This is a genomic window from Sciscionella sediminilitoris (assembly GCF_000737195.2).
Lineage (GTDB): Bacteria > Actinomycetota > Actinomycetes > Mycobacteriales > Pseudonocardiaceae > Sciscionella > Sciscionella sediminilitoris.
The window spans coordinates 1-53,934 of the sequence record NZ_JALM01000006.1 but is presented as its reverse complement, the minus strand read 5'-3'; the positions used below and the strand labels follow the sequence as shown (position 1 = coordinate 53,934).

The 53,934-nt window shown below is 69.6% G+C and carries 51 protein-coding genes, 2 pseudogenes and 1 riboswitch; of the genes and pseudogenes, 17 read left to right on the top strand and 36 right to left on the bottom strand.

Annotated features, from left to right (window positions below):
• Nucleotides 1–384 precede the first annotated feature (384 nt).
• Both AD72_RS03025 and AD72_RS03020 read right to left on the bottom strand, forming a co-directional pair.
• Nucleotides 385–1,686: a nucleobase:cation symporter-2 family protein gene (locus tag AD72_RS03025; RefSeq protein ID WP_031464811.1), complete on the bottom strand. Its 1,302-nt coding sequence runs from the start codon at nucleotides 1,684–1,686 to the stop codon at nucleotides 385–387.
• Between the two features lie 143 nt (nucleotides 1,687–1,829).
• Nucleotides 1,830–3,083, bottom strand: a complete 1,254-nt coding sequence (locus tag AD72_RS03020; RefSeq protein ID WP_031464810.1) for an amidohydrolase — start codon at nucleotides 3,081–3,083, stop codon at nucleotides 1,830–1,832.
• A 70-nt stretch (nucleotides 3,084–3,153) separates the two neighbouring features.
• On the opposite strand from AD72_RS03020, the gene AD72_RS03015 reads away from it, so the two are divergent.
• Nucleotides 3,154–4,152: a YdcF family protein gene (locus AD72_RS03015; protein ID WP_031464809.1), complete on the top strand. Its 999-nt coding sequence runs from the start codon at nucleotides 3,154–3,156 to the stop codon at nucleotides 4,150–4,152.
• Here AD72_RS03015 and AD72_RS03010 read toward each other — a convergent pair.
• Nucleotides 4,141–5,001 carry an AraC family transcriptional regulator gene (locus AD72_RS03010; protein WP_156365020.1) on the bottom strand — a complete coding sequence of 287 codons (861 nt, stop codon included), beginning with the start codon at nucleotides 4,999–5,001 and terminating at the stop codon, nucleotides 4,141–4,143. The genes AD72_RS03015 and AD72_RS03010 overlap by 12 nt on opposite strands.
• 116 nt (nucleotides 5,002–5,117) lie before the next feature.
• Between AD72_RS03010 and AD72_RS03005 the strand changes: the two genes are divergently transcribed.
• Nucleotides 5,118–6,263 (top strand): MFS transporter, encoded by a 1,146-nt coding sequence (locus AD72_RS03005; protein ID WP_197284862.1) that lies wholly within the window; start codon nucleotides 5,118–5,120, stop codon nucleotides 6,261–6,263.
• Nucleotides 6,264–6,270: 7 nt separating this feature from the next.
• Here AD72_RS03005 and AD72_RS03000 read toward each other — a convergent pair whose 3' ends face one another.
• The 10 genes from AD72_RS03000 to AD72_RS02955 form a co-directional block, all read right to left on the bottom strand.
• Nucleotides 6,271–6,747 carry an Lrp/AsnC family transcriptional regulator gene (locus AD72_RS03000; protein ID WP_031464806.1) on the bottom strand — a complete coding sequence of 159 codons (477 nt, stop codon included), beginning with the start codon at nucleotides 6,745–6,747 and terminating at the stop codon, nucleotides 6,271–6,273.
• On the bottom strand, nucleotides 6,707–7,627 hold the full coding sequence (locus AD72_RS02995) for a DMT family transporter (RefSeq protein WP_031464805.1): 921 nt from the start codon (nucleotides 7,625–7,627) through the stop codon (nucleotides 6,707–6,709). Before AD72_RS02995 ends, AD72_RS03000 begins: the two co-directional genes overlap by 41 nt.
• Nucleotides 7,624–9,108 (bottom strand): pyridoxal phosphate-dependent decarboxylase family protein, encoded by a 1,485-nt coding sequence (locus tag AD72_RS02990; protein ID WP_031464804.1) that lies wholly within the window; start codon nucleotides 9,106–9,108, stop codon nucleotides 7,624–7,626. Before AD72_RS02990 ends, AD72_RS02995 begins: the two co-directional genes overlap by 4 nt.
• Before the next feature lie 348 nt (nucleotides 9,109–9,456).
• Nucleotides 9,457–10,545: a tRNA 2-thiouridine(34) synthase MnmA gene (gene mnmA / locus AD72_RS02985; RefSeq protein WP_031464803.1), complete on the bottom strand. Its 1,089-nt coding sequence runs from the start codon at nucleotides 10,543–10,545 to the stop codon at nucleotides 9,457–9,459.
• Nucleotides 10,542–11,747 (bottom strand): cysteine desulfurase family protein, encoded by a 1,206-nt coding sequence (locus tag AD72_RS02980; RefSeq protein WP_031464802.1) that lies wholly within the window; start codon nucleotides 11,745–11,747, stop codon nucleotides 10,542–10,544. The genes mnmA and AD72_RS02980 overlap by 4 nt, the downstream gene beginning before the upstream one ends.
• A gap of 23 nt (nucleotides 11,748–11,770) precedes the next feature.
• Entirely contained in the window at nucleotides 11,771–13,117 is a 1,347-nt protein-coding gene (locus tag AD72_RS02975; RefSeq protein ID WP_031464801.1) for an MFS transporter, read from the bottom strand.
• A gap of 46 nt (nucleotides 13,118–13,163) precedes the next feature.
• Nucleotides 13,164–14,078 carry a lysophospholipid acyltransferase family protein gene (locus tag AD72_RS02970; protein WP_031464800.1) on the bottom strand — a complete coding sequence of 305 codons (915 nt, stop codon included), beginning with the start codon at nucleotides 14,076–14,078 and terminating at the stop codon, nucleotides 13,164–13,166.
• Entirely contained in the window at nucleotides 14,075–14,857 is a 783-nt protein-coding gene (locus AD72_RS02965; protein ID WP_031464799.1) for a GNAT family N-acetyltransferase, read from the bottom strand. Before AD72_RS02965 ends, AD72_RS02970 begins: the two co-directional genes overlap by 4 nt.
• Before the next feature lie 212 nt (nucleotides 14,858–15,069).
• On the bottom strand, nucleotides 15,070–16,029 hold the full coding sequence (locus tag AD72_RS02960; protein WP_031464798.1) for an electron transfer flavoprotein subunit alpha/FixB family protein: 960 nt from the start codon (nucleotides 16,027–16,029) through the stop codon (nucleotides 15,070–15,072).
• Between the two features lie 34 nt (nucleotides 16,030–16,063).
• On the bottom strand, nucleotides 16,064–16,846 hold the full coding sequence (locus AD72_RS02955) for an electron transfer flavoprotein subunit beta/FixA family protein (protein WP_031464797.1): 783 nt from the start codon (nucleotides 16,844–16,846) through the stop codon (nucleotides 16,064–16,066).
• 243 nt (nucleotides 16,847–17,089) lie between these two features.
• Between AD72_RS02955 and AD72_RS02950 the strand changes: the two genes are divergently transcribed.
• Together AD72_RS02950 and AD72_RS02945 are read left to right on the top strand one after the other, a co-directional pair.
• On the top strand, nucleotides 17,090–18,004 hold the full coding sequence (locus AD72_RS02950; RefSeq protein WP_031464796.1) for a glycosyltransferase family 2 protein: 915 nt from the start codon (nucleotides 17,090–17,092) through the stop codon (nucleotides 18,002–18,004).
• A gap of 258 nt (nucleotides 18,005–18,262) precedes the next feature.
• Nucleotides 18,263–19,195 (top strand): NAD-dependent epimerase/dehydratase family protein, encoded by a 933-nt coding sequence (locus AD72_RS02945; protein ID WP_031464795.1) that lies wholly within the window; start codon nucleotides 18,263–18,265, stop codon nucleotides 19,193–19,195.
• Between the two features lie 17 nt (nucleotides 19,196–19,212).
• Here AD72_RS02945 and AD72_RS02940 read toward each other — a convergent pair whose 3' ends face one another.
• From AD72_RS02940 to AD72_RS02890, 11 genes are all read right to left on the bottom strand, one after another.
• Nucleotides 19,213–19,584, bottom strand: coding sequence for a DUF2304 domain-containing protein (locus AD72_RS02940; protein WP_031464794.1), 372 nt, complete (start codon nucleotides 19,582–19,584; stop codon nucleotides 19,213–19,215).
• Between the two features lie 8 nt (nucleotides 19,585–19,592).
• A complete protein-coding gene (locus tag AD72_RS02935) occupies nucleotides 19,593–20,288 on the bottom strand; it encodes a glycosyltransferase family 2 protein (protein ID WP_031464793.1) in 696 nt (231 codons plus the stop codon).
• 105 nt (nucleotides 20,289–20,393) lie between these two features.
• Nucleotides 20,394–21,122, bottom strand: a complete 729-nt coding sequence (locus AD72_RS02930) for a FadR/GntR family transcriptional regulator (RefSeq protein ID WP_051897786.1) — start codon at nucleotides 21,120–21,122, stop codon at nucleotides 20,394–20,396.
• A gap of 18 nt (nucleotides 21,123–21,140) precedes the next feature.
• Nucleotides 21,141–22,514, bottom strand: a complete 1,374-nt coding sequence (locus AD72_RS02925) for an L-serine ammonia-lyase (protein ID WP_031464791.1) — start codon at nucleotides 22,512–22,514, stop codon at nucleotides 21,141–21,143.
• 25 nt (nucleotides 22,515–22,539) lie between these two features.
• Nucleotides 22,540–23,799 carry a serine hydroxymethyltransferase gene (glyA, locus tag AD72_RS02920; RefSeq protein ID WP_031464790.1) on the bottom strand — a complete coding sequence of 420 codons (1,260 nt, stop codon included), beginning with the start codon at nucleotides 23,797–23,799 and terminating at the stop codon, nucleotides 22,540–22,542.
• 5 nt (nucleotides 23,800–23,804) lie between these two features.
• Complete coding sequence (gcvH, locus tag AD72_RS02915) at nucleotides 23,805–24,188, bottom strand: glycine cleavage system protein GcvH (protein WP_031464789.1); 384 nt, start codon at nucleotides 24,186–24,188, stop codon at nucleotides 23,805–23,807.
• 3 nt (nucleotides 24,189–24,191) lie between these two features.
• A complete protein-coding gene (gcvT, locus tag AD72_RS02910; RefSeq protein ID WP_031464788.1) occupies nucleotides 24,192–25,268 on the bottom strand; it encodes a glycine cleavage system aminomethyltransferase GcvT in 1,077 nt (358 codons plus the stop codon).
• Between the two features lie 187 nt (nucleotides 25,269–25,455).
• A riboswitch (glycine riboswitch) is annotated at nucleotides 25,456–25,543 on the bottom strand.
• 122 nt (nucleotides 25,544–25,665) lie between these two features.
• A complete protein-coding gene (locus tag AD72_RS02905) occupies nucleotides 25,666–26,430 on the bottom strand; it encodes a 3-oxoacyl-ACP reductase (protein ID WP_031464787.1) in 765 nt (254 codons plus the stop codon).
• Nucleotides 26,431–26,434: 4 nt separating this feature from the next.
• The gene (locus tag AD72_RS02900; protein ID WP_031464786.1) at nucleotides 26,435–27,793 is read right to left on the bottom strand and encodes an aldehyde dehydrogenase family protein; all 1,359 of its coding nucleotides are present in this window, start codon (nucleotides 27,791–27,793) and stop codon (nucleotides 26,435–26,437) included.
• The gene (locus tag AD72_RS02895) at nucleotides 27,790–28,506 is read right to left on the bottom strand and encodes a gamma-glutamyl-gamma-aminobutyrate hydrolase family protein (RefSeq protein WP_031464785.1); all 717 of its coding nucleotides are present in this window, start codon (nucleotides 28,504–28,506) and stop codon (nucleotides 27,790–27,792) included. Before AD72_RS02895 ends, AD72_RS02900 begins: the two co-directional genes overlap by 4 nt.
• Complete coding sequence (locus AD72_RS02890; protein ID WP_031464784.1) at nucleotides 28,487–29,845, bottom strand: glutamine synthetase family protein; 1,359 nt, start codon at nucleotides 29,843–29,845, stop codon at nucleotides 28,487–28,489. Before AD72_RS02890 ends, AD72_RS02895 begins: the two co-directional genes overlap by 20 nt.
• A gap of 111 nt (nucleotides 29,846–29,956) precedes the next feature.
• Between AD72_RS02890 and eat the strand changes: the two genes are divergently transcribed.
• The 5 genes from eat (at nucleotide 29,957) to AD72_RS02865 (ending at nucleotide 35,545) form a co-directional block, all read left to right on the top strand.
• Complete coding sequence (eat, locus tag AD72_RS02885) at nucleotides 29,957–31,399, top strand: ethanolamine permease (RefSeq protein ID WP_031464783.1); 1,443 nt, start codon at nucleotides 29,957–29,959, stop codon at nucleotides 31,397–31,399.
• A gap of 115 nt (nucleotides 31,400–31,514) precedes the next feature.
• A complete protein-coding gene (locus AD72_RS02880) occupies nucleotides 31,515–31,940 on the top strand; it encodes a cupin domain-containing protein (protein WP_031464782.1) in 426 nt (141 codons plus the stop codon).
• A 103-nt stretch (nucleotides 31,941–32,043) separates the two neighbouring features.
• Nucleotides 32,044–32,805, top strand: coding sequence for a class I SAM-dependent methyltransferase (locus tag AD72_RS02875; RefSeq protein WP_031464781.1), 762 nt, complete (start codon nucleotides 32,044–32,046; stop codon nucleotides 32,803–32,805).
• The gene (locus tag AD72_RS02870; protein ID WP_031464780.1) at nucleotides 32,802–34,283 is read left to right on the top strand and encodes a 1,4-alpha-glucan branching protein domain-containing protein; all 1,482 of its coding nucleotides are present in this window, start codon (nucleotides 32,802–32,804) and stop codon (nucleotides 34,281–34,283) included. Before AD72_RS02875 ends, AD72_RS02870 begins: the two co-directional genes overlap by 4 nt.
• Nucleotides 34,284–34,291: 8 nt before the next feature.
• On the top strand, nucleotides 34,292–35,545 hold the full coding sequence (locus AD72_RS02865) for a glycosyltransferase family 4 protein (RefSeq protein WP_031464779.1): 1,254 nt from the start codon (nucleotides 34,292–34,294) through the stop codon (nucleotides 35,543–35,545).
• Here the strand turns inward: AD72_RS02865 and AD72_RS02860 are convergent.
• On the bottom strand, nucleotides 35,537–36,337 hold the full coding sequence (locus AD72_RS02860; RefSeq protein ID WP_037344679.1) for an acyltransferase: 801 nt from the start codon (nucleotides 36,335–36,337) through the stop codon (nucleotides 35,537–35,539). The genes AD72_RS02865 and AD72_RS02860 overlap by 9 nt on opposite strands.
• A gap of 43 nt (nucleotides 36,338–36,380) precedes the next feature.
• Here AD72_RS02860 and AD72_RS02855 point away from each other — a divergent pair, with 43 nt between their 5' ends.
• The gene (locus AD72_RS02855; RefSeq protein ID WP_031464777.1) at nucleotides 36,381–37,319 is read left to right on the top strand and encodes a nucleoside hydrolase; all 939 of its coding nucleotides are present in this window, start codon (nucleotides 36,381–36,383) and stop codon (nucleotides 37,317–37,319) included.
• Here the strand turns inward: AD72_RS02855 and AD72_RS02850 are convergent.
• Entirely contained in the window at nucleotides 37,307–38,086 is a 780-nt protein-coding gene (locus AD72_RS02850; protein ID WP_031464776.1) for an HAD family acid phosphatase, read from the bottom strand. The genes AD72_RS02855 and AD72_RS02850 overlap by 13 nt on opposite strands.
• A 133-nt stretch (nucleotides 38,087–38,219) precedes the next feature.
• Here AD72_RS02850 and AD72_RS02845 point away from each other — a divergent pair, with 133 nt between their 5' ends.
• From AD72_RS02845 to AD72_RS02830, 4 genes are all read left to right on the top strand, one after another.
• Nucleotides 38,220–39,479 (top strand): bifunctional glycosyltransferase family 2/GtrA family protein, encoded by a 1,260-nt coding sequence (locus AD72_RS02845; RefSeq protein WP_031464775.1) that lies wholly within the window; start codon nucleotides 38,220–38,222, stop codon nucleotides 39,477–39,479.
• A 25-nt stretch (nucleotides 39,480–39,504) separates the two neighbouring features.
• Nucleotides 39,505–41,502, top strand: a complete 1,998-nt coding sequence (locus AD72_RS02840; RefSeq protein WP_037344676.1) for an ArnT family glycosyltransferase — start codon at nucleotides 39,505–39,507, stop codon at nucleotides 41,500–41,502.
• Between the two features lie 66 nt (nucleotides 41,503–41,568).
• The gene (locus tag AD72_RS02835) at nucleotides 41,569–42,306 is read left to right on the top strand and encodes a response regulator transcription factor (protein ID WP_304437775.1); all 738 of its coding nucleotides are present in this window, start codon (nucleotides 41,569–41,571) and stop codon (nucleotides 42,304–42,306) included.
• The gene (locus AD72_RS02830) at nucleotides 42,284–43,786 is read left to right on the top strand and encodes a sensor histidine kinase (protein ID WP_031464772.1); all 1,503 of its coding nucleotides are present in this window, start codon (nucleotides 42,284–42,286) and stop codon (nucleotides 43,784–43,786) included. The genes AD72_RS02835 and AD72_RS02830 overlap by 23 nt, the downstream gene beginning before the upstream one ends.
• Here the strand turns inward: AD72_RS02830 and AD72_RS02825 are convergent.
• From AD72_RS02825 to AD72_RS37465, 8 genes and pseudogenes are all read right to left on the bottom strand, one after another.
• Entirely contained in the window at nucleotides 43,763–44,605 is an 843-nt protein-coding gene (locus AD72_RS02825; RefSeq protein ID WP_031464771.1) for an SCO6745 family protein, read from the bottom strand. The two genes, AD72_RS02830 and AD72_RS02825, sit on opposite strands and share 24 nt — an antisense overlap.
• A 10-nt stretch (nucleotides 44,606–44,615) precedes the next feature.
• Nucleotides 44,616–45,764 carry a THUMP-like domain-containing protein gene (locus AD72_RS02820; protein WP_031464770.1) on the bottom strand — a complete coding sequence of 383 codons (1,149 nt, stop codon included), beginning with the start codon at nucleotides 45,762–45,764 and terminating at the stop codon, nucleotides 44,616–44,618.
• Nucleotides 45,765–46,742, bottom strand: coding sequence for a class I SAM-dependent methyltransferase (locus AD72_RS02815; RefSeq protein ID WP_031464769.1), 978 nt, complete (start codon nucleotides 46,740–46,742; stop codon nucleotides 45,765–45,767).
• 8 nt (nucleotides 46,743–46,750) lie between these two features.
• Nucleotides 46,751–47,530 (bottom strand): enoyl-CoA hydratase/isomerase family protein, encoded by a 780-nt coding sequence (locus tag AD72_RS02810; RefSeq protein ID WP_031464768.1) that lies wholly within the window; start codon nucleotides 47,528–47,530, stop codon nucleotides 46,751–46,753.
• 55 nt (nucleotides 47,531–47,585) lie between these two features.
• Nucleotides 47,586–48,413: an ABC transporter ATP-binding protein gene (locus AD72_RS02805; protein ID WP_031464767.1), complete on the bottom strand. Its 828-nt coding sequence runs from the start codon at nucleotides 48,411–48,413 to the stop codon at nucleotides 47,586–47,588.
• A gap of 48 nt (nucleotides 48,414–48,461) precedes the next feature.
• The gene (locus AD72_RS02800; RefSeq protein ID WP_031464766.1) at nucleotides 48,462–48,890 is read right to left on the bottom strand and encodes a limonene-1,2-epoxide hydrolase family protein; all 429 of its coding nucleotides are present in this window, start codon (nucleotides 48,888–48,890) and stop codon (nucleotides 48,462–48,464) included.
• A 69-nt stretch (nucleotides 48,891–48,959) separates the two neighbouring features.
• Complete coding sequence (locus AD72_RS02795) at nucleotides 48,960–50,141, bottom strand: sialidase family protein (RefSeq protein ID WP_051897785.1); 1,182 nt, start codon at nucleotides 50,139–50,141, stop codon at nucleotides 48,960–48,962.
• Between the two features lie 24 nt (nucleotides 50,142–50,165).
• Nucleotides 50,166–50,288 (bottom strand): annotated as a pseudogene (locus AD72_RS37465) (transcriptional regulator); the annotation flags it as partial.
• A 98-nt stretch (nucleotides 50,289–50,386) separates the two neighbouring features.
• Here AD72_RS37465 and AD72_RS35380 point away from each other — a divergent pair.
• Nucleotides 50,387–50,653, top strand: coding sequence for a hypothetical protein (locus AD72_RS35380; RefSeq protein WP_082468735.1), 267 nt, complete (start codon nucleotides 50,387–50,389; stop codon nucleotides 50,651–50,653).
• Nucleotides 50,654–50,713: 60 nt separating this feature from the next.
• Entirely contained in the window at nucleotides 50,714–51,220 is a 507-nt protein-coding gene (locus tag AD72_RS02785) for a DUF309 domain-containing protein (protein WP_031464763.1), read from the top strand.
• Here the strand turns inward: AD72_RS02785 and AD72_RS02780 are convergent.
• Nucleotides 51,202–51,897, bottom strand: a complete 696-nt coding sequence (locus tag AD72_RS02780) for a class I SAM-dependent methyltransferase (RefSeq protein WP_231644713.1) — start codon at nucleotides 51,895–51,897, stop codon at nucleotides 51,202–51,204. The genes AD72_RS02785 and AD72_RS02780 overlap by 19 nt on opposite strands.
• 23 nt (nucleotides 51,898–51,920) lie before the next feature.
• Here AD72_RS02780 and AD72_RS02775 point away from each other — a divergent pair, with 23 nt between their 5' ends.
• A complete protein-coding gene (locus AD72_RS02775) occupies nucleotides 51,921–53,162 on the top strand; it encodes a cytochrome P450 (RefSeq protein WP_031464761.1) in 1,242 nt (413 codons plus the stop codon).
• On the opposite strand, the pseudogene AD72_RS37065 reads toward AD72_RS02775, so the two are convergent.
• Nucleotides 53,126–53,934, bottom strand: a pseudogene (locus AD72_RS37065) (glycosyltransferase family 2 protein); the annotation flags it as partial. The gene AD72_RS02775 and the pseudogene AD72_RS37065 overlap by 37 nt on opposite strands.

Below are 53,934 nucleotides of genomic sequence, written 5' to 3'. Positions count from 1 at the left end.
TGCACACCCACATCCTCGAATACCCCGATCCACACGCACCGTACGGCGTCCGCGGAGTCGGCGAACCGCCCACGATCTCGTCCACCCCGGCCATCGTCGCCGCGATCCGCGCGGCCACGGGAAAACCACTGAGCCGGGTTCCCATCCGCCCCGAGGACATCGCCCTCCGTCCCTGACCCGGATACAACCGCCGAAGGAGGACCATGTTCGCGCGCGTGATCACCGCCCAGACCGAAACCGAAGGATTCGACGAGCTCACCCGCCTGGCCCAGGAACAGCTTCCGGGCGCCCGGGAACAGCCCGGGATGGGAGACCTGCGAACAGAGAGAAGCGGTCAGCCAAGGCACCGCGACCGGTATGCACGACAAGGGCACCTGAACCGGATCAAGCTTCCCGGGCGGACCGTTCCCGGAACACGAGGTTCAGCACCACCGCTGCGATGCATCCCGCACTGATCCCGGAATTCATGATGGTGCGCACCGCGGCCGGGAAATGCGCGTAGAACTCCGGCGCCACGACCGGAAGCAGCCCGATGCCGAGCGAGGCGGCCACGATCGCGACGTTCGCGGGCCGGGACAGGTCGGCCCGGGTCAGGGTGCGGATCCCGGCCACGGCGACACTGCCGAACAGCACGATCCCCGCACCGCCGAGCACCGGTTGCGGCACCAGCGCGACGATCCCGCCCACCACGGGGAACATGCCGAGCAGCACGAGCAGCACCCCGCATCCGGCGACCACATAGCGGCTGCGCACCCTGGTCAGCGCGACCACTCCGATGTTCTGTGCGAACGCGGTGGCCAGGAAACCGCCGAACACCGTGCTCACCGCACTGGCCAGGCCGTCGGCACGCAGTCCGTCGGCGAGGGTGCGCTGCCCGGTCGGGCGTTCGACGATCTCCCCGAGCGCGATCATGTCCGCGGTCGACTCGGCCATCGTGACGATCACGGCGATGACGATGGAGATGATCGCGGCGATGTCGAAGGCGGGCGCACCGAAATGGAACGGGCTCGCGATCCCGAACGCCTCCGCCTTGCTGAACGAACTCGTGTCGATCGCGCCGAGCGGCCAGGCGAGCAGGGTTCCGGCGACCAGTCCGATCAACAGCCCGATCCGGCCGAGTACCCCGGACAGGAACCGGTTGCACACCAGAACCGCCAGCAGGGTGAACCCGGCGAGCAGCACATCACGCCAGCCGGCTGACGGTTTCTGATCGGCGACCCATTGCGCGGTCACCGGAAGCAGAGACACCCCGATCAGCGTGATGACCGTTCCGGTGACCACCGGCGGGAAGAACTTGAGTAGCCGGGAGAACACCGGAGCGAGCAGCACCATCAGCGCACCGCCGATGAGCGTGGCGCCGTAGACGTAGCCCAGCGCCGAAGGCCCCGCGTGTTCCTCGGCGATCGCCTGCACCGGAGCGACCGAAGCGAAGGTCACCCCGTTCACCAGCGGCAGCCGTGCGCCGAACCGCCAGATGCCGAGTGTCTGCAACAGGGTGGCGATCCCGGAGGTGAACAGGCTGGCCCCGATGAGCAGGCTCAGCTTCGCGGGATCGAGCCCGACGGCCGCGCCGATCACCAGTGGCGGAGCCACCACCCCGGTGTACATCGCGCCGACATGCTGCAGCGCACCGAGCAGGAGCTCGCCCGCTCCCGGGCGCCGGTCGACCGGATGGACGGCGCTCACGCGTGCCGCTCCGGGCCGGAACGGTCACTGCGGCGGCGGGTTACCCGCGTGATGAGCATGGGCAACGGTAGCCCGCGCCGCGGCACGCACCCACGGCACGGCCGACCCCGTGACGTAGCGGACGAGTGGCGCAGCGCCACTGCTCAGCGCGTGGCGCCGAGCCAGGTGAGCGCCGCGGTGGTCAGGGCCTGCACCCCGGTGACGATCGTGGGTTCGGGCACCGGGGCGAATTCCGGGGAGTGGTTGCTCGGGATGTCCTTTTCGAACCGTCCCTGCGCGAAGGCCGTCATGACCCGCTCCGGGTCGAGCCCGCCCCAGAACCAGAAAACCGTCGGGATCGAGGCGGCCGTGCCGAACACACCGACATCCTCGCTCGCGGTGATGGTCGGCATCGGCATGACCCGTTCGCCGCCGAACCGCTCGGTGAACGCCGCCACGGTGCGCGCGGCAGCCTCCGGATCGTTGATCGTGACCGGGGCGCTGACCGTCCACTCGATCTCGGGTTCCTTCGGCGCACCGCTGATCTCGCACTCCCCGCGCACGATGCGTTCCACGGCGGCACGCAGCTGGGACCGGACCTCCGGCGAGTACGCGCGCAGATTGATCCCGAGCTCGGCCTGCTCGGGAATGATGTTGTCCTTGGTCCCGGCGACCAGTTTGCCCACGGTGACCACGGCGGTCTCGGTCGGTGTCACCTCGCGCGCCACGATTCCCTGCAGCCGCAGCACGATCGAGGAGGCGAGCACCACCGGGTCCACGGTGGTGTCCGGGCGGGAACCGTGCCCGCCGCGGCCGAAGATCCGCACCCGTGCGGAGTCACTGCTGGCCATGGTCGGGCCGCTGGCGTGCCCGAGTACACCGGCCGGAAGCGGCGCGACATGCTGGCCGAGCACGATCTCCGGGGTACCGAACCGGTCGAAGAGCCCATCGGCGAGCATCGCCTCGGCGCCCTTGGCGAGTTCCTCCGCGGGCTGGAACACCCCGAGGACCGTGCCGGACCAGTCCGTACGGCGGGCATCGAGCTGTTCGAGGGCGCCGAGCAGGCAGGTGGCGTGCATATCGTGCCCGCAGGCATGCATCACCGGAACCTCGTCACCGTCGGGCCCGGTCCCCGTGGCGGTGCTCGCGTACGGCAGCCCGGTGGCCTCGGCGACCGGCAGCGCGTCGATGTCCGCACGCAGCATCACCAGCGGACCGTCCCCGTTGCGCAGCACGGCGACCACGCCTGTGCCACCGACCCCGGTTGTCACCTCGGCGTCCAGCCCGGCGAGCCGTTCGGCGATGCACCGCGCGGTGCGGTGCTCGGCGAAGGACAGCTCGGGGTGCTCGTGCAGATCACGGTAGAAGGCGTGCAACCGCTCGAGCTGTTCGGCGGACGGTGCGGACGTTTCTGACATTGCGGCATCACTCCTCACCGGCGAGTCTGCCACACTGAGTTGTCACCAAGCGTGTTCGAGGGGAGTGCGGATGGGCACGTTCTTTCTTGTGGCGATGGCGCTCGCCTTGCTGTTCTTCGCGATCGGCATGGTGCGGGACCGCCGTCGCTACAGCAACGGGATCTGGCTCAGCATCACGCTGATCTTCTTCCTGCTGTTCCTGTTCGCCAACGCCGCGAAGGTGCACTGGATCGGGCTCGCACTGGTGACCGCGTTCTTCGGCGCCGTGCTGCTGCTGGTGCTCGTGCTACCGGTCGCGCTGGTGATCAACGGCGTCACGATGCTGCGTCGCGAGGGGCGGCGCCCCGCGAACCTGCTCTCCCTGCTCGCCGGGCTCGGCATGTTCGCGCTGTACGCCGCGTTCTGGCTGACCGCCCGGATCGACGTGGACTGGCCCCGTGTGGTGCTCGGCGCGATCGTGCTGGTCTCCTGCTATCTCGCCTTCCTGTTCGTCACCTTCCTGCTGTACTCGGTGGTCTACAGCCGCACCGCGCGCAGGCGGAAGTTCGACGCGGTCGTGGTGCTCGGTTCCGGGCTGATCGGGGAACGGGTTCCCCCGCTGCTGGCCAGCAGGCTCGACCAGGCGGTCCGGATCTACCAGCATGCCGAGACCGCACCGGTCCTGGTCGTCAGCGGCGGGCAGGGCGGTGACGAGGCCGTCTCCGAAGCCGAGGCCATGGCCGGGTATCTGGTCACCAAGGGCATTCCGGAAAAGGACATCGAACTCGAGGACCAGGCGCGCACCACGGAGGAGAATCTGCGCTACAGCAGGGCGATCCTGGACGCGCGGGAACCGAGGCCGAAGCGGATCGCCGCGGTGACCAACAATTTCCACGTGCTGCGCACCGCACTGCTCTCCCGGCGGATCGGGGTACGCCTCGACGTGCTCGGTTCCCCGACGGCCTTCTATTTCCTGCCGAGCGCGTTCCTGCGGGAGTTCGTCGCGATCGTGCTGGCGAACCGCGTGGTCAACGGGATCATCTGCGGAGTGCTCGGTGGCGGGGTACTCGCGATCGGCCTACTGGTCTGAGCTCGCATAGCGCGCGCGATAGGTGCGCGGACTGACCCCGAAGAACGCGCGGAACCGCCTGCTCGCATAGGCCGGATCGGGCCAGCCGACCTCGCGGCCGATTTCCGCGACGGGCAACCGGGTCTCGATCAGCAGCGCCGCCGCACGCTCGGCCCGCAACCTGCCGAGGCATTCCATCGGAGCCGCGCCGAGGTGCGCGCCGAACAGCCGCGCCAGATGTGAGGCCGAAACCCCCGCCGCCGCGGCGAGTTCGCGCACCGACCACGGATGCGCGGGCTCCTCCTCCAGCAGTCCCACGGCCGTGGCGACCACCTCCGGGGTCACCGGGACGGCCGTGTCCCGGTGTGCGGTGAGCTCACCGATGACGCACAGCAGCTGCCCGATCCGTTTGGTGCGCTCCCCCGTCCGGCGCGCCGGACCGGCGGCCATCGCGTGCAGCGGTTCGGCGATGCGCTCGAGGGTGCCCGGATCGAGCCGGGCGATCCGGTGCCGCGCGGGCCATTTCGACCGTTCCACCGGCCACAGCACGCTGCCCAGCACCGGATCCGAACGCAGCCAGGACAATTCGCGATGCAGCAACTCGGTGCCGAGACCGACGTTGCACAGCCGCAGCCCCGCGCAGCGATCGTAGGCGTGCCAGTCCCCGGGACGCAGCGCGACGACCGAACCGGTGCGCACCTGGACCCGGCCGACCGCGGAGGCGTGCCGCGCCGTGCCCGCGAGCACGATCGCGAGCTCGATGAAGTCGTGGCTGTGCGGGGCCATCCCGCGGTCCCCGAGCTCGGTCTCCTCCGCGGCGATCGCGATGCCTCCCGCACCGAAGATGTCCTCCCGCAGCATCCGGTGCATGATCGGATTGTACAAGTTCCCGGTCGAGAAGTCCTGTTTCACCGGATCATCCTGTACCAGGATCGATCATCATGCGTGCGGAAATTATCCAACGTCCACAACGGACAGCGACCCCCTTGCTCCTGGTACTCGGGGTGTTGCTCATCGCCCTGAACCTGCGCCCGGCGATCACCAGCCTTCCGCCGTTGTTCCCGGAGGTCGCGCACTGGTTCGGCCTCACCGGTTCCGCGGTCACGGCGCTCGCCGCACTGCCGGTGTTCTGCTTCGGCGTGGTCTCGTTCTTCGCCCCGCCCCTGGCCCGGCGGTTCGGAGAGGAACGCCCGATCGGGATCGCGCTCATCCTGCTCACCCTCACCCAGGCGCTGCGCATGCTCGCCGGACCGTTCGCCCTTTTCCTCGGCACCGTGTTCGCGGCGGGAGCGCTGGCCTTCTGCAATGTGCTCACCATCAGCGTGATCAAACGGCGGGCCGGGCGGCGTTCGGGCGCGGTGCTCGGCTGGTACATGCTCTGCTACGGGTTCTGTGTGCTGGCCAGCACCACGCTCGCGGTCCCGCTCTATCACGCACTCGGGGCGAACCTGCCACTGGCGACCGGGCTCTGGGCCCTGCCCGCCGCGGCCGCCGCGCTCGCCTGGATTCCCCAGTTCCGTTACGGCACAAGGGAAAGCGCTCCCGCTGCCGCGGGAATCGGGATCTACCGCAAGCGGATCGCCTGGCAGGTCACCTGTTATGCGGGCGCGCAGAGCGTGTTCTTCTACGCCATGACCTCGTTCCTGCCGAGCATGTTCCGCGACCGCGGTATTTCCGCGGACGGAGCGGGCCTGCTCGCCGGACTGGTCGGGGTCGGTGGTCTGGTGGTCTCCTTCGGCACCCCGATGCTCGCCGAGAAACTGGGCGACCAGCGTCCGATGATGGCGCCGATCGTGGTGTGCTGCGCGGCCGGGATCCTCGGCTGTCTCTACGCCCCGGTCTCGACCGCCGCGGTCTGGGTGATCCTGATCGGCCTCGGAGCGGGCGCGGCCCAGCCGCTCGCGCTGTACCTGACGATCGCGCGCACCGAGACACCCGCCGGGGCGGCCGCCCTTTCCGGAATGAGCCAGGGCGTCGGTTATCTGCTCGCCGGATTCGGCCCGCTGCTGTTCGGCCTGCTGCACACAGCGACCGGGGCCTGGGAAGCCCCGGTGTTCGCGCTGCTCGCGGTGCTGCTCGTGGAACTCGTGGTCGGCCTGCTCGCCTGCCGCCCGGAACGCGTTCCGCTGTGACCGGTGCTCAGCACGTGGTCCAGCGGTGGCGGCGTTTGCGCACCTCGAGATGGATGAGCGTCTCCGCTCCGCGCACCCCGGGAACGGTGCGGATCCGCTGGGAGAGCAGCAGCGCGAGGTCCGCATCGTCGGCGCACACGACCTCGCAGAGGATGTCGAACCGCCCGGCGCAGATCGTCAGCTGCTCCACCTCGTCGAACTCGGCGAGCGCGTCGGCGACCGGATCGAGCGGTCCCGCCACGGTCACCGCGACGAGTGCCTGGCGCGCGAGCCCGGCGAGGCGCGGATCGGAGACCGCGAAGATCTCGATCACCCCGGCATCGGCGAGACGCTGCACCCGTTGGCGCACTGCTCCTTCCGAGAGACCGACCGCCTTCCCGATCGTCACATAGGATCGGCGCCCGTCCTCCTGCAGCTGCTCGATGATGTGCCGGGTGGTCTCGTCAAGGAGCGTATTCGCCGATTTTACTTGGGTGGCCGGCATTCTGCTCACCTCCCTGGGTGCGATGGGTCGGGAACAGGGCGATCCCGGCCCCGATGAGCACGGCGCCGACCGCATGCCACACCAGCAGCCGTTCGCCGAGGAAGGCCACCGCGAGCGCCACGCCGAACACCGGGATGAGGTTGAGCACCATACCCGCCGCACCGACCGGGACCGTGGCGATCGCCCGGTTGTAAAGCAGGAAACTCGCGGCGTAGCCGATGGTTCCCATGATCACCGCGGCGATCCAGAACCGGGGCGCGGCGTGCAGCGGCAGCGCCTCCGCCCCGGTCGACCAGGCCAGCACGGAAACCGGGATGGCCAGGATCAGCGCAGCGGTGAACTGGTAGGTGGTCATGGACAGGGCGTCGGTGGTGCGGGCGGCCCCGCGGGCGGGCAGCGAGTAGAGCGCGGCGCTCAGCGCACCGAGCACCACGAGCACATCCCCGAGGTTGCCGTGCACGTTCGCCCCGATCCCCTGCAGCGCAAGCACTCCGGCACAGGACAGGAGCAGCCCGGCCACCGCGCGGATGCCGAGCCGTTCGCCGAGGAATATCGCGGAGAGCAGCACCACGAAACAGGATTCGGTGGCGTTGAGCAGGGATGCGTTCGTGGCCGTCGTGTAGCCGAGCCCGACGGTGAGCAGTCCGTAGGCCAGTCCGGGTTCGAGCAGGCCGAGCAGGAAATACCGGCCGATCCGTTCCGGGGGACGCAGCCCGCGCAGCAGCGCCAGCGGCCACAGCACGAGGTTCGCGCCGAGCAGACCGGCCAGCAGCACGGCAGCCGGGCCGAGCCCGCCGAGCGCGTACTTCGCGGCAGTGGCCTGCGTTCCCCAGCACAGCGCGGCGAGAACGAGGAGCAGATAGGGCCCGCGTGGCCTCACTGCGCGGCCTCCGCACTCTCACCCTTCGCGAGAATGTGTCGCAACAATTCCTGCACCTGCGCCGGCGTGGTGTTCGGGTTCAGCAAGGTCAGCTTCAGGTAGATCGCCTCGGCGCCGGAGGAATCGAGCATGCTGGTCCGGCCGATCACGGCCAGCCCTTCCGCGAGCAGCGACCGGCGGATCTCCGCGTTCACCGCTGCGCCGTGCGCCGGATCGCTTGGCAGGTAACGGAAAACCACGGTGCTCAGCACCGGATCGGCACGCAGCTCCAGCTTCGGGTGCTCCCGGACGAACTCGGCGGCGTCCTCGGCGAGCGCATGGCAGCGGTCGACGAGTTCACCGAGCCCGGCCTTGCCGAAGCTGCGCAGGGTGACCGCGACCTTGAAGGCGTCGGCGCGCCGGGTGGTGCGCAGGGAATGCCCGAGCCTGCTGGTGTATCCGGCGCGCTCATCGTCCTCGCTGTTGAGATAGGCGACCGTACGGTCCAGCGGGGCGAAGCTGTCCGCGGCACGGGTCAGGAACGCGCCCGCGGCGACGGGCTGCCAGCCGAACTTGTGCAGATCAAGGCTCACCGAATCGGCGCGCTCGATCCCTTCGAGCAACCGGACCAGCCTGGCGGAGAACAGGGCTCCCCCACCGTAGGCGGCGTCCACGTGCAACCAGGCGCCGTATTCGCGGGCGATCGGCTCGAGCTCGGCGATCGGGTCGATCCCGCCGAGGTCCGTGGTGCCCGCCGTGGCGACGACCGCGAGCGGCACCCGGCCACGGCAGCGCACCATCTCCAGGCTGCGGGTCAGCTCCTCGGGCCGCATCCGGTGCGCCTCGTCGACGGGAACCGGAAGCACCGCGTCCTCGCCGAGACCGAGGAAACCGGCGCACCGGGCGATCGAGAAGTGCGCGGCCTCCGAGCACAGGATCCGGAACGTGTCCCCGGTACCCGCGAGCCCGCTGCGGGCCACCTCGACCCCGCGACGACGCCGGATCACGTTGTCCCGCGCGAGAAGCAGGCCCATCAGGTTCGACTCGGTCCCGCCCGAGGTGAGCACCCCGGCAGAGCTGTCCGGGAACCCGACCAGCCGGGAGAACGCCTCCACCAGCTGCTCCTCGAGCACACTAGCCAGCGGGGCCTGGTCCCAGGAATCGAGCGAAGCGTTCACCGAGCCAGCCGCGGTATCGGCGGCCACCGCCAGCGCCAGCGGCGGGCAGAGCAGGTGCGCTGCGCAGGCGGGATCCGAGGGATCTGCCGCACCCGCGGCGAGCTGACGGACAAGCCCGGCGAGCACCTCGCCCGGTTCGGATCCGGTCTCCGGCAGCAGTTCGCCCAGTTCGGTGCGCCACCGCCGGGCGAGCGTGGCCGGATCGCCCGCGGGGATCGGGCCCTCCCTGTCCTTGGCACCCTCGGCGAGCGCGTCCAAGGTGATACCGAGAAACGATTCGAGTGCCGTTGGACCGTGCACGCCGCCCGCGAATGCGACATCCATGGCGAACCCTCCCTAGTTATTACTCGGAAACCGATTTGATTGGTCCACGCGATTTCGAATGGCGAACGGGCTGCCTTAGGCCGATGCGAAATTCGTGTCGATGACGTTACGCCCAGGTATCACCAAGGCACAAACAGTGACATGACTCACCGGGCGTAAGAGGGAATCCCGGGTGATTACCGTGGTTTTAAGAAGCTTTTATCAACCGGCGGCGTCAGATGAACGAGAAGCGAACAACATCAGAAAAACGACGGCCCGGCGTCAAGAAAACAGAAAAAATCGGCGCCGGAAAGCATCCTCCGCAAATACCGCACGCGGGTGAGCTCGGCGCCGATTCTTACTCGAATACTACGCGGTCCCGTCGATGGTGGCGGCCAGCAGTGCCAGGTCGCCGTCCGCGGATTCGCTGTAGGCGACCAGTTTCTGACCGGGCGCGACCCCGCTGATGGACTCGCGCAGGTGCACCGTCACCCCGTCCTCGACCGGGGTCACCACCGCGGGCGCGACCCCGCCGTGTGCCCGGATCTGCACGGTGACCTCGGTCGGCCCGGCGAGCTGCTGCCCGCCCGGGTAGATCACCTCGGAGCACTGGATCTCGTCCACGGTCAGCCGGTCCCGGGAACCCACCCGCACGGTGGCGGTCACCGGCTCCAGGGAGAGCACGTAACGCGGACGCCCGTCCGCCGCGGGTGCCTCGACACCGATCCCCTTGCGCTGGCCGACGGTGAAGCCGTGCACACCAGCGTGCTCGGCCAGCACCTCGCCGGTCTCGTCGTCCACGATGTTGCCCGGCCGGGTGCCGAGCCTGGACTCCACGAATCCGCGGGTGTCCCCGTCCGCGATGAAGCAGATGTCGTGCGAATCCGGTTTGCGCGCCACGAAGAGGCCACGCCGCTCGGCCTCCGCGCGCACCTCGGACTTGCGGCTGCCACCGAGCGGGAACAGGGAATGCCGCAGCTGCTCCGCGGTGAGCGAGGCCAGCACATAGGACTGGTCCTTGCCCTCGTCCACACTGCGGCGCAACTCCGGCGCATCATCCACAGTGGACAGTCGGGCGTAGTGCCCGGTGCACACCGCGTCGAACCCGAGCCCCATCGCGCGTTCGAGCAGCGCGGCGAACTTGATCCGCTCATTGCACCGCACGCACGGGTTCGGGGTCCGGCCCCGCTCGTATTCGGCGAGGAAGTCGGCGACCACTTCCTCGGTGAACTCCTCGGAGAAATCCCAGACATAGAACGGAATCCCGAGCATGTCCGCGGCGCGGCGCGCATCACCGGCGTCCTCGATGGTGCAGCAGCCACGGGACCCGGTACGCAGGGTGCCCGGTTTCGCCGAGAGCGCCATGTGCACCCCGGTCACCTCGTGGCCCGCCTCGACGGCGCGCGCGGCGGCGACCGCCGAGTCGACACCACCGCTCATCGCGGCGAGGACCTTCATGACATCTCCTTCACTCGGTCGGTCTTCCTCCGGCGCAGCGAGGGCACCCCACGCCCGCGCGCCCCGGTCACGGCTTCCCCGAGCACCGCACCGAGCGCGGTGACATCCGCGTCCGTCGAGGTGTACCCGAGGGAGAACCGCAGGCAGCCGCGTGCCGCCTCGGCATCCGCCCCCATGGCGAGCAGCACGTGGCTCGGCCGGGAAACCCCGGCGGTGCACGCCGATCCGGTCGAGCACTCGATCCCCCGTGCGTCCAGTGCGGCCAGCAGCGTGTCACCGCGGCAGCCGGGGAAGGTCACGTGGGCGATCCCGGGCAGGCCACCGTGTTCCGGCCCGTTGACGACGGCATCGGGAACCGCGGCACGCACGGCGGTGAGCAGCAGCGCCCGCAGCCGGGCCAGTTCCCCGGCATGCGTTTCCCGTTCGGCGACCGCGAGCTCGAGGGCTCGCACGAAACCCAGGATCGCCGCGGTGGCAAGGGTTCCCGAGCGCACCTCGCGTTCCTGTCCGCCGCCGTGCAGCACCGGGGTGCACGCGGTGTCCCTGCGCAGCAACAGCGCCCCGGCCCCGACCGGCCCGCCGATCTTGTGCGCGCTACAGGTCAGCGCGGCCACGCCGAGCGCGGCGAAGTCCACCTCGAGCACGCCGACCGCCTGCACGGCGTCGGTGTGCACCGGGATCCCGTGCCCCGCGGCGATCGCGGCCAGTTCGCGCACCGGATTCACGGTCCCCACCTCGTTGTTCGCCAGCATCACGCTCACCAGCGCCACCGAGTCCGGATCGTCCCCGATGGCGGCGCGCAACTCCTCCGGCGCGACCCTGCCGCTCGCGTCCACGCCGAGCACCACGAGCTCGGCCCCCTCGTGGTCGCGCAGCCATTCCGCGGTGTCCAGCACGGCGTGGTGCTCCACCGCCGAGACGAGTACCCGGCGCCTGCGCGGGTCCTCCGCGCGGCGCGCCCAGTAGATCCCCTTGACCGCGAGGTTGTCCCCCTCCGTGCCGCCCCCGGTGAAGATCACCTCGGAGGCGCGGGCACCGAGGCGGGCCGCGCAGGACTCGCGCGCCTCCTCGACCCGCCTGCGCGCGGCCCGTCCCGAGGCGTGCAGTGAGGAGGGGTTGCCCGCCTCCCGGAGCGCCTCGGTCAGCACGGCGATCGCCTCGGGGCGCATCGGCGTGGTCGCGGCATGGTCGAGATACGGCATAACGTCCCCCAGGATACGCGAGCTCACCTGGCCCTTCGCGAGACGACCGCACCCACGGCGCACAGCAGGAGCATTCCGCACACGAGCACCGCCACCCCGGGGCCGGGCTCCCCCGCGCCACCGAGCCCGGCGAGCAGCGCCCCGCCGAGCCCGATGAACAGGGTGGCCGAGCCCCGGTCGGCGAGCTGCATCGCCGAGACGTTCAGGCCGCGCTCCCGCTCCGGGGACAGCCGGAACAGCAGCACGTTCATGCTGGGCATCCCGATGCCGTTGCCGAAACCGACCAGGGGCCAGCCGATCAGCGCCAGCCAGCCGGGCACGAACGGCGCGGTCACCGCGAGCACGCAGGCCAGGCCGAGGGCCAGGAAGACGAATCCGGTGCCCAGCAGGCGTTCCCTGGCCAGTCCGGGGTGCCTGCCCTGCCAGTAGGACGCGGCCGACCAGCCCAGCGCCATCATCGTGAGCGGTATCCCGGCGAGCACCGGCGAGTACCCGTGCACGACCGTCAGCACCAGGGGCAGGAAGGCCTCGACCGCATCGGTGGCCCCGGCCATCAGCCCGCGGGCGAGCACCACCACCGGCAGCCCGCGGCGCGCCCGCAGCGTGCCGCGCGGCAGGAGCCGGTGCAGCGCGAGGGCGAGCACCAGCAGCGCGGGCAGGCCGTAGCCGAGCGCGGCCGGCCCCGGATGCTGGCCGGCCCAGCTCACCCCGGCGATGCCCACGGTCACCCCGAGCGCGGCGAACAGCCGCCCCGGCCCGGGGCGGGCTCCGGAATCAGGTCCGCCCAGTCCCCGTACCGCGGGCACCAGCAGCAGGAAACCGAGCAGCACCAAGGGAACCAGGGCGAGGAAGACCAGCCGCCAGGAGGCGTACTGCGCGGCGAGCCCGGCCAGCGGCATACCCAGCACCGCCGGAAGCACCCAGGCCGCCGCGGTGAGCCCGTAGACCTTGGGCCGCAACCGGTCCGGGAACACCGCCGCGATCAGCACCTGCAGTGCGACCGCCTGCAGACCGGCGCCGAGGCCCTGCACGGTGCGCCCGAGCAGCAGTAGCGGCATCGTCGGCGCGCATCCGGCGAGCACCAGTCCGGCGCAGAACACCGCGAGCCCGGTCAGCAGCGGGAACCGCGGGCCACGGTTGTCGCACCACGCGCCGCCGAGCACCGTGGTGCCCATGCTCGCGGCGAGGTAGGCCACGAACGGCCAGGCGTAGAGCGCGCCACCGTGCAGCGCGGCCACCATCGTCGGCATCGCGGTGGCCACCCCCATCGCCTCGAAGGCGACCAGGGTGATCAGCAGGACCGCGCCGAGGGCCGTGGAGCGGTAATGCCGGGACCACAACGACTCCGCGCGCTCCGAGGTGGATGTCATGGCACCCACCTTGCGACCTCGACAGCGCTGGAGGTCCAGTCCGGGATTACTCCGGGCGGAGCTCCTTGACGGGGTGCTGCCTGGCCATCGGGATCTCCGCGCGGCCGTCGTCCAGCACCGCGCGCATGGCCCGCTCGGTGATCGCGGCGAGCTCGCGCCGATCGGCGGCGCGGCCGGGGGCGATCTCGTCCAGCACGTGCAGTTCCACGACGAGCCCGCGCAGCCGCCCGGTGCGCAGCATGGAGTCGAGCAGCGTGTCGTCCCCGATGAACGCGGGCCAGGTGGTGGGGGTGCCGTCCTCGAGCCGGTAACGGATGGCGATCGGCAGTACCGGAACCCCGCCGTCGATGGCGGCCTGGAAGGTCGCCGGGCGGAAGTGCCCGGAGGCGAGCCCGCACCAGGTCGTCGCCTCGGGGGTGACGCTGATCAGCGATCCGGCCCGGAGTGCCTTCGTGACCTCGGCGATGGTGCCCGGCAGCGTCGACAGTTCGTCCCGGCGCAGGAAGATGGTGCCGGCGACCTTCGCCAGCCAGCCGATCACCGGCCAGCGGGCGATCTCGCTCTTGCCGAGCGCGCGCATCGGGTGCACCGCGTTGACCGCGACGACGTCCAGCCAGGAGACGTGGTTGTTGACCACGAGGGCGCCGCGCTTCTCGTAGCTGGCGTCGTCCCGCTCGCCCTGGCCGGGGTTCGCGCCGAAGTCGGAACCGAAGGCCGTGGCGCCGTGGACCTCCAGACGCGCGCCGAACGCGGAGATGAGCCTGCCGAAGAGCCATTTCACGTAGCGCTGCCGCGGGCGCCCACGCAGCACGAACAGCACCGGCGAGGTGCAGAGCGCGAGCAGGAGCATGCCGATGACGACGATGAACCGGGCGGTCACCCGCAACCAGGAAACGGTTGCCGGTTTACCCGCGACACACCCGGAGCCGCACGGCGCGACAGGCAGGTATGGGTTGATCATGCGCTCTGGTCCCCAAGCTGATCACCGAGGAAGAACCGGACATAGCGATGGTCGACGTTGTCCATCGAGAACAGGATGAAGAAATCGGCGACGCCGAATTCCGCGTCGAGCATCGGCGGCCCGCAGACCCAGGCGCCGAGCCGGAGATATCCGCGAAGCAGCGGGGGAATCCGCCCCCTTGTCGGCCGGGGCGCGTTGTCCACATCGAACGGGTGCAGCGGTTGAACCCGGTAGGGCTCGGGCGCGTAGTGCTTGGCCGAGACGATGTCCCAGACGCCCGCCGCTTCCGCGCCACCGTCGGCGACCGGCACCGAGCTGCAGCCGACGAGGTATTTCCCGCCCGCGCTGAGCAGGTACTTGGCGATCCCGGCCCAGACCAGGCTCATCACGGCCCCGTTGCGATGACCAGGCGCGACGCAGGACCGGCCGACCTCCACCATCTCGTCGCGGAGCGCGTCCAGGTTGCTCAGGTCGAATTCGGTGTCCGAGTACAGTTTCCCGGCCTCGCGGGCCCGCGCGGGTGAGAGCATCCGGTAGGTGCCGACGATCGCGCCGGTCGAATCGTCCCGCGCCACGATGTGGTCGCAGAATTCGTCGAACGGATCGATATCGATGCCGGGTTCCTCGGTAGGAAGAGTCGCCCCCATTTCCCCCGCGAAAACGTCGTAGCGCAGCCGCTGTGCCGCACGTACCTCGTCCGGGTCCCTCGTCACCAACAGTGAGTACTGGCCGCTCGCCGCGCTCGCGGGCGTGCTCGCCAACAGTTCTGAGGAAGTCATAAGCTCTGTCTACTCGATGCCATTTTCCGACGCCACGCTTTACCGTGACCTCACACGCAAACATACAGGAAACTCTTGGTATCCATGGGGAACCCGGGCGCAGTATGACCTGTTCCACTGGGGTGGTGAACCTTCCCACAAACATCGCGGGCCCGGTGCGAAATACGCACCGGGCCCGCGATGTTTCAGTCCTCTGGGCTACCCCTGAATGATCAGCCCTTGCGGCCCTGCACCTCGGAGGTGAGCTGCGGGGCCACGTTGAACAGGTCCCCGACGATGCCGTAGTCGGTGATCTCGAAGATCGGTGCCTCCGGGTCCTTGTTGACCGCGACGATCGTCTTCGAGGTCTGCATCCCGGCCCGGTGCTGGATCGCCCCGGAGATACCGAGCGCGATGTACAGCTGCGGGGACACGGTCTTCCCGGTCTGGCCCACCTGGAACTGTTGCGGGTAGTAACCGGAGTCGACCGCGGCACGGGAGGCACCGACGGCCGCGCCGAGCGAGTCGGCCAGCTTCTCGACGACCTCGAACTGCTCGGCGGAGCCGACACCGCGGCCACCGGAGACCACGACCGAGGCCTCGGTGAGCTCCGGGCGGTCCCCGCCGACGATCGGCTCGTTACCGGTGATCTTGGCCGACTTCGCGGCGTCCACCGCGGGCGCCGAGACGGTCTCCTCCGCCGCGGCACCGCTGGCCTGCTCCGGCTCGACCGAGCCCGCGCGCAGGCTGATCACCGGGGCACCCTTGCTCGCCTTGGACTTGACGATGAAGCCGCCACCGAAGATGGACTGGGTGACGCTGCCGTCCTCGGCGACGTCGACCGCGTCCACGAGCAGACCGGAGCCCAGCCGCACCGCGACCCGGGCGGCGATCTCCTTGCCGCGCGCCGTGGCGGGCACGAGCACCGCTGCGGGCGAGGCCTGCTCGGCCACCGCGACCAGGGCGTTCACCTCGGGGGTGACCAGGTAGGTGCCCGCGTCCTCGGACTCGGCCGCGTACACCTTGGCGGCTCCGTATCCGGCGAGCGAGTCCTTCAGCTTGGCCGCCGAACCCGCGGCGCCGACCACGACCGCGGAGGGCTCCCCGATCCGGCGTGCGGCGGTGAGCAGTTCAAAGGTCGACTTCTTGGCTTCCCCGTCGAGGTGGTCGACGAGCACAAGTACTTCTGCCATTGTTCTCCTCTTTCTTCCGTCTCGTCGGGGTTGCTCAGATCAGCTTCTGCGCGACCAGGTACTCGGCGATCTTGGTGCCGCCGTCGCCCTCGTCCTCGGCCTTCTGCCCCGCGGCGCGCGGGGGCTTCGGCGCGGCCTCGGTGACCGTGGACCAGGCGTTGCCCAGGCCGACCTCACCGGCGTCGACCCCGAGGTCGGCCACGGTGAGCGTCTCGACCGGCTTCTTCTTCGCGGCCATGATGCCCTTGAAGGAGGGGTACCGCGGCTCGTTGATCTTCTCCGCGACCGAGACGATCGCGGGCAGGTTCGCCTCGAGGTAGGTCAGGCCCTCGTCGGTCTCCCGGGTGGCCTTGACCGTCTGGCCCTCGATGCTGACCTCGCGGGCGTGCGTCAGCTGCGGAAGGCCGAGCAGCTCGGACAGGATGGCCGGGATCGCCCCGCCACCGCCGTCGGTCGCCTCGTTGCCCGCCAGCACCAGGTCGGGCGCGTCGCCCTTGCCGATCGCCGCGGCGATCACCTTGGCCGTGGCGAGCACGTCGGAACCGTGCAGGGCGTCGTCGCAGACGTGCACGGCCTTGTCCGCGCCCATGGAGAGCGCCTTGCGGATCGCGTCGGTCGCCCGGTCGGGGCCGACGCAGACCACGGTCACCTCGCCCTCTCCGGCTTCCTTGATCTGCAGCGCCTGCTCGACGGCCTTCTCATTGATCTCGTCGAGCACGGCGTCGGCGGAGTCGCGGTCGAGCGTGCTGTCGGCATCGCTGAGTTTGCGCTCCGAATAGGTGTCCGGCACCTGCTTGACAAGGACGACGATGTTCATCGGTCTGCCTCGACCTCCTCGTGTAAATGGGCCTAGCTGGTTTCTTGCTGCTTTCCCGATTGCGCAAACCTTGCCATGACATGCGGATTTGCACAGGTCGAGGCTGATGTTACTTATCGGTAGCGGCGGCGCAACCAGCACAGGCGCGTGAATCCCGTGATGGTTCTCACCACACTACCTGTACCATCGTCCAGGTACTACCTCGCTTCGGAACCGATACGGCGAGGTGCCAGGATGGGCACGATGAGCGAGCTTACGAGCGAGAACCAACCCGAGATCGACATCCTGTTGCCGTTCTACGGCGACGTCGCCCTGATGCGCGAGGCGGTGCACAGCGTGCTCGCCCAGGACACCGGCGGCTGGCGGCTGACCGTGGTCGACGACGGGGACGCCGAAGGGGTTCCCGAGTGGTTCGACTCGCTCGCCGATGAGCGGGTCCGCTACTTCCGCAACCCGCGCAATCTGGGGGTCACCGGAAACTTCCAGCGCTGTCTCGAACTGGCCGAGTACGAACGGGTGACCCTGCTCGGCACCGACGACCTGCTCGCGCCGAACTACGTGCGCACCGTGCGCGCCGCGGCGGCGAGGCACGAGGGCATCGGGATGATCCAGCCGGGCGTCGAGGTCATCGACGAACACGGCGAACCGGCGACCGGGCTCGCCGACGCGGTCAAACACCGGATCTACGCGCCGCGGGTACGCGAGGAACTGGTACTCGGCGGGGAACCGCTCGCGGCCAGCCTGCTGCGCGGGAACTGGCTGTACTTCCCCTCGCTGAGCTGGCGCACCGAGGCGATCACGGCGATCGGGTTCCGCTCCGATCTGCGCACCACCCAGGATCTCGCGCTCGAGCTGGACCTGATCGAACGGGGCGAGCGGCTGCTCGTGCTGACCGAGGCGTGTTTCAAGTACCGCAGACACGGGGCGAGCGTGTCCTCGACGATGGCCACCGACGGGGACCGCTTCCGCGAGGAGCGGGCGCTGTTCCAGGAGACCGCGCGGCGGTTCGGCGCGCTCGGCTGGCGCAAGGCGGCCCGCGCGGCCCGGGTGCACTCCGGCTCCCGGTTGCACGCCCTCACCCAGGTACCCGGTGCGGCACTCGGCAAGGACCGCGCGGTGCTCGGCACGCTGCTGCGGCACGCGGTCACGAACCGCTGAGGAGCGCGTCCGGGAGCCATCGCCCGTCGCGAGCGGGAGTCGGCGTGGATTCGGCATCCCGCGGGACCCCCGCGCCCGAGGCAACGGCGGAGGATTGTGCCGCAGTGGGTTCCGCGGTGATTGCGCGCCTTCGCCGCGGATCGCCCCGCAGGCTCGCGAAGGTACTTCGCCGATGTCCGCGAAGGTACTTCGCCAATGTCGCAGCGCAGCAGGGCACGGGTTCCCAGGCGTGCTCTCTGATGTCCTACGCTGCCTGCCATGCACGCACTCGTGACCGGCGGAGCCGGATTCATCGGATCCACCCTCGTCGACCTGTTGCTCTCCGAGGGGCACCGGGTCACCGTCGTCGATGACCTGAGCAGGGGCAGCAAGAACAATCTCGCCGATGCGCTGGCCGGCGGGAACTGCTCGCTCGTCGAGGCAGACATCACCGGCGAGGAGCTCCCCGGCATCGTGCGGGACGCGGCCCCCGAGGTGATCTTCCATCTCGCCGCGCAGATCGATGTGCGGTCCAGTGTCGCCGATCCGCTCGCCGACGCCCGCACCAACGTGCTCGGCACCATCAATCTGGCCGAGGCCGCGCGCAAGTTGGGCGTGCGCAAGATCGTGTTCTCCTCCTCGGGCGGTTCCATCTACGGAAGCGCGCCCGAGCTCCCGATCACCGAGACCTCCCCGGTGGACCCCGAATCCCCTTATGCGGCAAGCAAAGCGGCCGGGGAGATCTACCTGAACACCTTCCGCCACCTTTACGGCCTGGAGTGCACCAATCTCGCGCTCGCCAATGTGTACGGGCCACGCCAGGACCCGCACGGGGAAGCCGGGGTGGTGGCGATCTTCGCCGGGCTGTTGCTCGCCGGGGAACCCACCAAGGTGTTCGGCGATGGGGGCAACACCCGGGACTACGTCTACGTCGGCGATGTGGCCGCCGCGTTCCTCGCCGCCGCGGGCAGCGTGGGCAACGGGCGCCGCTACAACATCGGCACCGGGGTACGCACCAGCGACCGCGAACTGCACGGCCTTGTCGCGCGGGCGGCGAGCGCGGCCGACGAGCCGGAGTACGCTCCCGCGCGGCTCGGTGACCTACGGGATTCCGCGCTGGACGCGAGCCGGGCGGGCGCCGAACTCGGCTGGCGCCCGCAGGTGGACATCGCCGAGGGGGTTCGACGCACCGTGGACTACTTCCGCGGCTGAGCGTGCGGCGACCGGGGTCAGGAGCGCTGCTCCGGCTCCGGTTCTCCCTCGCCGTCCTCGGGCAGCTGGCGGTTCTGGATGGCCACCGCGCGCACCAGTTTGGCGTAGCGGAACTCCAGTTCCTTGAACCGCAGATAGGTGTTGATGGTCGCGAATCCGAACGCCACGATGAACGCGTAGAGCACCAGGTCGGTGCCCCGGCCGACGCCGACGAAGTGCGCCACATCGGTGAGCAGGTTCGGGTCGAGCACCGCGATCACCGCGAAGATCAGGAACAGTGCGAAGCCGACCTTCACGCTTGCCGCCGTCTTGCTCTTGCCGTGGTGGCGCAGGAAGAGCAACAGGCCGAGGAGCACCGCGAGGATGAGCAGGATCTGAATCACGATCATGGTCGGTTTCACCGCCTAGGTCCGGTCTTGAGCACGCTATCCCACACGATGTTGACCCCGTTGAACAGGGACTGGCCCTTCGACATGGAGTACGCCGTGTAGAGGATGGTCACGGGTTCCTCGGCGACCCGCCAGCGGTGCACATCCATCATGTGCACGAGTTCGGAGGCGTGCCCCATGCCGTTGAGCCGGATGTTGATGTCCCAGGCGACCTTGCGGTTGAAGGCACGCAGCCCGTTGTGCGCGTCGGAGAGCCCGAGCCTGCGGGTACGCGGGGACAGCAGCACCACGGTGCGCAGCACGAATCGCTTGAGCCAGGGAATGTGGCTGGTGTCGGCCGATTTGCCGAAGCGGGTGCCCACCACGATGTCGATCTCCTCGGTGCGCAGCCGGTGCAGCATCCGGAGCACATCCTCGACCTGGTGCTGGCCGTCCGCGTCGAAGGTGACGAAGTATTCGGCGCCCGGCTGGGCCCGGGCGTACTCGATGCCGGTCTGCAGCGCGGCGCCCTGGCCGAGGTTCACCGGATGGCGCACCAGGTGTGCCCCGGCCGCGTGGATCTCGCTCGCCGAGTTGTCCCGGCTGCCGTCGTCCACGCAGACGATGTTGGGGAAGGTGCGCCTGGCCTCGCGGACCACCTCGGCGATGACCTGACCCTCATTGAACACCGGGATGACCATCCAGACATCCGCCCGTTCACTCACCCGTCTGTCCTCCGGTCATCTCAAGGCTGGCCTGTCACGGAACGCACCCCGCGAGCCGATGACACAGTGTAGGGGCCGTGAAGTAGCGGGCCGGATTCGCCCCAATCAGGTACCGGAGAGGAAGCCGCGCAGCAGCGCCGCGGTGCCCGCGAGATGCTCGGCCATCGCCACCCGCGCGGCCTCCGGATCACCGTCCAGGATCGCGCCGACGACCCGCTCGTGCTGCTCATCGGAGTGCGCCAGATTCGGCTCGAGCAACGGGATCCGGTCGAGCAACCCGTTGACCCGGGACCGCACATCCGCGACCGCGGCGGTCAGCGAGGCCGAACCGGTGACCTCGGCGATCGCCAGATGCAGCCGGGAATCCTTGCGGCGGTACTCCTCGAGGGCGCTTCCCGAACTCGCGCTCAGCTGGGACCGCAGGTGTTCCCGCGCCTGCTCGGTGAGCTCCGTCTCCGCGGCTGCCGCGGCCGCACCCGGTTCCAGTACCCCGCGCAGCACCAGCACGTCCTCCACGGAGTCCTCGGTGCCCTGCTGCTCCGCCGCCCCCGTTTCCGGTTCGGTCCCGGTGACGAAGGTGCCGCCATAACGGCCGCGGCGCGATTCCACGTATCCGGCCTCGGCGAGCGCGTGCAGCGCTTCCCGCAGCGTCGCCCGGGAGACCGCGAGGCGCGCGGCCAGTTCCCGTTCGGCGGGCAGCCGGTCCCCCGGGCCCAGCACCCCGAGCCGGATCGCCTGGAGCACCCGCTCCACGGTCTCCTCGAAGGCGTTGCCCGCGCGGACCGGGCGCAGCAGCGCCGCCCCGGCGATGGGAACCTCGAGGTGCTCAGTCACGCCACCACACTAGTGCCCTCAGCACTCGATGACGTTGACCGCGAGCCCGCCGCGCGCGGTCTCCTTGTACTTGCGCTTCATGTCCGCACCGGTCTCGCGCATCGTCTTGATCGCCTTGTCCAGCGAGACGTAGTGCTCCCCGCCGCCCCGGATGGCCATCCGTGCCGCGGTGATCGCCTTGACCGAGGCGACCGCATTGCGCTCGATGCACGGGATCTGCACCAGTCCGCCGACCGGATCGCAGGTGAGCCCGAGGTTGTGCTCCACGGCGATCTCGGCGGCGTTCTCCACCTGTTTCGGGGTGCCCCCGAGCACTTCGCACAGTGCCCCGGCCGCCATCGAGCACGCCGAGCCCACCTCGCCCTGGCAACCGACCTCGGCGCCGGAGATGGAGGCGTTCTCCTTGTACAGCACGCCGATCGCGCCCGCGGTGAGCAGGAACCGCACCACGCCGTCCTCGTTCGCCCCCGGCACGAACCGCCAGTAGTAGTGCAGCACGGCGGGCACGATCCCGGCGGCGCCGTTGGTCGGCGCGGTCACGATCCGCCCGCCGGCGGCGTTCTCCTCGTTCACCGCGAGGGCGAACAGGGTCACCCAGTCCATGACGCGCAGCGGGTCGGTGGAGAACGGCTCACCGGAGAGCTTGCGGTAGAGCTCCGGGGCGCGCCGTTTGACCTTGAGCCCGCCGGGCAGGGTGCCCTCGGTGGCGCAGCCGCTGTCCACGCATTCGCGCATGACCCGCCAGATGCGCAGCAGCCCGGAGCGGATGTCCTCGGCGGCCCGCCAGGACTGCTCGTTCTCCAGCATCACCCCGGAAATGGGCAGCCCGGCCTCGTTCGCCGCCTCGATCAGTTCCCGCCCGGAATGGAACGGGTGGGCGACCGGGGTGGTGTCCGGGGTGATCCGGTCCGCGCCCGCGGCCCGCTCGTCCACCACGAAACCGCCGCCGACCGAGTAATAGGTCCGTTCGCGCAGCGGGTTCCCCGCCGCGTCGAAGGCCCGGAAGATCATCCCGTTCGGGTGCTGTGGCAGGGATTTCCTGCGGTGCAGCACCAGATCGGTGTCCTCGACGAAATCGATCTCCCACTTACCGTCCAGCCACAGCTGGCCGACCGCGCGGATCCGCTCGACCCGCTCGGCGACGGTGGCCGTGTCCACGGTCTCCGGGTCCTCACCCTCGAGTCCGAGCAGCACGGCCTTGTCGCTGCCGTGCCCGAAACCGGTGGCGCCCAGCGATCCGTAGAGCTCGGCCGCGACGCGTTTCGTCGCGGGAAGCTCACCATCCGAGGCGAGTCCCGCGACGAACATGCGTGCCGCGCGCATGGGGCCGACGGTGTGGGAGCTGGACGGTCCGATACCGATGGAGAACAGGTCGAACACGCTGATGGCCATGCGCGCGCTCCTTCGACGAGGCCGGCTACAGCGCCGGGTACAACGGATGTTTGGCGACCAGTGCGGCCACCCGCTCACGCAGCGCCGCCTCATCGCACTCGGGTTTCAGCGCAGCCGCGATGATCTCGGCGACCTCGGTGAAGTCCTCGGTGCCGAAACCACGGGTGGCCAGTGCCGGGGTGCCGATCCGCAGCCCGGAGGTCACCATCGGCGGACGCGGATCGTTCGGCACCGCGTTGCGGTTGACCGTGATCCCGATCTGGTGCAGGCGGTCCTCCGCCTGCTGACCGTCCAAAGTGGACTCCACGAGGTCGACGAGCACCAGGTGCACATCCGTGCCCCCGGTGAGCAGTTTGACCCCGGCCTCGGCGCAGTCCTTGGCGGCGAGCCGCTCGGCGAGGATCCGCGCACCTTCCACGGTACGCCGCTGCCGGTCGGCGAACTCCTCGGAAGCGGCGACCTTGAACGCCACCGCCTTGGCCGCGATCACGTGCTCCAGCGGACCGCCCTGCTGTCCGGGGAAGACCGCGGAATTGATCTTCTTGGACAGCTCGGGGTCGTTGGTGAGGATCACTCCGCCGCGCGGCCCGCCGAGGGTCTTGTGCGTCGTGGTGGTCACGATGTGCGCGTGCTCCACCGGGTTCGGGTGCAGCCCGGCGGCGACCAGTCCGGCGAAGTGCGCCATGTCCACCAGCAGCAGCGCACCGACCTCGTCGGCGATCCTGCGGAACTCGGCGAAGTCGAGCTGGCGCGGGTACGCCGACCAGCCGGCCACGATCAGCTTCGGCTGGTTCTGCCTGGCGAGCTTTTCCACCTCGCCCATGTCGATCCGGCCGGTGTCGTCCACGTGGTAGGGCACCACGTTGTAGAGCTTGCCGGAGAAGTTGATCTTCATCCCATGGGTCAGGTGCCCGCCGTGTGCGAGGTCGAGACCGAGGATGGTGTCACCGGGCTTGAGCATCGCGAACATCGCGGCGGCGTTCGCCTGCGCCCCGGAGTGCGGCTGCACGTTCGCGTACTTGGCGCCGAACAGCGACTTCACCCGGTCCCGGGCGAGGTTCTCCACCTCGTCCACGAATTCGCAGCCGCCGTAGTAGCGCCGCCCGGGCAGGCCCTCGGCGTACTTGTTGGTCAGCACCGAACCCTGCGCCTCGAGCACACCGACCGGAGCGAAGTTCTCCGAGGCGATCATCTCCAGGGTCTGCTGCTGGCGGTGCAGCTCCGCGTTCACCGATTTGGCGACCTCGGGGTCGACCTCGGCGAGTGCCTGTTCGAAGGTGCTCATGGAAATCATGCCTCCTTGATCAGTTCCGCGTACGCGCCCGCGTCGAGCAGCGCATCGAGCTCACCGGTGTCGGAGAGCCGCAGTTTGAACAGCCAGCCGGACTCGTAGGGGGCTTCGTTGACCGTCTCCGGGTTGGTCTCGGTGGCCCCGTTGACCTCGGTGATCTCCCCGGAGAGCGGCGAGTAGACATCGCTGACCGACTTGGTGGACTCCACCTCACCGATCGCATCGCCCTTGCCGATGTTCTCCCCGACCGCCGGCAGCTGCACGAAGACCACGTCGCCGAGCGCCTCGGCGGCGAAGGCGGTGATCCCGACCGTGGCGACATCCCCGTCCACGGCGATCCATTCGTGCTCTTTGCTGTAGCGAAGCTCGTTCGGGATGGTCATGTCTTACTCTCCTCGACGGTAGAAAGGCAGTGCGACGACGGTCACCGGCTCGGTCGAGCGGCCGCGGATGTCGACCGCGAGCTCGGTGCCCTCCTCGGCATTTCCGAGCTCAACATAGGCGAGCGCGATGGGGTAACCAAGCGTGGGTGACAGCGCGCCGGACGTGATCTCCCCGATCGGTGCTCCGTTCGCGAGCACCGGGTAGCCGGTACGCGGGGCGCGGCGCCCGGTACCGCGCAGCGCCACGAGCTTGCGGGTCTGTTCGGCATCGGCGAGCGCCTGCCTGCCGACGAAGTCCCCCTCCTTGTCGAACCGCACCACACGCCCGAGCCCGGCGTCCGCGGGCGTGGTCCCGGTGCCGAGTTCGTTGCCGTACAACGGCATTCCCGCTTCCAGGCGCAGCGTGTCCCGGCTGGCGAGCCCGCAGGGCAGGACCTCTTCGTGCGCGGCGAGCACCCGCCAGAGTTCGGGGGCCTGTGCGTTCGGCAGGTAGAGCTCGAACCCGTCCTCCCCGGTGTATCCGGTGCGGGCGAGCAACACCTCGAGCCCGGCGACGGTGGCCGGGCGGGCCGCGTAGTACTTGAGCGTGTCGAGCTCGGTATCGCTGTGCTCGGCGATGATGGCCGCCGATTCCGGGCCCTGCAGCGCGATGAGCGCGGTCTCGAAGGTCCGGTCGGTCACCTCGGCGTCGAAGCCGCCCGCGCGTTCGGTCAGCTCCGCGAGCACCACATCGTGGTTGGCCGCGTTCGCCACGACCAGGTATTCGTTCTCCCCGGTGTGGTACACGACCAGGTCGTCGAGCACTCCGCCGTTCGCGTCGCAGAGCATCGTGTACCTGGCGCGGCCCGGTTTCACGGTGCCGATGTTGCCGACGAAGGCGTAGTTCAGCGCGGCGAGCGCGCCCGGGCCGGTCACCGCGATCTCGGCCATGTGCGAGAGGTCGAACAGGCCCGCCGACTCCCGCACGGCCTTGTGTTCGGCGAGCTCGCTGCCGTAGCGCAGCGGCATCTGCCAGCCCGCGAAATCGGTGAAGTTGGCGCCGAGTTCGGCGTGTACGTCCTGTAAGGGGCTTGTGCTCATGGTCACCCCACGAGCCTACGGGCGCAGCCTGGTTCTCGGTCCATCGGGAGCTCCTCTCGGTCCGGCGTCACGGGTGGCCTCACCCGTGGGAACTCCCCCTCTGTCATGGGACCTGAGAGCTTCGCCGCCGCGGGGGCGACTTGCACCGTTGGTGGGGCATCCGGGATGCCCGCTTTCCAGAGTGGCCTGGCGATGGACGGTATCTGGACCTGAGAGTTTGCCGGGGTGGTTGCTCCTTCGGTGCCCGCATCCGCGAGCTCTCCCGTCCGCGCCGTAGCGGCCCGTATCTTGTTGTCGCCCGGCAGTGTAGCGGCTGCGCCGGGCGCCGGAAACCCGTCACCAAGGAGTGGACACCCTGGTCACACCGAGTGATCGACCCGGTGTGACCAGGACGGTCTCAGATCGCGGTGACGTAGGCGCCGGAGATGCCGCCGTCCACGAGGAATTCCGATGCGGTGATGAACGAGGCGTCGTCACTGGCGAGGAACGCGGTGGCCGCGGCGATCTCCTCCGGCTCGGCGAACCGCCCGACCGGCACGTGCACCAGCCGCCGCTGGGCACGCTCCGGGTCCTTCGCGAACAGTTCCTTGAGCAGCGGGGTGTTCACCGGTCCGGGGCACAGCGCGTTCACCCGGATCCCCTCGCGGGCGAACTCCACACCGAGCTCGCGGGTCATGGCCAGCACTCCGCCCTTGGAGGCGGTGTAGGAGATCTGGCTGGTCGCCGCGCCCATGACCGCGACGAACGACGCGGTGTTCACGATCGAGCCCTTGCCCTGCTCGCGCATGTACGGGATGGCCGCCTTGCAGCAGTGGTAGACGCTGGTCAGATTGATCCGCTGCACCCGCTCCCAGGCCTCGATCCCGGTCTCCAGAATGGAACCGTCGTCGTTCGGGGAGATTCCCGCGTTGTTGAAGGCGACATCCACGCTGCCGCAGCGCCGTTTCGTCTCGGCGAACAGGTTCTCCACCTGATCCCGCTCGGCCACGTCGGCCCGGACGAAGTGCCCGCCGAGTTCGGCCGCGTACCGGGGGCCGTTCTCCTCGTCCAGGTCGCCGATCACCACGGTGGCCCCTTCTTCGGCGAAGCGGCGCGCCGCGGCCAGGCCGATCCCGCTCGCTCCCCCGGTGATGACCACGCTCTTGCCCTCGAACCGTTGCATATCCCTATTCCTCCGTGCTGATGAATACGTTCTTGGTCTCGGTGAACTCCTCGGCCGCGTCCGGGCCGAGCTCCCTGCCGATCCCGGACTGCCCGAAACCGCCGAACGGGGTGTGGTACCGCACCGCGGAATGCGAATTGACCGAGAGATTCCCGGCCCGCACCCCGCGGGAGACGCGGATCCCCCTGGCCAGATCACGGGTCCAGATGGAACCGGAGAGCCCGTACTCGGTGTTGTTGGCCAGCCCGACCGCCTCGGCCTCGGTGTCGAAGGGCAGCACCGAGACCACCGGGCCGAACACCTCCTCGGTGACCGCGGGGTGGTCCGCGGCGATCGGGGCGAGCACGGTCGGCGGGAACCAGAAACCGGGTCCCTGCGGCGCGGAACCGGTGTACGCGACCGGTGCGCCGTCCACGTAGCCACGCACCTTCTCCCGGTGTGCAGCCGAGATCAGCGGTCCCATCTCGGTGCTCTCCCGGGCCGGGTCCCCGACGGCGAACCCGCGCACCACCGGTTCCATGCGTTCCAGGAACCGCTCGTAAACCGGGCGCTCGACGAGAATGTTCGAGCGGGCACAGCAGTCCTGGCCCGCGTTGTCGAACACGCCGTAGGGGGCCGCGGCCGCGGCGCGGTCCAGATCCGCGTCGGCGAACACGATGTTCGAGTTCTTCCCGCCGAGTTCGAGGGTGACCCGTTTGATCGAGTTCGCCGCACCGGCCATCACGCGTTTCCCGGTGCGCGTGGACCCGGTGAACACCACCTTGCGCACCACCGGATTGTCCACGAACCGTTGCCCCACAACGTCTCCGAGCCCCGGAAGCACGGTGAACACCCCGCTGGGGATCCCGGCGCGTTCGGCGAGCTCGGCCAGCCGCAGTGCGGTGAGCGGAGTGTTCTCCGCGGGTTTGAGCACCACCGTGTTCCCCGCGGCGAGCGCGGGCGCGAAACCCCAGCCGGCGACCGGCATCGGGAAGTTCCACGGCACGATCACCCCGACCACGCCGAGCGGTTCATGGAAGGTCACGTCCAGTCCGCCCGCGACCGGGATCTGCTTGCCGCACAACCGTTCCGGAGCAGCCGCGTAGTACCGCAGCACATCCCGGACATTGCCCGCCTCGCCGCGCGCGTTCCCGATCGTGTGCCCGGAATTGGCCACCTCGAGCCTGGCGAGATTCTCCAGGTCCGCGTCGACCTCATCGGCGAAGGCGCGCAGGAGTTCCGCGCGCCGCCCGGGGGCGAGCTCGCGCCAGGCGGGCCAGGCCTCATGCGCCTTCGCGATGGCGGCGTCGGCCTCCTCCGCGCTCGCCAGCTCGATCGAGCGGATCACCTGCTCGGTCGACGGATTGACAACGGCGAAACTCATACACACTCCCGTACCAGTGCTTCGAACAATCTGTCGTCTCCCCGCGCGGCCTCGGGATGCCACTGCACCGCGAGCACGAACGATTCCCCGGGCAGCTCCACGCCCTCGATCGTGCCGTCTCCGGCGTGCGCCACCGCGCGCAATCCTTCGGCGAGCCGCCCGATCGCCTGATGGTGATGACAGCGCGCCCCGGCCCGCTCGCCGAGCACCCCGGAGAGCCGTGAGCCCGGGGCGACGGTCACTTCGTGCGCGCCGAACTCCCCGGGAGCCGGTTGATGGGTCGGCGCCCTCGGATCCTCGATGTGCTGTTCGAGGGTGCCACCGAGCCCGGTGTTGAGGATCTGCAATCCCCGGCACACGCCCAGAATCGGCAGCCCGCGATCCAGTGCCGCCCGCGCGAGTTCCAGTTCGAACCCGTCGCGGTCCTCGGCGGGCGGTCCGGTCTCGGCGGCACGCGCGGCACCGTAGCGGGCGGGTTCCACATCCGGCCCACCGGAGAGCACGATCCCGTCCACCGCGCGCACCACGGCTTCCGCCGTCCCGGGCACCGGGGGAAGCAGTACGGCCACTCCACCGGCCCGGCTCACCGCGTCCACGTAGTTCCGGTGCAGCACAACACTTTCGGTGTCCCACACGCCGAACCGCGCGCGCTGGGCGTACGCGGTGAGCCCGATGACCGGTGCCCGAGAACCGCTAGAACCGTTCGAAACCACGAGTCCGCTCCCAATCGGTGACCGTCGAGCCGAACGCGGTCAGTTCGACCCGCGCGGCGTTGAGGTAGTGCGCCACGACATCCGCGCCGAAGGCGGTGCGCGCGATCTCGCTGTGCGCCAAGGCATCCGCGGCCTCCTGCAGGGTGGCGGGCACCGAAGGCTTGTCCGCGGTGTAGGCGTTCCCGGCGAGTTCGGGCTCCAGGGGCAGCTCGTTCTCGATCCCGTGCAGCCCGGCCGCGATCAGGGCGGCAACCGCGAGATAGGGGTTCGCATCCCCGCCGGGCACCCGGTTCTCCACGCGCAGCGAGTGCCCGTGCCCGACCACGCGCAGCGCGCAGGTCCGGTTGTCGGTCCCCCAGGCCACCGCGGTCGGCGCGAAACTTCCCGGGGCGTAGCGCTTGTAGGAATTGATATTGGGCGCGAAGAAATAGGTGAGATCCCGCAGACCCGCCAGCTGTCCGGCGAGGAAATGCTTCATCAGCGGCGACATTCCGTTCCCGCCCGCGAACACCGGGCCACCCGAACGATCCCGGAGGCTGATGTGGATATGACAGGAATTTCCCTCGCGCTCATCGTATTTCGCCATGAACGTGAGGCTGTTCCCGTGCGCGGCCGCGATGTCCTTCGCGCCGGTCTTGTAGATGGTGTGGTTGTCACAGCTGGAAAGCGCGGGACCGTACCGGAACGCGATCTCGTGCTGACCGGGAAAACACTCCCCTTTCGCGGATTCCACGTACATCCCCGCACCGTCCATGGCGGTGCGGATGTCCCGCAGCAGCGGTTCCACCCTGCTGCCGCCGAGAATCGAGTAGTCGACGTTGTACCGGTTCGCCGGGGTGAGCTCGCGATATCCGTTGTCCCACGCGGATTCGAAGCTGTCCTCGAACACCATGAACTCCAGCTCGGTGCCGACGAAGGCTTCGAGCCCACGCTCCGCGAGCCGGTCCAGCTGGGCGCGCAGCACCTGCCGCGGAGAGACCGGGACCGGGGCGCCGTCCAGCCATTCCACATCGGCGAGCACCAGGGCGGTCCCCGGCTGCCAGGGAAGCAGGCGCAGCGTGGCGAAATCCGGGCGCAGCACGAAATCCCCGTAGCCGCGTTCCCAGGAGGTGATCTCGTAGCCGCCGACCGTGGCCATCTCGACGTCCACGCCGAGCAGGTAGTTGCACGCCTCGGTCGCGTGTTCGGCCACCTCCTCCAGGAAGAACCGCGCCGAGCACCGTTTGCCGACCAGCCTGCCCTGCATATCGGTCATCGCGACGACGACGGTGTCCACCGTTCCGGCGTCCACCAGTGCGCGCAGCCCGGCGAGATCGAGCATCCCGCTGCGTTCGGCCATCCGTTTGGTCCTTCCGCTGAAGAGTCAATGGATCTACAGTGACCCATTGAGTTCATCAAACAGAACCGGGTGAGTTCGTGTCAACCATCCCGATGGCGTGAGGAGGTTCGCATGGACGGACCACAGCACCGCTCCGGCGCCGATTTCCAGGTGGCCGGCAAGGACTACCTGCGAGCGCGGAGCCTGCGCACCGGCCAGGCGGGCTGGGTGCTGCTCGCCGGTCTCGGCATCGCGTACGTGATCAGCGGAAACTATTCCGGCTGGCAGTTCGGGCTCGCCCTCGGCGGCTGGGGCGGGCTGCTGATCGCCACCGCGCTGATGGCCGTCATGTACACCACGATGACCCTCGGGCTCGCCGAACTGTCCTCCGCGCTCCCGGTCGCGGGCGCCGGTTACGGGTTCGCCCGCCGCGCGCTGGGCCCGCTCGGCGGTTTCACCACCGGGGCGGCGATCCTGATCGAGTACGCGATCGTGCCCGCGGCGATCTCGGTGTTCATCGGCGGCTACGTGGAATCCCTGCACCTGTTCGGCATCACCAACGGCTGGCCGGTGTACCTGGTCTGTTACGCGATCTTCGTGGGGGTGCACCTGCGCGGGGTCGGCGAGGCACTGCGGCTGCTGCTGGCGATCACCGTGCTCGCCATTCTCGGGCTCGTGGTCTTCGCGGCGGGCATGATCCCGCACTTCTCCACGGCGAGGCTGTTCGACATCCCGCCGAACGGATCCTTCGGTTCGAGCTGGTTCCTCCCGTTCGGGGTCACCGGAATCCTGGCCGCACTGGTCTACGGCATCTGGTTCTTCCTCGCCGTCGAAGGGCTGCCGCTGGCCGCCGAGGAGGCCCGCGATCCGCGCAGGGACATGCCACGCGGCATCAAGCTCGCCATGGGGGTGCTGCTCGTGCTCGGGTTCGCCGTGCTGTTCACCACCGCCGGCGGTGGCGGGGCCAGCGTCGTCGGGCACGGCGACAATCCCCTCCCCGCGGCCGCGCGCGCCGCCGCCGGGGACGGCTGGCTGGCCACCACGGTCAACTACGTGGGCCTGGCCGGGCTCGTCGCCAGCTTCTTCTCCGCGATCTACGCCTACTCTCGCCAGCTGTTCGCGCTCTCCCGCGCCGGATACCTACCGCGCTGGCTCTCGGTCACCGGTAAGCGCAAGACCCCGTATCTGGCGCTGATCGTGCCCGGAACGGTGGGTTTCCTGCTCGCCGCGCTCACCCAGGACGGCGCCAAGCTGATCAACATCGCGGTGTTCGGCGCCACCGTGTCCTATGTGCTGCTCAACCTCTCGCACATCGTGCTGCGCCGTAAGGAACCCGGGCTAGCCCGCCCGTACCGCACCCCGGGAGGCGCGGTGACCACCTCGGTGTCCATGGTGCTCGCCGTCGCCGCGGTCGTGGCGACCTTCCTGGTGGACATCCTCGCCGCACTCATCACCGCGGGCATCCTGCTCGTGCTGATCGCCTACTTCTGGTTCTACAGCCGGCATCACCTGGTGGCGAACGCCCCCGAGGAGGAGTTCGCCACCCTCGCCGCCGCGGAGGCCGAACTGTCCTGACCGGTCGCCCGCGCTCTTTGCCGATACGGCAAAGAACGTTGCCGGATTCTCGGTGGTCGCCGCAGGATGGCGTCCCGAACGCAAACCTGTCGGCCGCACCGGAAAGGCACCCGCCATGAACACCGGCAACGACCCCCGATCCATTCCCCCGCAAGGCGACCGCGTCCATCTCGTGCGATCCGGCGAGCTGGACGGTTTCACCGCGCTGAGCGGCGGCACCGTCGGCTCGCGGAAACTCTGGATGGGGCTGGTGGAGAATCCGCCGTCGAGCGCGACGGACAACCACCATCACGGCGACTCGGAAGCCGGCATCTACGTCGTCAGCGGGCATCCGGTGTTCACCTACCACGACGGCACGAAGGAGGTCCGGCTCACCGCGGCCCCCGGCGACTTCCTCCTCGTACCGCCATTCGTCCCGCACCGGGAAGAGAACCCCGATCCACACGAACCCGTGATCGTGGTGATCGCCCGGACCACCCAGGAACCGATCAAGGTCTCGCTGCCCGAGCTGTACCACCTGGACCCCACGGGCACGCCGTAACCGGGCCGGGCCGGAACCGCCCGCACGGGGCTGCCCTGCCGAGTCGCGCCCGTTTTGGGTACCGTGCACCTACCATCCGGTAACCGAAGCGAATGGGGCAAGGGTGACCGACCCGCAGACGACGCTGCACCTGGCCGGGGAACGCACGGTACCCGGCGTCGCCGAGGAGAACTACTGGTTCCGCCGCCACGAGATCGCCTATCAGGAGCTGCTGCCGCACTGCGCGGGCCGGGCGGTGCTCGAGGCGGGCTGCGGTGAGGGCTACGGCGCCGCGATGATCGCCGAGCGCGCCGCCTCGGTGCTCGCGCTGGACTACGACCTGGACGCGGTGCGCCATGTGCGCGCCGAGTACGGCGTCCCCGCGGTGCAGGCGGACCTGGGCAGGATCCCGGTCCGCACCGGCGCGATCGAGGTGATCATGCACTCCCAGGTGCTCGAACACCTCCCCGATCAGGAGGGTTTTCTCGCCGACTGCCACCGGGTGCTCCGCCCGGGCGGAATCCTGCTGGTGACCACACCCAATCGGCTGACCTTCTCACCGGGCCAGGACACCCCGCTGAACCCGTACCATACGAGGGAACTCGCACCTGCCGAGCTCGCCGGGCTGCTGAGCGCGGCCGGTTTCGAGGTGCGCGAACTGCTCGGGGTCCATCACGGGCCCGGCCTGCGTGAACTCGACGCCCGTTACGGAGGTTCGATCATCGACGCGCAGCTCGAGGTCGTGCTGCATTCCCTCCCCGGACAGGCGAGCTGGCCGTCCGGGCTGCTCGCCGATGTGACCGCGATCCGCGCGGAGGACTTCGCGCTGCACGCCGAAGCGCTCGAGGAGAGCCTGGACCTGGTCGCCGTGGCGGTGCGCCCATGACCGGGCAGAAACTGGGCACCTTCTGCATGGTGCTGCACAGTCACCTGCCCTGGCTGGCCGGGCACGGCACCTGGCCGGTCGGCGAGGAATGGCTCTACCAGGCCTGGGCGCACTCCTATCTGCCGCTGGTCCGGATGCTCGAACGGTTCGCCGCCGAAGGGCGCGAGGACGTGCTGACCCTCGGCGTGACCCCGGTGCTCGCGGCGCAGCTGGACGATCCGTACAGCCTGCGCGGGGCGCACGACTGGCTGGGCAACTGGTCGGTGCGCGCGCAGTACGCGGCGAACCGCTGGCGTTCGGCCGATCCGCTGCTGCGCGAGGTGGCCGCGGCGGAGTACCGGGATGCCGAGCACGCGCTGGAGGACTTCGAGACGCGCTGGCGGCACGGGTTCTCCCCGCTGCTGCGCCGCCTGGTGGACGCCCGCGCGGTGGAACTGCTCGGCGGTCCGGTCACCCATCCCTTCCAGCCGCTGCTCGATCCGCGGCTGCGGGAGTTCGCGCTGCGCAGCGGGCTCGCGGACACCACGCTGCGGCTCGGTTCCACGCCGGAGGGGATCTGGGCCCCGGAGTGCGGCTACTCCCCCGGTATGGAGGCGGGATACGCGGCCGCCGGGGTGCGCCGCTTCCTGGTGGACGGTCCCGCGCTGCACGGGGACACCGCGGCCGCGCGCCCGGTCGGTGACTCGGATGTGCTCTGTTTCGGCCGGGATCTCGAGGTCGCCTACCGGGTGTGGTCACCGAAGTCCGGTTATCCGGGCGACCCGGCCTACCGGGATTTCCACACCTTCGATCACCCTTCCGGACTCAAACCCTCGCGGGTGACCGGGAAGACGGTGCCGCCCGGGGAGAAGAAGCCCTACGAGCCACAGCGGGCCGCGCGGGCCGTGGACAAGCACGTGGCCGATTTCGTGGACCTGGTCCGCTCCCGGCTCACCGAGCTGCGCGAGCGGCACGGCAAGCCCTCACTGGTTGTCGCCGCCTACGACACCGAGCTTTACGGGCACTGGTGGCACGAGGGTCCCGCCTGGCTGGAGGGTGTGCTGCGGGCGCTGCCCGAGGCGGGCATCGAGGTGACCACGCTGCGCGGGGCAGCCGAGTCCGGGCACGTCGGCGCCCCGGTCGAGCTGCCCGCCTCCTCCTGGGGATCCGGGAAGGACTGGCGGGTCTGGGAGGGCGGCAAGGTCGCGGACATCGTCGAGGCTAACGAAAAACTGCAACATGTTCTACTATCGGCGGTAGATGATCAATCGGGCGAGTTCCGCGATCCGCGGCTGGACCGGCTCGCCTCGGAGGCGATGCTCGCGCTCGCGAGCGATTGGGCGTTCATGGTCAGCAAGGACTCGGCCGTCGACTACGCACAGCGACGCGCCGCGGTGCACACCGAACGGTGCTACGCGCTCGCGGCCGGTGCCGATCCACATACCGACACGGTCTTCGGCCATCTCGATGCCCGAGAACTCGCCCGGACGGGAGGTTGAGGAACACGATGCGCGTGCTGATGCTGTCCTGGGAGTATCCACCCGTCGTCGTCGGCGGGCTGGGCAGGCATGTGCACGCGCTGGCCACGCGCCTCGTCGAGCAGGGGCACGAGGTGGTGGTGCTCTGCCGCCGCGAGGCGGGCACGGACGCCACCACGCATCCGAGCACCGATGAGGTCGCCCAGGGGGTGCGGGTGGTCAGTGTCGCCGAGGACCCGCCGCACCTGGCCTTCGAGGACGACCTGGTCGCGTGGACCCTGGCGATGGGGCACGCGATGGTGCGCGCGGGCAACCGGCTGCTGCGCGACTGGCGCCCGGATGTGGTGCACGCGCACGACTGGCTGGTCACCCATCCGGCGATCGCGCTGTCCGAACAGTGCGGGATCCCGCTGGTGGGCACCATCCACGCCACCGAGGCGGGGCGGCACGCGGGCTGGCTCTCGCATCCGCTCAACCAGCAGGTGCACTCGGTCGAGTGGTGGCTCGCCAACCGCGCGGACGCGCTGATCGCCTGTTCCACGGCCATGCGCACGGAGATCGCGCACCTCTTCGAACGCGAGGAGGACGAGATCACCGTGATCCACAACGGGATCGAGCCGCGTGGCTGGCGCACCAGCACCCGCAGGATCGCCGCCGCACGGGAGCAGTACGCCCCGGACGGCGCCCCGCTGCTGCTGTTCTTCGGCAGGCTGGAGTACGAGAAGGGTGCGCAGGACCTGCTCGCCGCGCTGCCCAAGATCCGCCGCGAGCACCCCGGCACCCGGCTGGTGATCGCCGGAGAGGGGCGGCATCTGCCCATCCTGATCGAGCAGGCCCGCAAACTCCGGGTGCGCAGGGCCGTGGATTTCGTCGGGCACCTCGCCGACCGCGCGCTCGTCGCCGCGATCGGGGCCGCCTCGGTCGTGGTGCTTCCCTCGCGCTACGAACCGTTCGGCATCGCCGCCCTGGAATCGGCGGCGGCCGGTGCCCCGCTGGTGGCCTCCAGGGCCGGCGGGCTGGGCGAGGTCGTCGTGGACGGGGTGACCGGCTGTTCCTTCACCCCGGGGGATGTTTCCGAGCTGGCCGGGGCCGTCTCCACGGTGCTGCACGCCCCGGCCGCCGCGGCCAAACGGGCCCGCGCGGCCCGGGCGAGGCTCGGTTCCCAGTTCGACTGGTCCAGGATCGCCGAGCAGACCGCGGGGGTGTACGCGAACGCGCGGATCCTCGCGCACGGCGAGCTCGGCCGCCCCAAGATCGCCAGCGGGAACGCCTTCCTACGCTGAGTCCCCGCTCCCGGCCGTGCCGTTTTCCGAGTGCCTTTCCGAGTGCCGCAGTGTCTCGGTCAGCGCCTCCGCGGCCTTGCGGGACATGTCCGCGACCGCGGCGCGCCGTTCGGCGTCCGCCTCGTAGTCCTCGACCCGGTTGCGGACCACCCGCGCCGGGGTGCCGACCGCGATAGAGTACTCCGGGATGTCCCCGCGCACCACGGCATGCGAGCCGAGCACGCTCCCCTTGCCGATCCGGCTGCCGCGCAGTACCGAGACCTTCACTCCGACCCAGGTGTCCTCGCCGATCCGGACCGGGGACTTCACGATGCCCTGATCCTTGATCGGCACGTGCACATCCGAGGTCACGTGGTCGAAATCGCAGATGTACACCCAGTCCGCGATGATCGAGGTCGCCCCGATCTCCACGTCCAGGTAGCAGTTGACCGTGTTGTCCTTGCCGAACACGACCTTGTCCCCGATCCGCAGCGAGCCCTCGTGGCACCGGATCGAGTTGCCGTCCCCGATGTGCACCCAGCGGCCGATCTCCAGCCTGCCGAAACCGGGGCGGCAGTGCAGGTCCACGTGCTTGCCGAGGAACACCATGCCGCGCAGCACCACGTGCGGATTGGCCAGCCGGAACCGCAGCAGCCGCCAGTAGCGCACCAGGTACCAGGGCGTGTAGGCGCGGTTGCGCCGGATCCAGCGCAGCGTGTCCAGGGTCAGGAACCTGGCCTGATCCGGATCCCGCCCGGACCTGCGTACCGCGGCCAGCCGCGAAGCGACCGAGGCGCCCCACATCGAAGTCATGGTCGGACATTAACGCGTCGAAGGGTTCCGCGAGGATAGGGGCATGGGCAAACTCATCATCGACACGGACCCCGGCGTGGACGACGCCTTCGCCATCGCCCTCGCCGCACGTGATCCCGAGGTCGAGCTGCTCGGGGTGACCACGGTGTTCGGCAATGTCCCGCTCGAGCACACCACGCGCAACGCGCTGCGGCTGCTGAGCCTGTGCGAGCGCGCCGAGATCCCGGTCGCGGCGGGAGCGGGGCGTCCGCTGGTGCACCCCGGAATGCCGCCCGAGGAGACCGTGCACGGCGCCGACGGACTCTCCGGCCGTTCGCACACGCTTCCCGAGCACCCGCGCGGGCTGGACGAGCGGCACGCGGTCACCCTGCTCGCCGACCTGCTGCACGCGGCCACCGAACCGGTCACCATCGCCCCGATCGGGCCGCTGACCAACATCGCCACGCTGCTCGCCGCGCACCCGTGGGCGAAGGCGAAGATCGACCGGATCGTGCTGATGGGCGGCGGGACCGAGGGCGGCAACGTCACCCCGTCCGCGGAGTTCAACATCGCCTGTGATCCGGAGGCCGCGGCGCGCGTGTTCAGCGAGGACGGCCTGCACCGGGTGCTCGTCGGGCTCAACGTCACCAGCCGAACCACCGTGGACGGTGCCTGGCTGCGCTCGCTCGGCGAATCGGGAGCGCTCGGTGCCGCGCTTTCCGGGCTGGTGGACGACTATCTCGCGCACTACAGCAGCGCGCTCGGCGAGGAGGCCATCCTGATGCACGATTCCCTCGCCGTTGCCGAGGCGATCCGGCCGGGCATCGTGCGCACCGAGGAGCTGCCCGTCCAGGTCGACACCACGTTCGGGCCGGGACGCGGGGCGACGATCGCCGACCGCCGCCCCAGCGCCTCCGGCGCGCACCTGACCGAGGTCGCCACCGAAGCGGATGTCCCGGCGCTGCGCGAGCTGTTGCGCCGTACCCTGACTCAGGGCAGGTAGTACATCGGGTTCGGCAGCTTCACCCCGAGGCCCGCGTGCCCGCCCTGCAGATCGGAGTTCTGGTCACCGATGTTCAGCACGATGGTGTTGCCCAGTTTCTCGATGTGCTCGCGGGTTCCGGACTTGTACTGCACGGTGTCGCAGTCGAGCCCGCACGGCAGCCACGGCGACGGAGCCTTCTCCTGCTTGAGGAAAACCCCGGACGGATCCGGGTATCCCTTGGCGGCGAGATTGCGCTCGGTCGCCGCGCGCTGGTGTTCCGGGCGGCCGGTGACGAAGTACAGCTTCACCCCGCGGGCGGTGGCCCATTTGGTGAGTTCCAGGGTCGGCTTGATCGGGGTGAAATTCCCCTTGTCGATCTGTTCCTCGGCTTTCTTGGCGTCATAGGCGAAATTCACGTCCGCCTCCCAGCCGTAGGTCAGCATCGAGGTGTCGTCGATGTCCAGCACCATCGCCGGATTCCGCACCCCGTTCGCCAGCTGTTCGGTGAGGAACTTCTTCGCCTTCGCGATCTGCGCCCCGGTGTCCTTGGCCCACCTGCTGTCCGGCGAAGCGTGGTGATGCCCCGCAGCGTCCAGGTAGTCCCCGTAGTAGTTCTTCACATCCGTTTTGACCTGGTCGATGTTCGCCGGTTCGGAACCGGCGGCCGCGGAGACACGCGGGGCGCCCGCGGTCGCCGTGCCGATCCCCCAGCCGCTCGCCGCCACCGCCACCGCGGCGGCCGCAGCCGCGAGGACTCTCCCGCGTTTCTTCGTCGACCCCAGCATGAACGCTCCCTTCAGCGAATTCCTGTCGAGCGCAGCCTAGAGATCATCGCCCTGCGGCGCCAGGCCCGCACGCACAGCTCACGCACAGCCGGGGCACATGGCGAGTACAACTCGGACGGGCAGATTTCCCGGTATGACGCCCGCCGAATCCACGTTCCCCAGCACCGGGAGGCCGCGGCCGCGTGCCGATCTCGCGGAGCTCGCGCTGCGCGAGGGCGTTCCGGTCCTCGACCTCGTCGTACCGGTGTACAACGAGGAGACCGCTCTCGAAGCCTCCATCCGCAGGCTGCACGCCTATCTGTCCCGGACCTTCCCCTATCACTACCGGATCATCATCGCGGACAACGCGAGCGCGGACGCGACACCCCGGATCGCACAGCGGCTCGCCGCGGAATTCACCGAGGTGCGCTGGCACCGCCTGGAGCAGAAGGGCCGGGGCCGGGCGCTGCATGCGGTCTGGTCGGCCTCCGATGCCCCGGTTCTCGCCTATCTGGACGTGGACCTCTCCACGGATCTGGACGCGCTCGCCCCACTGGTCGCGCCGCTGATCTCCGGGCATTCGGATCTGGCCGTGGGAACCCGGCTTTCCCACGGTGCCAATGTGGTGCGCGGGCCGAAACGCGAGTTCATCTCGCGGTGCTACAACCTGTTGCTGCGCGGGACACTCGCGGCCCGGTTCTCGGACGCACAGTGCGGCTTCAAGGCGATCCGCGCGGATGTGGCCCGCCCGCTGCTGCCGCTGGTGTCCGATACCGGCTGGTTCTTCGACACCGAGCTGCTGGTCCTCGCCGAACGCAGCGGGCTGCGCATCCACGAGGTCCCTGTCGACTGGGAGGACGATCCCGAGTCCACAGTGGACATCGTGGCCACCGCGCTCGCCGATCTGAAGGGAATGTGGCGCCTGGCGCGTTCCTTCGCCGCCGGGCGGCTGCCCCTCGATCCGATCACCGGCCGATTCGGCAGACGACCGGCCGATGCCGCGCAATCGCCGAGCCTGCTGCGCCAGCTGGTGCGGTTCTCCTGCATCGGTGTGCTGTCCACGGCCGCGTATCTGGTGCTGTACCTGCTCTTCCGGACCGGGATGAACGCGCAGCTCGCCAATTTCGCGGCCCTGCTGCTGACCGCGCTCGCCAATACCGCGGCCAATCGGCGGCTCACCTTCCGGATACGCGGCAAGGCGCATGTCGGCAGGCATCAGTTCGAGGGGCTGATCGTCTTCGCGCTCGGTTTCGGTCTCACCAGTGGCTCCCTGTGGGCACTGCACCACTATCCCGGCGCGGGCAAGGGCGGTGAGCTCCTCGTGCTGGTGCTGGCAAACCTGGCCGCCTCGGTACTGCGCTTCATCCTGTTGCGTGGCTGGGTGTTCCATCCACGACGACAGCCCAAGACATGATCGGCGCCCCGACCGAAAGGCAGAAATGACCACCACGGTCACCGAAACCATGAACCCCGAACCACGGACCCGCACCCGGCTTTCCCGGCTCCTGCTCGGCCCGGAGACACAAGCCGTTTGGGTACGGCCCGCGGTGCTCGCGCTGCTGTGCCTCACGGCGTTGCTCTACACGGTGAATCTCAGTGTGAACGGCTATGCGAACGAGTTCTACGCTGCCGCCGTGCAGGCAGGCGCCCAGGACTGGAAAGCGTGGCTGTTCGGTTCGCTCGATCCCGCGAACGCGATCACCGTGGACAAACCGCCCGCCGCACTGTGGCTGATGGTGCTTTCCGCGCGGATCCTCGGGTTTTCCAGTCTGAGCCTGCTTCTCCCGCAGGCGCTCGCGGGGGTTGCCGCGGTCGGCCTGCTGTATGCGACGGTCCGGCGCTGGTCCGGACCGGGCGCTGGACTGCTGGCGGGTCTGGTGCTGGCGGCGACCCCGGTCGCCACGCTGATGTTCCGGTTCGACAATCCGGACGCATTGCTGGTTCTGTTGCTGGTCGCCGCTGCCTACTGCACGGTGCGCGCCACCGAACAGGCGCGGCCGGGTTGGCTGCTCGCGGCCGGGGTCCTGATCGGATTCGGCTTTCTCACCAAGATGATCCAGGCATTCCTCGTGGTGCCCGGATTCGCGCTGGTCTATCTGGTGGCCTCGCCCGCCGGGCTCGGGCGCAGGATCGGTCACCTGCTCACAGCCGGGCTGGCGATCGTGGTCTCGGCGGGCTGGTATGTGGCGCTCGTCGAACTCTGGCCGTCCGCCACGCGGCCGTTCATCGGCGGGTCGACCGACAACAGCCTGCTGGAGTTGGCCTTGGGCTACAACGGTTTCGGCCGGATCTTCGGCGGCGAGGGCAACTCCGGCGGCGGCTCGGGTGGCGGCGGCCCAAGTGGTGGTCCAGGCGGTGGTCCGGGTGGCGCGGCGAACGCGATGTTCGGCGGCAGCACCGGAATCGGCCGGTTGTTCGGGGACAGTATGGGCACCCAGATTTCCTGGCTGCTGCCCGCCGCGCTGCTCGGCCTCGCCGCGGGGCTCTGGTTCACCAGGCGCGGCCCGCGCACCGACCGTACGCGCGCGGCGCTGCTGCTGTGGGGCGGCTGGCTGGTGGTGACCGGGCTGGTGTTCAGCTTCATGGCGGGCACCGTCCATCCATACTACACCGTCGCCCTCGCCCCGGCGGTCGCCGCCCTGGTCGGTATCGGCGCCCGGGAACTGGTGCGCCGCAGGGAGAAACTCGCCGCGCGCTGGGTGCTCGCCGCGATGCTCGCCGCCACCGGCGGTTGGGGTTTCGTCCTGCTGAACCGCGCTCCGGACTGGCTGCCCGCACTGCGCTGGATCGTGCTGGTGCTTTCGCTGCTGCTCGCCGCGCTGGTCGTGACCGGCGCACACCGCGCACGCCGGTTCACCGTGGCACTGGCGGCCATGGCCGTACTGACCGCGCTGACCGGAAGCGCCGCGTACGCCGTGCAGACCACGACGACGAAACAGAGCGGTGGGATCCCGATCGCCGGCCCGGCGCAGCCGAACATGGGAGACCTGCCAAGAGGTCCCGGGAGGGCGGGGCCCGGTGGACCGGACGGTGCACGCCCCGGTGGAATGCCGGGAATGTCCACGAGCAAAGCCATGACGGAACTTCTCGGCGCCACGAACACCCGCTGGGCCGCGGCGACCGTCGGCGCCAACGGTGCCGCGAGCATGGAGCTCGCCACGGGCAGGGCGGTGCTGGCGATCGGCGGGTTCACCGGAAGCGATGACTCTCCCACCCTCGAACAGTTCAAGACCTACGTCCGCGACGGCGAGATCGCCTACTTCGTCGAAGGCGGCGGCCCGGGCGGCGGGCACGGTGGCCCGCCGGGAGCCGGGGAACGGCATCCCGGCGGATCCGGGGCTCGCTCGGCGAGCGCGCAACAGCTGACGGCCTGGGTGAAACAGCACTTCACGGCCGAGAAGGTCGGTGAGCAGACCGTGTACGACCTGAGATCGTGACAGGTTCACAGCCGGGGCACAGGAAACTCATAGCAACCACACCGGATCGGTGCCCAGGATGAACACATGACCGGTGCGGAACAGGAGCGTGCGGGGCAGATGCGCCGCCCCGACGGCCAGCCGGTGCGGGTGCTGGTCGTGGACGACGAACCCGCCATCGCGGAACTGGTCGCCATGGCCCTGCGCTACGAGGGCTGGCAGGTGGATGCGGCGACCGATGGAGTGACCGCCATCCAGCTCGCGCGGCGGCTCGGGCCGGACATCGTGGTGCTCGATGTGATGCTGCCGGACCTGGACGGCCGCGAGGTACTGCGCAGGCTTCGCGCGGACACCGCGGGACTGCCGGTGTTGTTCCTGACCGCGAAGGACTCCGTCGAGGACCGGATCGCCGGGCTGACCGCGGGCGGGGACGACTACGTGACCAAACCGTTCAGCCTCGAGGAGGTGGTGCTCCGGCTGCGCGCGCTGCTGCGCAGGACGGGGATCACCGCGCTCACCTCGGGGGCGCAGCTGGTGGTCGGCGATCTGTGCCTGGACGAGGACAGCAGGGAGGTCGCTCGTGGCGGCGAGCCGATCCAGCTGACCGCGACGGAGTTCGAGCTGTTGCGGTTCTTCATGCGGAATCCGAAACGCGTACTGAGCAAAGCGCAGATCCTGGACCGGGTGTGGAGCTACGATTTCGGCGGCCAGGCCAATATCGTCGAACTCTACGTCTCCTATCTCCGCAAGAAGATCGACGTGGGCCGGGAACCGATGATCCACACCATGCGCGGGGCGGGCTATGTCCTCAAACCCGCGGGCTGAACGGCCGGTCTGGCGGGATCCCCGGCGATGGTCATTGCGCACCCGGTTGCTCATCGGCCAGGTCGTGATCCTGGCGGTGGTGTGCGCGATCATCGGTGTGGTCGCGAGCCTGTTCCTGCGGCAGTTCCTCATCAGCGAGCTGGACCAGCAGCTGCGCCCCGCCGTGGATCGGATCGAGCACGGACCACCGAAGAACCTGAGGCCGCCGGACTGGCGGCATCAGCCGCTGGATTTCCTCCGCCAGCCGGGGATCCCTCCGGGTACGCTCGGCGCCACGATCACCGGAGGTCGGGTCACCGCGGCTGCGGTGCTCGGCCCGTCGATCGGTGACCAGCAGCCGGTGCCCGCGGCGGACTCCGGTGTGCTCCCCACGATCCCGATCGACGGGCGCGCGCACAGCATGAGCGTCGGTGAGCTCGGCGGCTACCGGCTGCGCGCGGTGCACTCCTTCGACGGCCGCACAGTGGTGATCGGAACACCGCTGAGTACCGTCGAGGACACGGTGGCTCGCCTTGCCGGGCTGTTCGCGGTCGTCGCTTTCCTCGGGCTGCTCATCGCCACACTCGCCGGCAGGTTCGTCATCCGCCGCACCCTGCGCCCGTTGGACCGGGTCGCCGGGACCGCCCGCGAGGTGTCGGGGACCCGGCTGGACCGCGGCGAGGTCGAGCTGGTCGCGCGAGTCCCCCAGGATCAGGCGACCGCACGGACCGAGGTCGGCCAGGTCGGCAGCGCGCTCAACCGGATGCTCGAGCACGTCTCCGCCGCACTCTCCGCCAGACAGGAGAGCGAGACCAGGATGCGCCGCTTCCTCGCCGACGCCAGCCACGAGCTGCGCACCCCGCTCACCGCGATCCGCGGCTACGCCGAACTGACCAGGCGCGGCCACGATTCGGTCCCCGCGGACATCGGTTATGCCATGGGGCGGGTCGAAGCCGAGGCGAACCGGATGGCGAGCCTCGTCGACGATCTGCTGCTGCTCGCCAGGCTCGACTCCGGGCGCCCGCTGGGGCACGAACCGGTGGACCTGAGCAGGCTCGTGGCGGACACCGTCAACGATGCGCACATCGCCGGACCCGGCCACCACTGGCGACTGTCCCTTCCGGACGATCCGGTCCTCGTGATCGGTGACGAACAGCGCCTGCACCAGGTGCTGGCCAACCTCCTCGCGAACGCGCGCAGCCACACGCCCGAGGGAACCGCGGTCACCGTGGAACTGTCCACCGTGGACGAGACGGCGCTGCTCGTGGTCCGGGACGACGGTCCGGGGATTCCGGCCGAGCTGCTGCCCACGGTGTTCGAACGGTTCGCCCGCGGGGACGGCTCCCGCTCGCGGGCCATGGGCAGCACCGGACTCGGGCTGGCCATCGTCTCGGCGGTGAGCACGGCACACGGCGGCAGTGTCGAGGCGCGCAGCGTACCGGGAGCCACCGAGTTCACCGTCCGACTGCCCGCCGGTTCAGCCGCGGAACGCCTTCGGTAGCACCTCCGAGGCGCGCAGCTCCGCGACAAGCGGTTCGAGCAGCCCGCGCAGCCGCCGCCCGGACTCGGCACCGAAGCCTTCCCAGCCCTCGGTGGCGAGTTCGTCGGTGCGCTGTTCGAGGGATTCGCGCAGCGCGGTCCCGCGCTCGGTGAGCTCGGACTCCGAGGCGAGCAGGCCGCTGCCGATCAGCCCCTGGAGCCCCGCCTGCCATTCTTCCTCGGGCCAGCCGTGCAGTTTCTGGTGGAAGTTCAGCGACTGTCCCTTGTGCACGGCCGCGGTGATGCACGCGTCCACCGGGGAGACCCCGTTCGCGAGCAGGGCCGCGATGTGCCCGTCACCGCGGTGTTCGCGCACCAGGGTCGCACCGTGCCAGAGGGCGAGCACCGGATCCTCGGGCCAGTCGAGCCCGGCGTGCGCACCGAACAGCGCCCGGCCACGGGGATTCAGTCCCGCGGCGAGTTCCCGCACCAGTCCGGCCGCCTCGCGCACCTGTTCATCGGTGAACACCCGGCGCAGACTGGCCCCGACCCCACGATAACGGGCGGCGAGCACCTGCTCCGGGCTCACGATGCGCCAGGCCGCGGGAATGGCCGCCTCGATCACCTCGGTCGAGAAGGTGTAGAAGGTCGCGGCGATCACCGGCGCCCCGACCGCGCCGAAACCACCCGCCCGGGAGGCGAAATAACCGGCCCGCGGTTCGAGTCCCAGTTTCCCGAACTCTTCGGCCGCCTCCGGAGCGAAATACACCGGAATGTGCAGTAGTTCCAGGAGTTGCCAGCAGTCCCGCGCTACGCTCGCGAGTTCCTCGTTCGAGTCCACACCCGTGACGCTATTGCGCCTGGCACAGATAGGCAATGGGCTTCGCCCCGATCCGGGTGACGATCACCGAACAGCCCTGCGTTCCGGACAGTTTCAGCCTGCCGCGCAGCACATCCGGATCGACCCGCACTCCGCGCGCGAGGATCTCCACCCGGCCGATCCGGCGCGCACGCAGCGCCGAACGCAGTCGTTTCTCGTTGTAGGGCAACTGTTCGAGCACCCGGAAGGCGCGCGCATCCCCTGGCGGACTGTCCCCGGTCAGGTAGGCGATCCGCTCGTCCAGCTGAGCGAGCCCGTGACGGCAGGCGTACTGGCGCACCAGTCCGGCGCGCACCACGGCGGGATCCGGATCGATCAGCCAGTCGCGCGCCGGGCTCACCGGGCAGTCCCCGGGGTCGGCATCGGTGAGCCGGTCGGCTCCCCCGGCGGAGTCGAGCACCGTCGCCCGGCGCCGGACCCCGGGCGTGGCAAGGGAACCGCCCCACACGCAGGCCTCACGGGCCTGCCGGTCCAGCGAGACGATCTCGATCTCGCGGTCCGGCCCGATCGCGTCGAAGTCCAGTCCCGGGGCGCATTTCACCACCAGATCCCGGTCCGGATAGGCGGCGAAGAGCTCGTCGAGCGGGGGCCGCAGATCCTCGGGCCGCCAGGTCCGTTTACCGGCCCCGTCCCGGCGCGCCGGATCCGCGAACACCGCGAGGCCGCGGCTGGCCGGGGCGAGCGCATCGGCGCGCAGCAGCGGGATTTCCGGGCAGTTGGCGCGCGCCATGGCCAGGCGCACCTCGTCCAGGTCGGAGCCGAGCGAACCGGGCGCGAACGAGGCGAGGTCGGCGCCGATCGAACAGGTCACGTCGTGCACCGGCCGGTCACCCAGCCGCGCCGCCCGGTGTGCGGCGACCGGGGCGGCGGTGGCCTGCTGCAGCGCGTCCCCGGTGTAGAGCCACTGCTGGGGCTCGGCGAACTTGGCCGCCGCTTTCCGTTGCAGCAGCACGGTTTCCAGGGCCGCGGCGGCGTACTCACCGGCGATCCGCCGTGCCCTTGCCGCGTCCTCGATCCGGCTCGCCGCACTCAGTTCCAGCCCGCGCAATGCCGCGACCGCATCCCGCCCGGCGGCCGAACGCAGGTACGCGACATCCGCGAGCCCGAATGCGTAGGCCAACTAGATCCGCACGGGCGGCTGGGGTTTGCGGCCGGTCAACAGCGCGTTGTAGAACAGCTCCCGCGGCACCACCCGGCGCAGCACGTTCTCGTCCAGCCAGGACAGCCGCTGCCATGCCTTGTAGGCGAAGAACTTCCACCGGACGCCGAGCTTCGACTCGGGGACCGCGGCCTCGAAGGTGCGCACCGGCCAGCCGAGGAACGCGGCCGAGAACTCCTCGGTCTTCGCCTCGACATCCACCGCACCCGCGGCGAGCGCGATCCGTTCCAGCCCGGAGGGATCGAAGGTGTGAATGTCCACCACGGCCTCGAGCGCCGCGGCCCGGGAGGACTCGTCGAGCTCGGTCTGCGGACGCCGCCACTCGCGCAGCGGGCCGAACTTGGTCACATTCGTGGTCAGCCACCAGGTGAACTGGCCGAGCCGGCGCGCGTAGGCATCGCCGATCTTGGTCGGCTCCCCCGCGAACACGAATTTCCCACCCGGCTTGAGCACCCGCATGATCTCGGACATCGCGGTGTCCAGGTCCGGGATGTGGTGCAGCACGGCGTGCCCGACCACGAGGTCGAAGGTGTCGTCCTCGTACGGGATCCGTTCCGCGTCGGCGACCCTGCCGTCCACGTCCAGGCCCAGCTGCTCGGCATTGCGCAGCGCGACCTGCACCATGCCCGGGGACAGATCGGTGACCGAGCCCTTGCTGATCACCCCGCCCTGCATGAGGTTGAGCAGGAAGAAGCCGGTGCCGCTGCCGAGTTCCAGGGCGCGGCCGTAGGGCCAGTGGTGTTCCCCGCCGATGAGCTTGAACCGCCCGGTGGCGTACTCGATGCAGCGCTCGTCGTAGGAGATCGACCACTTCTCGTCGTAGGTGCCCGCCTCCCAGTCGTGGTAGAGCACATTGGCGAGCTTGGGATCCTGGTAGGCCGCCTTGACCTCTTCGGCGCTGGCGTTGGGGTTCGGATCCGGATCGAGAACCTCGGTCATATCGCGCCTCACTTCCCGGTGAAGGTGGCTTTGCCCGGACCGTTCTCGATGAACGATTCCATGCCGATCGTACGGTCTTCGGTGGCGAACAACCCGGCGAACAGGTGGCTCTCCAGGCGAAGTCCGTTGCCGAGGTCGGTGTCCAGTCCGCCGTCGATAGCCGCCTTCGCCGCGCCGAGCGCCAGCGCCGGACCGTTCTCGAACTGGCCGACCCAGCGCTTGGCGGCCTCGTACACGTCGTCCGGTGCCACGATCTCGTCGATCATGCCCAGTTCGCGCGCTTCATCGGCGAGCACGAAGCGCCCGGTGTAGACGAGGTCCTTGGCCTTGCTCGGGCCCACCAGCCGGGCCAGCCGCTGGGTACCGCCCGCACCGGGGATGATGCCCAGCAGGATCTCCGGCTGGCCGAGCTTGACGTTGTCCGCGGCGATGCGCCGGTCGCAGGCGAGCGCGAGCTCGAACCCGCCGCCGAGGGCCGGACCGGTCAGCGCGGCCACGGTAGGTTTCGCGATCCCGGCGACCGAGCCGATCGAGCTGGACAGCCCTTCGGCGCGGGCGACCATCTCGGCGTGCGACATCCGGGCGAACTCCTTGATGTCCGCACCCGCCGCGAAGGCCTTCTGACCACCGTAGACGATCACCGCGCGCACATCGGCGCGCTCGTTCGCCTCCTGCGCGGCCTCCCGGATCTCCTCCTGGATCTGCCGGTTCAACGCGTTGACCGGTGGCCGGTCCAACCGAATGGTGCCGATGGCTCCCTCAACCTCAAGCCGTACGAACTCCGCCACAGCGCCTCCGCTCCTGCACCCTTCGGTGATTGCCGTTACTCGAGTCCCCTGGAGGCTACCCGGTAGTACGTCGGCGCGCGAAGTAGCGTTCCCCGTCCCGCCAGAGCGCGAGCGGCTGACCGAACGTCGCGGACAGGTTGTCCTCGGTGAGCACCTGCTCGACCGGCCCCGCGGCGACCGCCTCCCCCTCGCGCAGCAGCAGCGCATGGGTGAAGCCCGGGGGAACCTCCTCGACGTGGTGGGTGACCAGCACCATCGCCGGCGCGTCCACGTCGTTCGCGAGGTCCGCGAGCCGCGCGACGAGGTCCTCCCGGCCACCGAGATCGAGCCCTGCCGCGGGTTCGTCGAGCAGCAGCAGTTCCGGATCGGTCATCAGCGCCCGGGCGATGAGCGTGCGCTTGCGCTCACCCTCGGACAGGGTTCCGTAGGTGCGCTCGGCCAGGTGCGCGATGCCCAGCGAATCGAGCAGTTCCCGGGCCCGCGCGGTGTCCATGCCCTCGTACTGCTCGCGCCAGCGGCCCAGTACCGCGTAGCCGGCGCTGACCACCAGATCGGCGACGGTCTCCTCGGCGGGCACCCGCGCGGCCAGCGCGGCCGAGCAGAACCCGATCCGCGGTTTGAGCTCGAACACGTCGGTCTCGCCGATCCGCTCACCGAGCAGGTCCACCGTCCCGGTCGTGGGGTGCAGCTCGGCGCTCGCGATGCGCAGCAGGGTGGTCTTCCCCGCGCCGTTGGGACCGAGGATCACCCAGCGCTCGTCCGGCTCGACCACCCAGTCGAGACCCTCGAGCAGTGCCGATTCCCCCCTTCGCACACCGACACCGGAAAGGGACAGCACGAGGTCATCTGGTTGCGGGCTCATCTGCGCGGTCACGGCCGCCATTCTGGTAGGTGCGCGACATCCGATACCGGCCGGGTGCCTCGCCCAGGGTCAGCGTGCCGCGCCGCGCAGCGACCCGGCGATCGCCCGCGCCGCACCGGCCAGGCTCGCCCCGGCCACGTTCGCCCAGTCGAAATAGTCCCGCCAGAGCTGGATACGGCCCGCGCGCACCTCGAAGGTCCCGCACACCCAGAACCGGGACTGCCAGCGGCCCACGATCAGGGTGTCCATCCGCTCGGTGAGCACGACCGGCCCGTTGCCCGCGATGTTCACCAGCTCCGCGCGGAAGCCGGTGCCGAAGCGCGTCATGGTGCGCAGAGTCTTCTCCACCGCGCCGATTCCGCGCGCGGCGGGCAGCGACACGTTGTGGTAGACCATGTCCTCGTCCCCGAGGCCGATCGCGGTGTCCAGGTCGAATTCCTCGAGCGCGGTGAGGAAGGCCCGCACGGTCGCGATCTCCGGGGTGTCCACATCAGCCATGCCGCGACGGTAGACCCGCACGGACCCGGGTGCACCCCTTTCTCCCCCGGCAGGGCACGGCGGAGCGGATCACCTCGGGGTCAGCGGACCGGTTCCGTAGTAGGTCTTGCACACCTTTCCGTCGAGATCGGTGGTGACCTCGGTGGCGCTGCGCCCGTCCCGGGAGGCCACGATCGAGGGGCTGAAGTTCTTGCACTGCTTGTTGTCCGGCTTGTCGACCGGCACCGGGGCGGGCATCTCGTACCAGTTCCCCGCGCCCCTGTGGTCGTTGCCGAGCACCGTGTTCCCGTTGCCCGGGGCGTAGCTGCCGTCCTTTTTCACCAGGATCTCGCTCATCAGCAGGACGGTGCCGTGCTGCCCGGGGCCAGGACTCCAGCTGATCGTCGGGGTGTGCCGCGCGTACTTGCCGTCCGGGGTGCGCACGAGGGTGCCGAGATCGTGCGGATCACCGTAGTTCCAGCCGTCCGCCGAGGTGCGGGTGTACACGCTGCACAGGTGCCCCGGATCGTTGTTGCAGACCTCGTAGGCGAGCAGATAAGTGCCGTCGGGCAGCCGGAGCGAGCTCGCCATGCCCGGGCGCACCGACCATTGCTCGTTCACCACGGTTTCCCGGTAGCCGCCCCAGTGCACCCCGTCCGTGGACCGCACCTGCACCAGCTTCTGGTCGTGATGGCTCTTGTCGCTCTCGTCGGAGTAGAACGCGACCAGGCTGCCGTCCTTGGCCACCTCCAGCTCGGGTTCCCAGATCGGGTCACTGGTCGGCGAGGTCGCGATCGTGGAAACGAAGGACCAGGACCGGCCGCGGTCCTCGGATGCCCACAGCCGCAACTGGGTCCGGCGCTGCGCGTCCGGGGCGTTGAATCCGACGGTATCGGCCCACAGCAGCGTGCCCTCCTCCAGCGAACCGACATCCTGGGGCAGCTCGTAGAACGCGCCGCAGCAGATCCCCCGGCCGTTCGCCGCCTCGGGATCCTTGATCGTCGAGAGTCGCTGGAAGGTCCGGCCCCCATCGGTGCTCTGGTGGATGATCCCGATGCCGTCCTTGCCCGACCAGCCCTCGATGCTGGTCAGGATGCGCCCGTTGGCGAAGCCGTTGTGCGCGAGCCGCAGGATCCGCGGATAGGTGCTCGCCTTGTCATAGAGCACGTTCCGCTGCGCGGCGCCCGCTTCCGAGGCTGCGAGCGTGGTGCCGAGCAGCAGCAGAACGGCGGTCAGGATCAGGTGTCTGCTTCTCTTCCGCTTCTTGCGCACGAGTACGCACGTTAGCCTATCCGCTCAGGATTCGATACGTTCCGCGGTATCCGGGATCGCGCCGGTTCCGATCGCGCGCAGTGTCGCGTAGTGCCCCTCGAACGCCGCCCTGCCCTGTTCGGTGATCGCCAGCCAGGTGCGCGGGCGTTTGCCGACATGAGGGCATCACACCGGGGTGTGGATCAGCTCGTCGAGCCGGTGCCGCGGATGGGTCACCGCAGCGCCGCAGCACGCGCACGGCCTCGATGAGCACCGGTACCGCCGTCACCACCCCGCAGGCCAGCCACACCAGCGGCCGGTCACCGAACAGGCGCGGACCGAGAAACCCGTTCAGCACCACGGTGAGCCCGATCCACGGCCACAACCACCCATTGCTGGTGTGCGGGCGCACGGCCTGGTTCCGCTGCCACCGCCCCACCACGCACATCAACACGATCGCGAGCACCGGAACCACCAGCGCGTTCACCGTTCCGCTCGCCATCGGCACCAGGGTGTCCCAGGCGATCGTGTAAGCGGCGAACCCGAACAGAACCATCCGTGCCAGCACTGCTTTGCATACCCGGGAAACGTAGATGAGCAACGGTACAGTCGCGGCCATGGACACCGAACGGGACCGCGATGAGGAGGGCCGCGCCCGCAACTCCCGCCCCCGCGACGGGCTCGGCAGGCCGCTGCCTCGCGGGGCGGAGGGCGTCGAACGTCTCGAGGAGGGAACGGTGCGCAGCCCGGCGGAATCGCTCGAGCTGGCGCAGCGCCTGCTCGACGAGGGCAAGCCGTTCCACGCCCACGAGGTCCTCGAGGACGCGTGGAAGAGCTGCCCACCGGCCGAACGCGAGCTCTGGCGCGGCCTGGCCCAGCTCGCGGTCGGGCTCACCCATCTGGCCCGCGGCAATCAGACCGGAGGCCGCTCGCTGCTCGAACGGGGCGCGGAGAACATCGCCGGGTTCGCCACCACGGCGCCGCACGGCATCGCGGTCGGCTCGCTGATCGACTGGTCGCGGCTGACCATCGGGCAGCTGTCCCCGGACCGTCCCGCCCCGGATCCGGCGGCGATCGCCCCTCAGCTCAGCGCGAAGTAGAGCATCGGATTGGCTTTGCTGGCCTTGATGTCCTCGGTGAACCCGAGCTCGGCGCGCAGGGCGCACAGTGCGTCGAACTCGCCGCGCGCCTTGGCCCGCGCCGCGGTGAACCAGGGCTGGCGCCGGGTGTCCAGCCAGTCGAGCACGACCCGGCCCTCGGAGAGCGGTTTGGCGAAGCGCCAGTGGAACACGTCGTGCACGCTGACGTTCATCGGCCAGGAGCACGGTTCGAGCAGCGCGCGCACATACCAGCGAGCGAACCGCGCCCCGTGGTCGGCGTCGATGAACAGGTACTCGGTGCGCTCCGGGAGTTCGGGCATCGTCTCGCGCGCGTCCCCCGGCCGGAACTCCCAGTTGCCGCGCAGCTCGGCGGGCACCGTCTCGCGCACCCGTTCGGCGATGTCGTGCGAGCGCAGCATCCCGGTCCCGTTGTCCCGCAGCGCGCGCAGGATCCAGGTGGTGGACCAGCCGTGCAGCGTGCCCAGCTCCACCACCAGCTCGGGGCGGCGTGCCCGCAGCAGCAGGTAGGTGATCTCCGCCTCGATGTCGTCGAGCTGCGCGGTGAATCCCTTCCCGTTCGCGGCGAGGAACTCCCGCTGCTCGGCACGCACTCGGTGCAGGTCTTCGGCGTATTCGGGGTAGAGCCTGCGGATCTCGGCTCCGGTCACGGCTACCACGGGCGAAGGATATCGTGTCGGTCATGACCACCCTGCGATCCCGCGTCACCGCGTGGGCCGTGCGCAAGTACCTGCCACGCAAGCTGATGCCGCTGCACCGCGATGAGCTCGACCCGGTCGCCGCGCTCGGCGCGACCCGGGAACGCGAACCGGTGAGCAAGGTGTCGCTGCCCTTCGTCGGGGTGAACGTCTGGCTGGTCACCGGGTACGAGGAAGCCAAGACCGTGCTCGGCAAGGCGAAGCAGTTCAGCAACGACTTCACCCGGCTGTCCAGCATCGGGCTGGATTTCGACGATCCGGGCGGGCTCGGGTTCACCGATCCGCCAGCGCACACCCGGATGCGCAAGATGCTCACCCCCGAATTCACCATGCGCAGGCTCTCCCGGCTGACCCCGCGCATCACCGAGATCGTGAACGACCAGCTGGACGAGATCGCCGCGAGTGCCCAGCCGGTCGACCTGATGGAGCACTTCGCGCTGCCGATCCCGTCCAAGACGATCTGCGAACTGCTCGGCATGCCGTATGACCAGCGCGAGGAGTTCCAGCGGCTGTCCACCGAGCGGTTCGACCTGTTCAACGGGGCGACCGAATCGATCGGCGCCATGTCCGAGGCGATGGAGTACCTGCGCGAGACCGTGCGCGCGGAGCGCAAGAACCCCGGTGAGGGGCTGCTCGGCATGCTGGTGCGCGAACACGGCGACAACGTGGACGACGAGGAGCTCACCGGCCTGGCCGACGGGTTGCTCACCGGTGGGCTGGAGACCACCACGAGCATGCTCGCGCTCGGGGCCATCGTGCTGCTGCGCGACCGGGACACCTTCGAGCTCATCCGCACCGACGACGAGGTGGTCCCCGGATTCGTCGAGGAGCTGCTGCGCTACCTCACCGTGGTGCAGGCGGCGTTCCTGCGCTTCGCCCTGGAGGACATGGAGATCGGCGGGAAGCGGATCGCCAAGGACGACATCGTGATCGTCTCGCTTTCCGGCGCGGACCGGGATCCCGCGATCCTGCCCGAGGGCCGCACCGACGAAACGAGCCTGGACACCTTCGACCCGCGCCGACCCAGCACCTCCCATCTGGCCTTCGGCTACGGCATCCACCGCTGCGTGGGCGCGGAACTGGCGAAGATGGAACTGCGCGCGGCCTATCCGGCACTGGTGCGCCGGTTCCCGAACATGCGCCTGGCGAAGGACAGCACACAGCTGCCCTACCGCAAGGCATCCATCGTCTACGGCGTGGAATCGCTGCCGGTGGTGCTCGACTGACGGCCGCCCGCCCGACGGTCGCGCAGCAGGGCGGTCAGCCCGATCGCCCCGGCGACCGGGAACAGCACCAGACCGGGTAGCTGGTAACGCCAGGAGAACTCGAAGGCGTCCGCGCCGACGAGCAGCAGCACCGCGGATCCGGTCGCCAGCAGGGCGGCCGAGCGCAACCGCCCGCGCCTGCGGAAGACGCCGACCACGCCGAGCAGCCCGGCGACCGCGAGCGCCGGGCCCGGGGTGTAGCCGCCGTGGAACTGGTACGCACGCAGGAACCAGGCCAGTTGCGGCTGCACCGTCGGCTGCATCCCGTCGTACCGTTCGGTGTAGTCGTCGGGCGCCGGGTACTCCGCCCCATAGGTCGGGTAGTCGTACTGGAACTGCCAGCGCTCGATCGCCACATCCTTGTCGAAGGTCTTGCGTATCGGGGAGAAGCTCTTCCCGATGTCGATCAGGATCTTGCCGAGCACATCGAAGGGCTGCTGGAAAAGAACCTGCTTGCCGAACTGCCCGGCGAGCGCGAGCCGGTCGGATCCGGGCGGCAGCGGGCCGGGCCAGTTCGGGTCCGCGTCGGCGTGCGTGTACCAGTCGACGCCGAGCCGGTCGTCGAGCGGTTCCTTCGGGCAGAACACCCGCAGTTCCGGTTTCAGGTTGAGGGTCCGGCAGTCCGCGACGGTCGCCGCGCGCCCGTAGAGCACATTGCCCGAGGAGATCGTCAAACCCCAGCGCCCGGTCGCCGAGTGGAAATAGGTCACGTACGGCACGAGCACCACGGCCA

Bases quoted from the DNA above. Each gene is read 5' to 3' on its own strand.
- AD72_RS02980 (WP_031464802.1), bottom strand. From the start codon at position 11,747: ATGCCGTATCTCGACCATGCCGCGACCACGCCGATGCGCCCCGAGGCG.
- AD72_RS02860 (WP_037344679.1), bottom strand. From the start codon at position 36,337: ATGACTTCGATGTGGGGCGCCTCGGTCGCTTCGCGGCTGGCCGCGGTA.
- AD72_RS02970 (WP_031464800.1), bottom strand. From the start codon at position 14,078: ATGATCAACCCATACCTGCCTGTCGCGCCGTGCGGCTCCGGGTGTGTC.
- AD72_RS02865 (WP_031464779.1), top strand. From the start codon at position 34,292: ATGCGCGTGCTGATGCTGTCCTGGGAGTATCCACCCGTCGTCGTCGGC.
- AD72_RS02965 (WP_031464799.1), bottom strand. From the start codon at position 14,857: ATGACTTCCTCAGAACTGTTGGCGAGCACGCCCGCGAGCGCGGCGAGC.
- glyA (WP_031464790.1), bottom strand. From the start codon at position 23,799: ATGAGCACCTTCGAACAGGCACTCGCCGAGGTCGACCCCGAGGTCGCC.
- AD72_RS02940 (WP_031464794.1), bottom strand. From the start codon at position 19,584: ATGATCGTGATTCAGATCCTGCTCATCCTCGCGGTGCTCCTCGGCCTG.
- AD72_RS02855 (WP_031464777.1), top strand. From the start codon at position 36,381: ATGGGCAAACTCATCATCGACACGGACCCCGGCGTGGACGACGCCTTC.
- AD72_RS02960 (WP_031464798.1), bottom strand. From the start codon at position 16,029: ATGGCAGAAGTACTTGTGCTCGTCGACCACCTCGACGGGGAAGCCAAG.
- AD72_RS02880 (WP_031464782.1), top strand. From the start codon at position 31,515: ATGAACACCGGCAACGACCCCCGATCCATTCCCCCGCAAGGCGACCGC.
- mnmA (WP_031464803.1), bottom strand. From the start codon at position 10,545: ATGAAGGTCCTCGCCGCGATGAGCGGTGGTGTCGACTCGGCGGTCGCC.
- AD72_RS02890 (WP_031464784.1), bottom strand. From the start codon at position 29,845: ATGGCCGAACGCAGCGGGATGCTCGATCTCGCCGGGCTGCGCGCACTG.
- AD72_RS02900 (WP_031464786.1), bottom strand. From the start codon at position 27,793: ATGAGTTTCGCCGTTGTCAATCCGTCGACCGAGCAGGTGATCCGCTCG.
- AD72_RS35380 (WP_082468735.1), top strand. From the start codon at position 50,387: ATGAGCACCGGTACCGCCGTCACCACCCCGCAGGCCAGCCACACCAGC.
- AD72_RS02955 (WP_031464797.1), bottom strand. From the start codon at position 16,846: ATGAACATCGTCGTCCTTGTCAAGCAGGTGCCGGACACCTATTCGGAG.
- AD72_RS02815 (WP_031464769.1), bottom strand. From the start codon at position 46,742: ATGACCGAGGTTCTCGATCCGGATCCGAACCCCAACGCCAGCGCCGAA.
- AD72_RS02830 (WP_031464772.1), top strand. From the start codon at position 42,284: ATGTCCTCAAACCCGCGGGCTGAACGGCCGGTCTGGCGGGATCCCCGG.
- AD72_RS02945 (WP_031464795.1), top strand. From the start codon at position 18,263: ATGCACGCACTCGTGACCGGCGGAGCCGGATTCATCGGATCCACCCTC.
- AD72_RS03020 (WP_031464810.1), bottom strand. From the start codon at position 3,083: ATGTCAGAAACGTCCGCACCGTCCGCCGAACAGCTCGAGCGGTTGCAC.
- AD72_RS02775 (WP_031464761.1), top strand. From the start codon at position 51,921: ATGACCACCCTGCGATCCCGCGTCACCGCGTGGGCCGTGCGCAAGTAC.
- AD72_RS02975 (WP_031464801.1), bottom strand. From the start codon at position 13,117: ATGACATCCACCTCGGAGCGCGCGGAGTCGTTGTGGTCCCGGCATTAC.
- gcvT (WP_031464788.1), bottom strand. From the start codon at position 25,268: ATGAGCACAAGCCCCTTACAGGACGTACACGCCGAACTCGGCGCCAAC.
- AD72_RS02835 (WP_304437775.1), top strand. From the start codon at position 41,569: ATGACCGGTGCGGAACAGGAGCGTGCGGGGCAGATGCGCCGCCCCGAC.
- AD72_RS03010 (WP_156365020.1), bottom strand. From the start codon at position 5,001: ATGCACCGGATGCTGCGGGAGGACATCTTCGGTGCGGGAGGCATCGCG.
- gcvH (WP_031464789.1), bottom strand. From the start codon at position 24,188: ATGACCATCCCGAACGAGCTTCGCTACAGCAAAGAGCACGAATGGATC.
- AD72_RS02805 (WP_031464767.1), bottom strand. From the start codon at position 48,413: ATGGCGGCCGTGACCGCGCAGATGAGCCCGCAACCAGATGACCTCGTG.
- AD72_RS02845 (WP_031464775.1), top strand. From the start codon at position 38,220: ATGACGCCCGCCGAATCCACGTTCCCCAGCACCGGGAGGCCGCGGCCG.
- AD72_RS02870 (WP_031464780.1), top strand. From the start codon at position 32,802: ATGACCGGGCAGAAACTGGGCACCTTCTGCATGGTGCTGCACAGTCAC.
- AD72_RS02800 (WP_031464766.1), bottom strand. From the start codon at position 48,890: ATGGCTGATGTGGACACCCCGGAGATCGCGACCGTGCGGGCCTTCCTC.
- AD72_RS02840 (WP_037344676.1), top strand. From the start codon at position 39,505: ATGACCACCACGGTCACCGAAACCATGAACCCCGAACCACGGACCCGC.
- AD72_RS02950 (WP_031464796.1), top strand. From the start codon at position 17,090: ATGAGCGAGCTTACGAGCGAGAACCAACCCGAGATCGACATCCTGTTG.
- AD72_RS03015 (WP_031464809.1), top strand. From the start codon at position 3,154: ATGGGCACGTTCTTTCTTGTGGCGATGGCGCTCGCCTTGCTGTTCTTC.
- AD72_RS02905 (WP_031464787.1), bottom strand. From the start codon at position 26,430: ATGCAACGGTTCGAGGGCAAGAGCGTGGTCATCACCGGGGGAGCGAGC.
- AD72_RS02850 (WP_031464776.1), bottom strand. From the start codon at position 38,086: ATGCTGGGGTCGACGAAGAAACGCGGGAGAGTCCTCGCGGCTGCGGCC.
- AD72_RS03000 (WP_031464806.1), bottom strand. From the start codon at position 6,747: ATGCCGGCCACCCAAGTAAAATCGGCGAATACGCTCCTTGACGAGACC.
- AD72_RS02925 (WP_031464791.1), bottom strand. From the start codon at position 22,514: ATGGCCATCAGCGTGTTCGACCTGTTCTCCATCGGTATCGGACCGTCC.
- eat (WP_031464783.1), top strand. From the start codon at position 29,957: ATGGACGGACCACAGCACCGCTCCGGCGCCGATTTCCAGGTGGCCGGC.
- AD72_RS02785 (WP_031464763.1), top strand. From the start codon at position 50,714: ATGAGCAACGGTACAGTCGCGGCCATGGACACCGAACGGGACCGCGAT.
- AD72_RS02990 (WP_031464804.1), bottom strand. From the start codon at position 9,108: ATGGATGTCGCATTCGCGGGCGGCGTGCACGGTCCAACGGCACTCGAA.